Below are 56,469 nucleotides of genomic sequence, written 5' to 3'. Positions count from 1 at the left end.
ACGGGGCGTCACCGGCGACGTGACCCAGCAGGACGTCCGAGGCGCCGACCCGGAACTCCCCGCGCGGATAGCACATGGGTGCACTGCCGTCACAGCAGCCGCCCGACTGATGGAACATCACCGGGCCGTGCCGGGCGACCAGTTGCCGCACCAGGTCCCGGGCGGCCTCGGTGAGTTCGACACGCCTGGTGCGGGAGCCCATCAGAAGAACCCGAGCTTCTTCGGCGAGTAGCTCACCAGCAGGTTCTTCGTCTGCTGGTAGTGGTCGAGCATCATCTTGTGCGTCTCACGGCCGATGCCGGACTTCTTGTAGCCGCCGAAGGCCGAATGCGCCGGATAGGCGTGGTAGCAGTTGGTCCACACCCGGCCGGCCTTGATCTCCCGCCCGAGGCGGTAGGCGGTGTTCCCGTCCCGCGTCCACACGCCAGCCCCCAGGCCGTACAGCGTGTCGTTGGCGATCTTCAGGGCCTCGTCGACCGAGTCGTACGTGGTGACGGAGACGACCGGACCGAAGATCTCCTCCTGGAAGATCCGCATGTCGTTGGTGCCGCGGAAGATCGTCGGCTCGATGTAGTAGCCGCCGTCCAGACCGGCGACGGCGCGGGGACGGCCACCGGTGAGCACCTCGGCGCCCTCCTTCTTGCCGATGTCGATGTAGGAGAGGATCTTCTCGTACTGGTCGTTGCTGGCCTGCGCGCCGATCATGGTCGCCGGGTCCAGCGGGTCGCCGGCGACGATGGCCTGGGTGCGCTCGACGCAGCGGGCCATGAAGTCGTCGTAGATCGACGAGTGGATCAGGGCGCGGGACGGGCAGGTGCACACCTCGCCCTGGTTGAGCGCGAACATCACGAAGCCCTCGACGGCCTTGTCCAGGAAGTCGTCGTCCGCGGCAGTGACATCGGGCAGGAAGATGTTCGGGCTCTTGCCGCCCAGCTCGAGCGTGACGGGGATGATGTTCTCGCTGGCGTACTGCATGATCAGCCGGCCCGTCGTCGTCTCGCCCGTGAACGCCACCTTGGCGACACGCGGGCTGGACGCGAGCGGCTTGCCCGCCTCCACGCCGAAGCCGTTGACGACGTTGACCACGCCGGGCGGCAGCAGGTCCGCGATCAGCTCGATGACAAGCAGCAGGCTGGCCGGGGTCTGCTCGGCCGGCTTGATGACCACGCAGTTGCCGGCCGCGAGCGCGGGCGCCAGCTTCCAGGCGGCCATCAGGATCGGGAAGTTCCACGGGATGATCTGGCCGACCACACCCAGAGGCTCGTGGAAGTGGTACGCGACGGTGTCGGCGTCGATCTCGGCGATGCTGCCTTCCTGGGCGCGGACCACCCCGGCGAAGTAGCGGAAGTGGTCCACGGCCAGCGGCAGGTCGGCGGCCAGCGTCTCGCGTACGGGCTTGCCGTTCTCCCAGGTCTCGGCCACGGCGAGCTTCTCGAGGTTCTCCTCGATCCGGTCCGCGATCTTGTTCAGGATGTTCGCCCGCTCCGTCGTCGACGTGCGGCCCCACTGCCCGGCCGCCGCGTGGGCGGCGTCCAAGGCCAGTCCGACGTCCGCCGCCGACGAGCGGGCGACCTCGCAGAAGGCCTTCCCGGTGACCGGCGACGGGTTCTCGAAGTACCGGCCCTCGACGGGCGCGACCCAGTCGCCGCCGATGAAGTTGTCGTAGCGGCGGGCGAAGCTGACGACACTGCCTTCCGTTCCTGGCTGCGCGTACACCATGGCGGCTCTCCTCGGTGGATGCGAGTGCGGTGGCACGGCGGCTCCAACGCCGCCGTGATGCGGTTCACTCTGGTCCGGCGAGGTTGGCGTCAGGTTGGCGTGTCGATGGTTCGTGTGTCCCTGGTGGCCGTCAGTCGCGCAGGGCGGTGCGCCGCACCCCGGCAGCCTTCAGTCGCGCAGGGCGGTGCTCAGCCGTCCGGCAGCGATCGCCCGGCGTGCGTCACCCGGGCCCAGCAGGTGCAGCGCGTGCTCGTGGACCTCCGCGTCGTACGGTGCCCGCTCGCCGTAGTGCAGGGCGTGTTCGGGGCGGGCGCTGGCCAGCACGGCCTCGCGCGCGGTGACCTCCAACCGGGCGCGCCATTCGACGATTCCGGGCGCCTCGGACCGGGGGAGCAGCGGTCCGCGGTAGTGGCGCAGGGCGGTTGCCGTGTCGCCCCTTTCCAGCGCGCACAGCACGTCGACGGCATCACAAGTGACGGGTGCGGTCAGCACGTAGCGGCGTGGGGCGATGCCGCCGCCGAGCGCCCGGCGCAGATGGGAGATCTCGGCCTTGAACGTGGAGGCGGTGACGGGCCGTTCGCCGTACAGCGCCTCGCGCAGCCGGTCCGGTGCGAAGCCGTCCGGCTCCAGCGCGAGGAGCGTGAGGATCTCCAACTGCCGCGGACGCAGGGGCAGAAGCCGGCCGCCCCGGACGGCTTCCTCCGTGCCCATACAGGTCAGCCGAACCGGAGCGCCGTCCCGACGGCCCTGTCCGGGCAGCTCGGTGCGGAGCCTGGTCTCGATCGTGGACACCAGCGTCCGCACAGTGGACATGGCCAGCGGGTGCGAGCGGTCCCAGGTGGTGGACAGGTCGAGCACGCCCAGGATCCGCCCGTCCGGGGCGTGGACCGGCGCGCAGTAGCAGACCCAGCCGTGCAGCGCCGTCACCAGGTGTTCGGCGGAGAAGACGCTGCTGGGACGGCCGGTTCGCAGCGCGAGCGAGAGGGCGTTGGTGCCCATGGCCTCCTCGTCCCAGCGCCCGCCCGGCGCGAAGTTGACCTGCTCCGCGCGCCGCCGCATGGTGCGGCCGCCGCACGTCCACAGGATGGTTCCGGACTCGTCGGTGACGGCGGTGACGAATCCCGCGTCCTCGGCGATGCTGTGCAGCTCGTCGGACAGGTCGTCGACCGGCTGGCGCAGCGGTGAGACCGCCCAGCGCTGACGCAGCGTTCCGCCGTCGGAGACGGGCGCGCTGTCCCGGTCCGGATCGACGCTGACGAGGGAGCGGACCCACGACTCGGTGACCTCGGACCGCAGAGCTCCGGACCCCGTCGGGGACCACCGGGCCGTCTTCATCCGCGGCACCCACCGGGACCACTCGTCCTCCAGCTCGGCCCTGAGACGCCTGAGGTCACTGCGCTGTGACATGTCCCTCCCCTGTCGTCCAACGGGGACCACCGGCCAGTCTCCACCGGAATCCCGCGCGGCGCACCAGTCCGATCCGAGCTTTGCGCACCTGCCCGGCCAGGTGCGTACCCGGGCCGGACCGCTTGGCGTGAGTGGCCCCAGAGATTGCTGAGGCTCGCGGAGGTGGGTGTCCTGCAGCGAATCTGCACACAGGTGACGCAGACGGCACACTCTCTTCGAGACTCGCCGTCCTGTCGGGCCAGCCGGCAATTCCCTTGGGGCGGTATGCCTTTTTCGCTACGGCAGGCTGCAAGGCGCGCGGAAAGTACACCTTCGATCGCGTGAAGAATCAGCCACCAATTCATGGATGCGCGGGCACACCTCACACTCCGGCAGCGCAACGCTTCACAAGTGGACACGTCCTCATTGGATTTGCGGGCAGCGTGCGTGCTTTGCTGTTCGCGGCGCGGAAGTCGTACGAAAAGATGCTGTTTCACCAGGGCACTTGGCGCTGCATCGACTTCCGCCACTGCGGTCTGCACTGTGTGCACGCCTGTCGGCCAGGCCGGCCGTATCCGCTCAACGCCTCGCGAAAGGGAACCTCCCATCATGAGCTCCATCCCCCAGATTGCGACCCAGGAAATCTCCGAGACCGACCTGGACAACGTGTCCGGCGGAACCGGCGCCTGGCTCTCCGCCGGCGCCGACCACGAGGGCGCCTGGCTCTCCGGCGGTGTCGGCGGTCTCGTCCCGGCCGAGCTCAGCCTGTCCGGCCAGGGTTCCATCGACACCTCGGCCATCACGGGTCTCGTCCCGACCCTCTGAATCCTCTCAACCCCGCTCAACAGACTGAATCGACCGTGCGCCGCAACGCGGCATAAGCACGAGCGGTGACCCCGGTCTGCCGACTTCCCCCCTTGCGTCGGCAGACCGGCTCGCTTTTCCCCTTGGCCCGGGCCTTACAGGTTTCGGGCCCGGCGGTACTCCTTCGGCTGCTTCCCTCAGCGCTCCTCGCCCTGCCCTTGATGCCAACGGTCGGTCGGCAGGCGGCAAGCGGCGGGTGGCTAGCGGCGGGCGCAGGCAGCCCGCCACGTACGAACGACAAGGCCGATCAGCCCGGGCTCAGCCCCAACCGCAGCCGTGCACCGTGGTGTCGGCGGCGGCTTGGTGACTGCTTGACCTGGGCTTTGCCTGGCATAGCCACCGTTCTTCTGTTCTTCATTCACGACGTGCGGCCGGGTCCACCGGACGGCTCCTAGTGTTACGGCGCTCCCACCCCCCCGTAACCCCCGTCACTTCTGTCCGGAGGACAGGTATGACCGCCGTCAAGGCTCCCAAGAGCAACAGACGCCCCCTCGCCGCGTTGGCCGGGGCTGCCGCCCTCACCGCCGCGTCGATCGGCCTGTGGGCCACCGCAGGCTCCGCTCAGGCCGCCGCCCTTCCGACCCCCGACCACGTGGTGGTCGTGGTGATGGAGAACCACGCCTACTCGCAGGTGATCGGCAGCTCCAGCGCCCCGTACATCAACAACACCCTCAAGGCGGGTGGCGCCAACCTCACGCAGTCCTACGGCCTCACCCACCCCAGCGAGCCGAACTACTACATGCTGTTCTCGGGCTCCAACCAGGGCCGCACCGACGACAGTTGCGTCAGCGTCGGTTCCATCTCCGCCCCCAACCTCGCCTCCGAGCTGATCGCCGCCGGGAAGACCTGGGCGAGCTACAACGAGTCGCTTCCCAGCCAGGGTTCGACGACCTGCAGCAGCGGCAACTACGCACAGAAGCACAACCCGTGGTTCGGCTTCTCCAACGTGCCGACGAGCACCGCGAAGACTTTTGCGCAGTTCCCGACCGACTACACGACCCTGCCCAAGGTCTCCTTCGTCACCCCGAACCTGTGCAGCGACATGCACGACTGCTCGGTCTCCACGGGCGACACCTGGATCAAGAACAACCTGGGCGCCTACGCCACCTGGGCCAAGACCCACAACAGCATCCTCGCCGTCACCTTCGACGAGGACAACAAGCAGTCCGGCAACCGCATCCCCACCGTCTTCTATGGGGAGCACGTCGCCCCTGGCAGCTCCAGCTCCACCACCTACAACCACTACAACGTGCTGCGCACGGTGGAGGACCTGGCCGGTCTGACCGCTCACGCGGGCAACGCCGCCTCGGCGTCCGACGTCAGCGGCATCTGGAACTGACGCCCGTGTATCTCGCGGACTCCCGCAGCACCAAGGCCGCCGTCGTCCCGGACACCCGTCCGGGGCGGCGGCCGGCCGCTGTGCCCGGCACCGTGCTGGCCCTGGGTGCGGTCAGCCTGATCACGGACATCTCCTCGGAGATGATCACCGCCGTCCTGCCGCTTTACGTGGTCGCGGGCCTCGGCCTGTCGCCGCTCGGATTCGGTCTCCTTGACGGCATCAACAACGGCGTCGGGGCCCTGGTCCGGCTGGCCGGCGGTCACCTCGCCGACCGGGGAGGCCGGCGGCACAAGATCGTGGCAGGCATCGGCTACGGCCTGTCGGCGGTGTGCAAGCCGCTGCTGCTGCTCGCCCACACCCTCCCGGTCATCAGTGCCGTGCTCGCGGCCGACCGCACCGGCAAAGGGCTGCGCACGGCCCCCCGGGACGCGATGATCTCCCTGGCCGCCGAACCCGAGCACCGGGGACGGGCGTTCGGGGTGCACCGCGCCATGGACACCACCGGCGCGCTGCTCGGCCCGCTCGTCGCCTTCGCCGTGCTGCGGGCCACCGTCGACGGCTACGACGCGGTCTTCGCGGTCAGCGGCTGCATCGCCGCCGTCGGGGTCCTGGTGCTGGTCCTCTTCGTGCCGCGCCACATCACTTCGGCCGGTGCTGTTCGGCTGCCCGAGTCGCACAGCAGCCCGGCCGGTGCTGCACGGCCGCCCGAGTCGCACAGCGGCCCCGCCGATGCCGTACGGCCGCCCGAGCCGGCCCGGCCGCCGGCGCTGCGCGACTCGATCGGGCTGCTGCGCCGCCCTGAGCTGCGCCGGCTCACCGTGTGCGCGGCGCTGCTCGGTCTCACCACCGTCAGCGACTCCTTCCTGTATCTGCTGCTGCAGCGCGAAGGAGACCTGCCCGCCCACCTGTTCCCGCTGCTGCCGCTGGGCACGGCCGCAGTCTTCCTCCTCCTCGCCGTCCCGCTCGGGGCACTCGCCGACCGCGTCAGCCGCCGCCGGCTCTTCCTGGCCGGCCACGGCGTCCTGCTGCTCGGCTACGGCCTGGTGCTCTCGCCATGGCACGGTGTCCCGGCCGTGGTCGCCGTCCTCGTGCTGCACGGCGCCTTCTACGCAGCCACCGACGGAGTCCTCGCGGCCGCCACCGCAGGGGTCGTCCCCGCCGAGCACCAGGGTGCCGGGCAGGCGCTGGTGAGCACCGGCCAGGCGCTGGCCCGGTTCACCTGCTCGCTCGCCTTCGGGGCGGCCTGGAGCCTCTGGGGCGGGCAGACCGCGCTCGCCGTCACCGCCGCCGCACTGGCCGTCAGCGCCGTCGTGGCCTCGTTCGTCCTCCGTCCCGCCAATGAGGTGCCAGCATGACCCGAACAACCCGCTTGCTGATCCTGCTGGCCGCCGTTCTGCTGCTCGGCGGGGTCGGCACCGGGTCGATGCTGTACGCCGCACACCGGTCGGGCATGCGCGACCAGCAGCAGGCCGACGGTCCGACCGTGCGGGCCGGTACCGTCTCGCTCCGGCCGACTGCCCCCCGCCGGCTGCTCGTACGCAATCTGGCCTGGGGGCCGCACCGCGACGAGATCGCCACCGTGCCCGCCGACCATCCGCAGGGGCCGCGCACCGTGTCGGGCGTCAAGTGCCTGCGCTTCCACGCGGCAGCCGGTACCGGTATCTGCCTGCAGGCCGTGCACGGTGCGCTGGAGGACACCTACCGAGCGGTGGTACTCGACGCGCACCTGCACGAGCTCCACCGCTTCCCGGCACCAGGCATCCCCACCCGGGCCCGGGTCTCGCCCTCCGGCCACATGGTCGCCTGGACCGTCTTCGTCAGCGGAGACTCCTACGCTGGCACCAACTTCTCCACCCGCACCGCCATCGTCGACACCCGCACGTGGGCGATCGACGACAACCTCGAGACCTTCCACGTCATCAAGGACGGCCGGCCCTACCGCGCCGCGGACACCAACATCTGGGGCGTCACCTTCGCCGACGACAACCGCTTCTACGCCACGATGGCGACCGGCGGCCAGACCTACCTCGTCCGGGGCGACGTCGCCGCACGCACCCTCACCACCCTCCACCGCAACGTCGAATGTCCCTCGCTCTCGCCCGACGGCACCCGTATCGCCTACAAGAAGCGCGTCAAGGGGGCTTCACCCGACGCCCCTTGGCGGTTGTACGTCCTCGACCTGCGGACCATGAAGGAGACCCCGACCGCCGAGCAGCGCAACATCGACGACCAGGCACTGTGGGCCGACGACCACACCCTCGTCTACGCCCTCCCCGGCGACTACGGCTCGGACCTGTGGACCGTGCCGGCCGACGGCACTGGCGCGGCCCGGCGGCTGATGACCTCCGCCCTCGCCCCTGCGTATCTGGGGTGACGGGCCGGGCCGGTTCGGGCGATGCTCGCGCCGGCAGGGGGTTGCCCGTCCGGGCCGTAACCCGGTTGGCGAGGCGTGCGCCTATGTGACCACCACGGAAGCATCCGCTAACATAGAATAATTAGATAGATGATTGCCGAGTGGTGGGCGAGGAGTGGCCGTGGACTTCGGGCTGACCGACGAGCAGGACATGTTGCGTGCGACGGCACGGCAGTTCGTCGCTGACGTGTGTCCGGCCGAGAAGGCGAAGCAGTGGGACGAGGAGGGCGTCGTACCGCCCGAGCTGTTCCGCGGCATGGCCGACCTCGGCTGGTTCTCGCTCCCGTTCACCGAGGAGGAGGGCGGCGACGGCGGAGGCCCGCTCGAGCTCATCCTGATCGCCGAGGAGCTCGGGCGGGCCAGCTTCGACGTCGCCATGTGCTATATCGGGGTGCTCATTCCTGGGATCACGGTGTTCCGTTGGGGCAACGAGGCGCAGCGCGACTTCATCCGCGAGCAGGTCATGACCGGGCGCCACCGGCTTGCTGTCGGCCTCAGCGAGCCGGACAGCGGGTCCGATGCCGCGGCGCTGCGCACCACCGCCGAGGACCACGGCGGCCACTTCCTCGTACGCGGCCAGAAGGCGTGGTGCACGGGCGGCGGTCTGCCGGACACGACCATCGCGACCTACGTGCGTACGGGGCCCCGCGAGCCCAAGCACGGCGGCATCAGCCTGCTGCTCGTCGACCCCTCGACGGAGGGTGTCGAGGTGCGGCGGACGCCGACGCTGGCCCGGCACATCCTGGGCACCAACGAGGTCTTCTTCAACGACGCCCTGGTGCCGAAGGAGAACCTAGTCGGTCCGCGCGACGAGGGCTGGAAGGTCATGCTCTCCAACATCGAGCTGGAGAAGGTCATCATCACCGGGGGCTATCTCGGCGCCGCCCAGGCCACCCTGGACGAGATGCTGGACTACGCGCGCACCCGGCACGCCTTCGGCCGTCCGATCGGGAACTTCCAGGCGCTCGCCCACGCAATGGCCGACCTGCAGACCGAGATCGACTCCGCCCGGCTGCTCGCGTACCGCGCCGCCTGGCTGCTCGCCCAGGGAAAGCCGTGCACGCGCGAGGGCTCGATGGCGAAGCTGAAGGGCTCGGAGACGTACGTGGCGGCCGCCCGACTCGGGATGCAGGTCTGCGCGGGGCACGGCTTCTCGACGGAGAGCGTGATGAGCTTCCGGTACCGGGAGTCGATCGTGGCCACCATTTCCGGGGGGACCAGCCAGATCCAGCGCAATGGCATCGCCCGCAGCATGGGGCTGCGGTCCTACTGACCCCGCTACGTGACGCCTAGGGACCGTCGGTGTCGGCGTCGGCGTCCTGGCCCGCCAGCCACGCCTCGTGGCGCCCGAAGTGGCCCCGGTCGCGGGTCACCCAGATCCCGGAGGCCCGCGCCAGCACGGCGCGGGCCGGCAGCAGCACCATCTCGCCCGAGATGTACCAGCGCGAGCCCTCCCGCCGCTCGACCCAGGCCCGCACCTCGAGCGGCCGCTGAACCGGCACCGGCTTCACGAAGCTCACGGTCAGTTCCGCTGTCACGCTCAACACGCGGTGCAGCAGCGGGAGATGGCCGAGGCAGTCGTCCAGTACGGCCGCCGTCCAGCCGCCGTGCGCGACATTGGGGCCGCCCTCCTGCGATCGGGGGCAGGCGAGCTCGAACCACGCCACGCCGTCCTCGTCGAGCCGTTCGCGCTCCACACCCAGACGGCAGGAACCGGCGACGCTGCACGCACCGCACAGGGCGACCCCGCCGGGGGTGCGGGGCGGCTCCTGGAAGTCCGCGCCCGCCCAGTGCCCGGTCGGCGTCGTGGCCCCGGTGTCACCCGAGTAGGAACCGGCTCTCGTCGACATACGGCATCTCCTCGTATCCGAAGGCATCAGGCATCAGGCATCAGACGTCGGCAAGCAGCGGGCGCAGCTTCCCGGCGATGAGCTGGACCTGGCGGGCGACCATCTCCTCGGGCATCCCGGCCAGCGAGGCCCACAGGAACACCCCTTCGACCGGCAACCCTGCCACGTACGCCTTGATGGCCTCGGCGGTCTCCTGCGGTGTGCCGTAGAGGAATTGGCCCACGCCGGTCGCCCGCAGCCCCGTCTCCCGCCACTTCTCGGGGTCGATGGGGCGCGGGGCGGGCTGCTCGGTGCCCTCGACCATGTACCGGCGGTAGCTGTCCCACTGGTACGCCAGGTGCTTCCGGACCACCGGCCAGTCGCCGTCCGGGTCCTCCGTGACGAACGTCGTGAACGAGCCCTGCATCCGGGCCGCCGACACGTCGTACCCGCTCTCGGCGAGCCCGTCCCGGTACGGCGTCAGCAGAGCGGGGTTGAGCGACAGGAGCCCGGTGCCCAGCCGCCCGGCCCGCCGGGCACCCTGCGGACCCTGGTAGCCGAGCCAGATCGGCAGCGGGTTCTGGACCGGGCCGGGGGTGACCAGGGACTCGGCCCACAGGCCGCGGATCTCCCGTACACGTTGGTCGGTCGTGGAGTAGCGCTTGCCGAGGTCGGCTCCGTAGAGCCGGTACTCGGGCACGCGATAGCCGGTGCCGAGCCCGAGATCCAGGCGGCCGTCGCTGATGATGTCCACGATCGCGGCCTGTTCGGCGATCTCAGGGGCCGCGTGCAGCGGTGCGGGGATGACGGCGGTGCCCAGACGGACCCGCCGCGTGCGGGCCGCAGCCGCTGCGGCCATGGTGAGCGGCTGCGGAAGATAGCCGTCCTCGAAGCCGTGGTGTTCGGAGAACCAGACCGAGTCGAGGCCCAGTCGGTCCGCCTCTTCGCACATCTCCAGGGCGAATCCGTACACCCGGGACCAACTCTGCCGCCACTGCGGGGGATTGCGCATGTCGAAGTAGATGCCGACCTTCATGAGGGAACACCTCCACTTGTGTTGTCCGCGAGCCGGATCGTCGCGCGGGTGACGGCGACCCCTTCCCCGGGCGGCAGCAGCCGCACCGGACGCAGCTCCAACGCCTCGATCTCGGGGAGGTCATCGACCATCGCCGAGAGCCGCAGAACGGTCTCCTCCAGCGCCCCCAGATCCACACCACGGCCGCCAGCCCGGCCGTCCAGCAGCGGGGCCGCCCGCAGTGAGCGGACCATTTCCCGTGCGTCGCGGTCGGTGAGCGGGGTGACCCGGTAGGCGACGTCTGCCATGAGGTCCGCGTAGTCCCCGGTGAGACCGAAGGCGACCACCGGGCCGAAGACCGGGTCGGCGCTGACGGAGAGGAACGCGTCCGGGCCGGGGCCGGGTTCAGCGTCATGTACGGCGATTCCGTACGAGTCGAGCAGCTCGGCGGCGATCGGTGCGGGGACGGGTCCGGGAGCGCATTCGGAGACCAGGGACCGGGCGCGCTCGATGTCGACTCCCGGGAGATCCGGTACGACGCCCGCGGGGGTGCTGCGCCACGCCTGATAGGCCGCCGCGTGACCGAGCGAGGCCGCCGCCGCCTCGGGGAACGTGTATGTCGGTACGACCAGGTCGCCCCGGTGCAGAAGGTCGGCGACGCCCGCACCGCCCAGGAAACTGGTCACCACCGGTTTCGAGGGCGCGGCCGCGGCGGCGTCGAGGATCGCCGACGCCACCTCGTCGGGCTTGTCCGCCAGCGGGGGCATGAACAGCACGACGGCGGCGTCGATGTCGTCGTCGGCCAGGACCGCGTCCAGCGCCTGCCGGTAGTGGGCGGCGGTGGCCACGGGGGTGAGGTCGACCGGGTTGGCGACGTCCGCCCGGGGCGCGAGAGCCGAACGCAGCGCCTGCCGGGTGCGCTCACCGAGCTCGGGCACGCGCAGGCCGTTCGCCGCGCATGCTCCCACGGTCAGCGCCGCGGGCCCGCCCGCATTGGTGACCACGGCGACCCGGTCGCCGGGCGGGGGAGGCTGGTGGGCGAGCAGCAACGCCACGTCGAACAGTTCCTGGAGGCTGCGCGTACGGATCACACCGGACTGGGCGAACAGTGAACTCACTGCCGAATCCGCATGACTTCCCGGGTGGACCGCGATGATCGGCTTGCGGGGCGCTACCCGGCGGGCGATGCGGGCGAACCGGCGCGGATTGCCGAAGTGCTCGACGTGCAGCAGGACCACCGAGGTCTCGGGGTCCTCCTCCCACCACTGGAGGAGATCGTTGGTGGACACGTCCACGGCGTGGCCCACCGACACGAAGCCGGAGAAGCCGAGGCGGAGGCGCCGGGCGAAATCGAGCACCGCGAGCCCCAGCGGCCCGGACTGGCTGGACATCGCCACCCGGCCGGGCGTCGGCAGGGCGGGCGAGAAGGTCGCGGCGAGCCGCGCCGCGGGCGTCGTATTGACCACGCCCATGCAGTTGGGGCCCACCAGCCGCATCCCGGAGGCACGGGCGAAGCGGGCCAGTTCCAGCTCGGTCGCCCGCCCGGCCGCACCGGTCTCCCCGAAGCCGGTGGAGACGACGACCACCGCCTTGACGCCGGCCTCCGCACACTCCCGGACGACGTCGGGCACCGCCTCGGCCCGCACGGCCACCAGCGCCAGATCGGGCGGCTCGGGAAGATCCCGGATGCTTGCGTACGCCCGCGCTCCGGCGATCTGCTCGGCCTTCGGGTTGACGGGGAACACGCTGCCGGGGAATCCGCCCCGCAGCAGGTTGGCCACTATCTCGTGGCCGATCGTCAGCGGGTCCCGGTTGGCGCCGATCACCGCGACCGACCGCGGTTCGAGCAGCGGTCGCAGGGAGCGCCGTACGGCCGTGTGCTCGCGCCGCTCGGCCCGGGCCACCGCGCGGGCCTGCGGGTCGATGGCGATCTCGAAGTGGATGATCTGGCCGGGCGGCCCGGTCTCCACCCGGTAGCCGGAACTGAGGAACACGTTGATCATGCGGGTGTTGTCCGCGAGGACGTCGGCCTCGAGGACCCGGATGCCCCGGTCGCGGGCGGCAGCGGCGATGTGCTCCAGGAGCAGCCTGCCGAACCCCTCGCTCTGGTGGTCGTCCCGGATGGTGAACGTGACCTCGGCGTGGTCCGGTTCGTCGGGGTCACGGACGTAGCGCACCAGGCCCGCGATCTCGTCGCCGGCCAGGGCGACGAGCGCCAGCTCGTTGAGGTAGTCCACGTGTGCGCCGCGCCGGATCACGTCGTCGCGCGCGCGGACCACGGGGCCGAGGGAGCGGTAGGCCAAAGTCGCCCGCGACAGGCCGCCGACGAAGGCCACCAGGCGGTCGGCGTCCTCCGGCCGGATGGGACGGACGAACGTCGACCGCCCGGTCCTGACCAGTCCGGGCTGCTCGAGGTCCTCGGGATACGGGGGAGTGGTCACGGGTTCGTACGGCGCCCCGGCGTCGTCGACGCCGTTCAGACGGCCGCCTCCTGGGGAGTCTGCTCCGGCAGGCGGAAGAGCTCATTGAACGTGCCGCGCGTGACGCGTTCGCGGATGTCGTCGGACACACCGTCGAACAGCTCGTGCAGCGTGGACTGGGTGTGGCCGTAGGTGCCCTCCAGGTGGGGGTAGTCGTCGCCCCACATGACGTTGCGGTATCCGGTCGCCTCGACGATCTCCACCGAGCTCTTGTCGTGTTGGAAGGAGGCGTACACCTGCTGCCTGATGATCTCGCTGGGCAGCCGGCTCAGCTTCGGCCGGACGAACATGCCGTGCTGGCGGTAGGCCTCGTCCATCCGGTCGCCGATGGCCGGCACCCATCCCGCGCCGCCCTCCGCGATGAGGATCCGCAGGTCGGGGTGGCGGTCCAGGGCACCGCCCGCGACCATGTGGGACACGACGCGCATACCCGGGTAGGTCGTCTCCATGTAGTTGACGACCGCGCCGCCGGGCCCGCGGAAGACGACGTTCTCGCCGCCCGTGCCGATGTGGAAGCCCAGTACCAGACCGGCCCGTTCGGCCGCGGTCCACAGCGGCTCCCAGCGGTCGAGGGCGTACTCCTCGCCCGGCCGTGTGGCGCACGGCAGGAAGACCGACTGGAAGCCCAGCTCCGCCACGCGCTCCACCTCGGCGACCGCGTCCTCGATGTTCGTAGTCGAGACGCATGCGGGGGTGATGACGCGCTGGTTCTTGCCGAGGATCTCGGCGTGCGCCCAGTCGTTCCAGGCCCGTACGGTCTCCCGGGCGAGCTCCCGGTCGGTGATCGACACCAGCCAGAACCCCATGGAGGGAAAGGCCAGTTGCCCCCATACGCCCTCCTGGTCCAGGTCCTTCAGCCGGACCTCGAGGTCCCGGGCGCCCGGCGGTCGCATGGCGTCCATGAAGTCGTTGAGCTGGCGGTCGATGCGCTCGCCGTCGATGTAGAGCACCTCGTACTTGTCGCCGCGCTCACTGCGCGGCGCCCGGGCGGCGAGGCGCTGCGGCAGCGCCTCGGTCCACAGGTCGTCCGGCTCCAGTACGTGGGAGTCCCCCGAGTTGACCCAGATCTTCGTCATGGCGCTCCTTGGCGGACAGATAAATGGATGTAATCAGTTAAAGAGTTTAGGTGTTTCGGTGGCCGGGTGGAAGGCCGGGAAGGCGGAGATCATCCCTCGCGAGACGGAGATCAGCTCCGGCGCCGCTCGATCTCCTCGACCAGTTGCGGGAGTACCTGGAAGAGATCCCCCACGACGCCGTAGTCGGCGAGGTCGAAGATGGGGGCGTCCTCGTCCTTGTTGACGGCGACGATGGTCTTGGAGGTCTGCATGCCCGCGCGATGCTGGATCGCGCCGGAGATGCCGGCGGCGAGGTAGAGCTGCGGGGAGACCTGCGTGCCCGTCTGCCCGACCTGGTGGCTGTGCGGGTACCAGCCCGCGTCCACGGCGGCGCGGGAAGCCCCGACGGCCGCGCCCAGGGCGTCGGCGACGCTCTCGATGACGGCGAAGTTCTCGGCGCCGTTCACGCCGCGGCCGCCGGAGACCACGATGTCGGCCTCGGTCAGCTCGGGACGGTCGCCGCGCTCCCGAGGCGTCCGGGACAGCACCTTGACGGCGCCGGAGGCCGGGCCGAAGGCGACGTCCCACTTCTCGACGGCGGGTGTCACGGGGGCCGGTTCGGGGGCGGCGGCGTTCGGCTTGACGGTGATGACCGGCACGCCCTGCGTGACGTGAGCTGTGACCTGGTACGTCGCCGCGAACACGGACTGCTCGGTGACCGGACCGTCCTCGCCGGCGGTGACGTCTACGGCGTCGGTGATGAGCCCGGACTCCAGGCGGAGCGCGACCCGTGCGGCGGTCTCCTTGCCGTCTGGGCTCGAAGGAATCAGGATCGCCGCCGGGCCGGTGCTCCCGGCGATCTGGGTGAGCGCGTCGACGGCCGGAGTGACGAGGAATTCCCCGACTTCGGGCGCGTCCACGACGTAGACCTTGTGCGCGCCGTACCGGCCGAGGGCCTCGGTCGCGGTGTCCGCTCCCGGCCCGAGGAAGACGGCCGACGGTGCGCCCAGGCGGCGTGCCAGGGTGAGCAGTTCGAGGGTCGGCTTGCGTACGGCGCCGTCGGTGTGGTCGACGAGGACGAGGATCTCGGCCACGGTGATGCACTCCTCTTGCTGGGGACGGGTCAGATGAACTTCTTGGCGGTGAGGAACGAGGCCAGTCCTGCGCCGCCCGCACCCTCGTCGGCGACGATCTCGCCCTTGGTGCGCGGCGGGCGCTTGGCGGCGGTGTCCACGGCCGACCGTGCGCCGGTCCGGCCGACCTGCTCGGGGTCGATACCGAGGTCCGCGAGGTCGAGGGTCTCCACCGGCTTCTTCTTCGCGGCCATGATCCCCTTGAAGGAGGGATAGCGGGCGTCCCCGGAACGGTCGGTCACCGACACGACGGCCGGAAGGGCGCCCTGGATCCCTACGGTCGCGCCGTCGCCCTCGCGGCGGCCGGTCACCGTGCCGTCCGCGACCGCCAGCTCCTCGAGATGGGTGACGGCCGGGACACCGAGCCGCTCGGCCAGCATCGCCGGTACGACGCCCATGGTGCCGTCCGTCGAGGCCATCCCGCACAGCACGAGATCGAAGCCGTGCCGCTCGATCGCCCTGGCCAGGACGAGTGAGGTGCCGAACGCGTCGCTGCACTCGATGTCGTCGTCGCTCACGTGGATCGCCGAGTCGCCGCCCATGGCCAGCGCCTTGCGGAGCGCGTCCTTGGCGTCGTCGGGTCCGACGGTGAGGTAGCTGATCTCGGCGTCGACGCCCGACTCGGCGATCCGAAGGGCCTGCTCGACCGCGTACTCGTCGAGCTCGGACAGCAGCGAGTCGACCGACTCGCGGTCGGTGGTGCCGTCCTCGGTGAAGGCGCGGGCCGCCGTGGCGTCGGGCACCTGCTTCACGCAGACAACGATCTTCACAGCGCTCTCCCGAAGGTCTAATGAGTGCTAATAGTTAACTATATTGGTCGAGGGAGCGCGAGGGTCCACCGAGAATCCGTCGAATTGGTTGACTGATTGCGCTGATAGCTGGAAGATCTGGGCAGCTGAGCCGCGAGGAGGCGCCATGGTCGGTGACAGGCACACCGGTGACAGGTACTTCGAGCCACAGGTGGAGACCATGCCCCGCGAAGAGCTGCGGGCGCAGCAGGAAGAACGCGTCCTGGACCTCGTCGAGTACGCCTACGGCAACTCCGCCTTCTACCGCGAGCTGTGGGACGGGCACGGGGTGCACCCGCGCGAGATCCGCTCCCTGGAGGACTTCCGGGCGCGCGTGCCGTTCATCACCAAGGACATGGTGCGCTCCTACCGGGCCCGCACGGGTGACCCCTTCGGCGGTCTGCTCTGTGTCCCGGTCGAGGAGCTGACCTCGGTCTCGTCCAGCTCGGGCACCACCGGCGACCCGGAGTTCTTCGCCGAGATCTGGGAGGACGCGCCGCCCCTGGTGACCGCGCAGGTGCGTGACCTGTGGGAACTCGGCCTGAGGCCGGGGGACCGGGTGCTGAGCCCGCCCGGCACCTTCCGCAACCTCATGGACCCCGGCTACCAGGCCCTCGGCGCGGTGGTGATCGAGGTGGACACCTGGCTGGGGAAGATGCACGAGGTCGTCGAGGCCCTCCGCACCTACCGGCCGGCCTATCTGCAGATGATGTATCCGCAGATGGTGGAGCTGGAGCACCTGGCCGAGAAGGTGGATCTGAAGGAGGCGTTCTCATCCCTCAAGGGCGCCTCGTGTGCCGGGCAGCCCCTGAGCCGGAAGATGCGCGAGCGGATCCGCGACGACTGGGGCATCGACGTCTACGAGTACACCAGCGCGGCCGACACCGGCACCGCCTGGGAATGCCGCGAGCACGACGGCTTCCACCTCTGGGAGGACACCGTCTTCGCGGAGTGCGTCGAGATCGACGAACACGGATGGCGCGACGTCCCCGAGAGTGACCTCGGTGAACTGGTCGCCACCGACCTGGACAACAGGGCCGCACCGCTGATCCGTTACCGCAGCGAGGACCTCGTCCGCCTGTCACGGGACCGCTGCGGCTGCGGGCGCACCCATGCCCGTATGTGGGTGGCCGGGCGGCGCGGCGACGAGACGCTGGTCCAGGGACGTTCCGTGGTGCTGCGGGACATCTGGCAGGCGGTGGAGGACCAGCCGGAGACGGTGGCGGGCGTGTTCCAGATCGTCCGGGAGCGGCGCGAGGTCGACGAACTGCGGCTGCGCGTCGGCTACGACCCCCAGCTCACCGGCGATGTCGACGCCCTGGCCGGGCGGTTGAGTGAGGCCGTGGTCGAGCGGACCGGGGTCAAGCCGGTGCTCGACATGCGCACCGAGGAGGAGCTGTTGAAGACCATGACCAGCGTCGCCAAGTTCCCCCGGGTGGTGAAGAGCTGATGGCACGCGCCGACACCCTGGCCCGGGCCAGGGAACTCGACCATCCCGAACTCGCCTACCTCGTGCGCTTCCCTGCCGCCGATGGCAGCCAGGACATGGAGCTGACCTGGGCGGAACTGGCGCGCGACACAAACTGGGTCACCGAACGGCTGCGGGAGCACGGACTGGCGGCAGGACAGAAGGCGCTGCTGACCACCTCCGGGTTCGAGGGCTTCTGGGGCCATGCGGTGATCGGCGCCCTGCGTGCGCTGAGGGTGACGTACGGCATCGCCGAGGCGATGGGCTGGGACCACCGCCGTACCGCGGTCTTCCACCGCGAACTGGACCCGAACGTGGTGATCGGCCTGTCGGCGGAGACCTTGGAGGGACTCGCCGGCGCGGCCGACATCGGCGAGATGTTCCGGTCGACATCGGTCGTGCTGGCCCGGCCCGCCGCCGTACCGGTGCTCCGTGGAGTAGGCGTGTCCGCCTGCATGATCACAGCCCTCGGACCGGCCCTCGCACTGGAGTGCCCCGAGCGGTCCGGCGCGCACGTCAACGCTGCCGAATGGCGGGTCGCCGAGCAGGACGGGGAGCTGCTCATCGCGTCGGGGGAGCAGCGCGCATCGCGGCTCCCTGCGATACCGCTCGGCATTCCGGGCCGCGTCATCACCGGCAGGTGCGCCTGCGGCAGCGAGGACCCTCGGGTACTGCTCGCCGAGGCCGGCCCAACGTCGTCATCAAGGAGTTGAGGATGTCTCAAGGAGTGGTCGACGGCCGTGTCGTGGTCGTCACCGGCGCCGGCAACGGCATCGGCCGTGCGCACGCCCTGGCGTTCGCCGCGCAAGGAGCGAAGGTCGTGGTCAACGACCTGGGCGGCTCGCGCGACGGAGCGGGTGCCTCGGCCGGGCCCGCCCAGACCGTGGTGGACGAGATCGTCGCGGCCGGCGGCGAGGCGGTGGCCAACACGGACGACATCTCCACCTGGGAGGGCGCCGGCCACCTCGTCCGGCAGGCCGTGGACACCTACGGCGGCCTTGACGTGCTGGTCAACAACGCCGGCATCCTGCGCGACCGGATGATCGTGTCGATGACCGAGCAGGACTGGGACAGCGTGCTCGCCGTCCACCTCAAGGGCAGCTTCGCCACCCTGCACCACGCCGCCGCGTACTGGCGTGAGCGCGCCAAGTCCGGTCAGGGCAACGACGCACGGGTGATCAACACGACCTCTCCGTCCGGCATCTTCGGCAACCCCGGCCAGTCGAACTACGGCTCGGCCAAGGCCGGAATCGCGAGCCTCACCATCATCGCCGCGGCCGAACTCGCCCGCTACGGCGTGACGGTGAACGCCATCGCGCCGACCGCGCTCACCCGGCTGACCGAGGACATCGAGATGATGAAGCGGGCCGCCGAGAGCCAGGATCTGACCCCGGAGGCCATCTCGCCGCTCGTGGTGTGGCTGGGCTCGGCCGCCTCGCGCGAGGTCACCGGCCGGGTGTTCGGCGTCGTCGGCAACCGGATCACGGTACTGGAGGGCTGGGTCAACGGCCCCGGCGCGAGCGCCGAGGCCCGGTGGACGCCCGAGGAGCTGTCCTCCGTCGTCCCGAACCTGGTGGCCAAGGCGGCTCCGAACGCCGACGCCCTGGGCAACCGCAGCACAGCCGCCTGAGGAGGGACTGGACATGACGACGCAGAAGCCGGTCGCCGAGGGCTTGTTCACCTGGCCGCCCTCCGCCGCCGCAGGGCCACGGCTCATCGGATCCGCGTGCACGGCGTGCGGTGAGGTCAGCTTCCCCGCGGCCGCGCACTGCCTACGGTGCGGCGGCGAGGAGTCGACGGAACGGCTGCTGTCGGACCGCGGGACGCTGTGGACGTACACGACCCAGAACTTCCGCCCGCCGTCCCCGCCGTACGACGGCCCCGAGGCCTTCGAACCGTACGCGGTCGGGTACGTGGAGCTCCCCGGCGAGCTGCTGGTCGAGGCCCGCCTCACCGAACCCGACCCGGAGAAGCTGAGGATCGGGCAGGACATGCGGCTGACGCTCGTGCCCTACACCCTGCACAACGACGGCACCGAGGTCGTGACGTTTGCGTTCGCCCCGGCCGAGGAGGAGGAACAGTGACCGAGGCCGTCATCATCGGGGTGGGGCTCCACCCCTTCGGCCGGTTCCCCGGGAAGCCGGCGCTGGACATGGGCGCGGACGCGGTACGGCTGGCGCTCACCGACGCGGGCGTGACCTGGCCGCAGATCCAGGGCGGCTACATCGGCAGCTACGAGGTCGCCAACCCGGACGCGATCGTCGGGCGCCTCGGCCTGACCGGAGTGCCGCTGCGCGGGGTGTTCAACGGCTGTGCGACGGCCGGTACGGCGGTGGCGCTGGCCGCCCGGGCCATCGAGACCGGCGAGCACGACCTGACCGTAGCGATCGGCCTCGACAAGCATCCGCGCGGCGCGTTCGCCGCCGATCCGTCCGTGGCCGGCATCCCCTCCTGGTACGGGCAGACCGGGATGTTCCTCACCACCCACTTCTTCGGCATGAAGATCAACCGCTATATGCACGACCACGGCATCTCCCACGAGACGCTCGCGCGCGTGGCCTCGAAGAACTTCCGCAACGCCGCCGGCAACGACAAGGCCTGGCGCCGCACCCCGCTGTCGGTCGAGGAGGTCCTCGCCTCGCCGGTCCTCAACTACCCGCTGCGCCAGTACATGTACTGCGGCCCGAACGAGGGCGCCGCGGCCATCGTGCTGTGCCGCGCCGACCAGGCCCACAAGTACACCTCCACACCCGTACGCATCCGGGCCACCGCCCTGCGCAGCCGCAGGCTCGGCGCCTTCGAGGTGCAGAGCCCGTCGTTCCCGGTCGGGGAGCCGGTGGAGAGCCCGACCGTGGACGCCTCCCGGGCGGCGTACGAACTGGCGGGCATCGGTCCCGAGGACGTCGACGTCGCCCAGCTCCAGGACACCGACGCCGGCTCGGAGATCATCCACATGGCCGAGACCGGCCTCTGCAAGGACGGCGAGCAGGAACGCCTCATCGCCGAGGGCGCCACCGAGATCGGCGGCCGCATCCCGGTCAACACGGACGGCGGTCTGCTCGGCAACGGCGAGCCCATCGGCGCGTCCGGTCTGCGCCAGATCCACGAGATCGTGCTCCAGCTGCGCGGCACGGCGGGGACCCGGCAGATCCCCGGGGCGCCCCGCGTCGGTTACACCCACCTGTACGGCGCGCCGGGCGCGTCGGCGGTGACGATCCTCTCGACCTGACCGTTCGGAGCGCACGCGATGGAAGACAACATGCAGGACTTCGCCGCCGAGGCGCGCCGCTTCCTCGACGCGCACGCGGCGAAGGCCCCCGACCGCACGGCCTTCACCTGGGGCGAGGGCGACGACACGATGGCGTACTTCAGCAGCCTGCCGCCCGACGAGGAGCGGGAGCATGTGCGGCGGGCGCGGGAGTGGCAGCGAATCCGTCACGAGAACGGCTTCGGCTGGATCACCGGCCCGCCCGAGTACGGCGGCCGCGGCCTCACCCCCGTCCACGACCTGCTCTACGACGCCATCGAGTCCGAGTACGACGTCGCCGACACCGGCGTGCTCGGTGTGGTCGGCCTGGGCATGATCGGCCCGACGATCCTCGCCCACGCCCAACCCCACATCAAGGACCACTGGCTGCCCGCCATGTACCGCGGGGACGCCATCGCCTGCCAGCTGTTCAGCGAGCCCGGCGCGGGATCCGACCTGGCGAGCGTGGCGACCCGCGCCGTACGCGAGGGCGAGGACTGGGTGCTGAACGGGCAGAAGGTGTGGACCTCGGTCGCCCAGCACAGCCAGATCGGCCTCGCTCTGACCCGCACCAACCCGGACGCGCCCAAGCACCGCGGCATCACGGCCTTCCTGGTTCCCATGGACGCACCCGGCGTGGAGGTCAGGCCGCTGCGGCAGATGACCGGCGGCGCGGACTTCAACGAGGTCTTCCTCACCGACGTACGCATCCCCGACGACCACCGGCTCGGCGAGGTCGACGGCGGCTGGACGGTCGCCCTGACCACCTTGATGAACGAGCGCGCGACGGTCGGCAGTGAGGGTGCGGGCCCGGTGGCCGCCGCCCTGTCCCCGGACCGGCTCTCGGCGCTGATGCGCGCCACCTGGACCTGGGACGACCGCGCCCTGCGCGCCCGCCTCGCCGAACTCCTCGTGGACGCCATGGCCACCGAACACCTCAACACACGCGCCCTGCGCAAGCTGCGCGGCGGGGTCGCACCCGGTCCCGAGATGTCCGTCTCGAAGTTGATGTACGGACAGAACCTCACCCGCGCTGCGCACTTCGTCTCGGACGTCCTCGGACCCCGTGCGATCGCCGACACCGGGCAGTGGGGCACGTACGCATGGTCCGAACTGCTCCTGGCCACTCCGGCACTGCGAATCCTCGGCGGCACCGAGGAGATCATGAAGAACATCCTTGCGGAACGCGTCCTCGGCCTGCCCAAGGAACCCGCGACCACCGCTGCCAAGGAGGTGCGTCCGTGACGGCCGACGAGAGCGAGCTGCAGGAACTGCGTTCCTCTGTGCGGGAGTTCCTGGAGGCCAAGTCGCCCGAGGAAGCCGTACGCAAGCTCATGGAGAGCGAACCGCGCTTCGATCCGGCGGTGTGGGCGCAGGCAGCCGACCAACTGCGGCTGCCGGGCCTGGCCATCCCCGAGGAGTACGGCGGCGACGGCTTCGGCTCCGTCGAACTCGGCGTCGTACTGGAGGAGATGGGCCGCGCCCTGCTGTGCGCTCCGTTCTTCGCCACCGTCGTCCTTGCTGCCCAGGCGCTGCTGGCCTCGGGCGACAAGGAGGCCTGCGCGCGCCACCTCCCGGGCATCGCGGCCGGTCGGACCACGGCCACACTCGCCGTCGCCGAGGACACCGGCTCGTGGGACCCGGCCATGATCTCCGCCCGTGCCGTGCCGGACAGGGACGGCGGCTGGAAGCTGAACGGCCGCAAGTGCTTCGTCATCGACGGTACGACGGCCGATCTGCTCCTCGTCGTCGCCCGCACCGTCGCGGGTCCGTCGCTGTTCGCGGTCGACCGGCAGGCGACGGGCCTGGCGGCCGATCCGATGGAGACCCTGGACGCCACCCGGGCGATGGCCCGGCTGACGTTCGACGCAGTGCCCGCGACCCTCGTCGGCGCGGACGGGGCGGGCGGCCGCATCATGGCCAAGGTCCTGGACATCGCCTCGGTCGGGCTGGCAGCCGAGCAGGCGGGCGGGGCGCGCAGGTGCCTGGAGATGAGCGCGGAGTACGCCCGCACCCGTCACCAGTTCGGCCGGCCCATCGGCACCTTCCAGGCGGTCAAGCACAAGTGCGCCGACATGCTCGTCCAGGTGGAACTGGCCGAGGCATCCTCCCGGGAGGCGGCGCAGCTGGCCGCCGAGGGCTCCGGGGACTTCCCCGTCGCCGCGGCGGTGGCCCACGCGTGCTGCTCACGGGCGTACATGGTCGCGGCCATGGAGAACATCCAGGTCCACGGCGGCATCGGATTCACCTGGGAGCACCCGGCCCATCTGTACTTTCGTCGGGCCAAATCCTCGCAGCTGCTGTTCGGCGGCCCGGCGGTGTACCACGAGCGGCTGCTGGACCGGCTCGGCATCTGACGACCGTACGAAGAGGAAGGCCCCGGAGTGTCGGGGCCTTCCTCGTGTGTGCCGCTCAGCCCCGGGCCACCTCGCCCAGCAGCGCCTTCGCGATGATGACCTGCTGGATCTGGCTGGTGCCCTCGTAGATACGGAAGAGCCGGGCGTCGCGGTAGAAGCGCTCGACGGCCACCCCGCGCATATAGCCCGCGCCGCCGTGGACCTGCACCGCGCGGTCGGCGACGCGCCACACCATCTCGCTGGCGAAGTACTTCGTGCAGGAGGGGCCGATCTTGGTGTCCTCGCCCGAGTCGAAGCGCCGGGCCGCTTCCAGGACGGTGGCGCGGCCGGCGTAGTAGTCGGTCATGGAGTCGGCGATCAGGCCCTGGACGAGCTGGAAGGAGCCGATGGGTTTGCCGGACTGGCGGCGGGTGCGGGCGTACTCGACCGATTCGTCGACCAGGCGCTCGGCCATGCCCACGCAGAGGGCCGAGATGTGCACGCGGCCGTGGGCGATGCAGCCCATGGCGGTGTTGAAGCCGCGGTTGAGGCCGTTCTCGTCGCCGACGAGGGCGTCGGCTGGTACGCGTACGTCGTCGAAGTACACGTCCGCGGTCCAGGCGCCGAACTGCCCCATCTTGTGGTCCTTGGGTGCCACGGTGAGGCCTGGGGTGCCGGCTGGGACGAGGAAGGTGGAGATGCCGCGGGTGCGCGGGGCGTCGGGGTCGGTGCGGGCGAAGACCATGAAGACGTCGGCGAGCGGGGCGTTGGTGATGTAGCGCTTGGCGCCGTTGATCACCCACTCGTCGCCGTCTCGCGTGGCGCGCGTGGTCAGCGTGGACGGGTCGGATCCGGCCTCGGGTTCGGTGAGCGCGAAGGACGCCAGTACGTCGCCCGAGGCGATCCTCGGGAGCCAATTAGCCTTCTGCTCTTCGGTGCCGCCGACCATGAGGACGTGTCCGGCGATACCGTTGTTGGTGCCGAACATCGAGCGCAGCGAAGGGGTCGTGTAGCCGAGCTCGAACATCAGCTGGGCCTCTTCGTACATCGACAGCCCCAGCCCGCCGTACTCCTCGGGCAGCGCGAAGCCGAACAGCCCCATTTTCTTGGCCGCCTCGCGGATGTCCGCGGGCATCTCGTCCTTCTCGTCGATCTCCGCTTCGAGCGGTACGACCCGCTCGCGGACGAAGCGCCGGACCTCGGACAGCACCGCGCTGAAGTCAGCCGCGTCCATGTCGACTCCCTTGTTGCCCGTATCTGGTATCAGTGATCTGTCTCTTCCGGCTTCTGCTCAGGCCGGTAACAAGCGGCCAGCAGCGCTGCCGCGCTCGCCGTGCCGATTCCCGCGGCCAGCAATGCGGCCCCCGCGCCGCCACGTTGGCGTCGTAGCAGCCCGTCGACCGAGTACCTGCCGTTGCCCAACGCGGCCAGTGCGACGGCCGCGCCGCCCACGACACCGACGTACTCCCAGCCGCCCTTGAAGACGAAGAAGCCCTTGTCCCGGTGGTCGGTGCAGGCTGCCACGGTCATCAGGCCGACGGTCGCCGCCGCCGGGAGGGGGTTTGCCGCGCCCAGGGCGATGCCCACCCCCGCTGCCATCTCGGTCCCGGCCGCCATGCGGGCGTGCACGGCGGCCGGTTTCAGGCCGAGCGCCTCGAACCAGCCCGTGGTGCCCTTGAGCCCGCCCGGCCCGGCTACCTTGTTCCAGCCGTGTGCGAAGAGCATCGGGCCGAGCGTCGCGCGCAGCACCAGAGCGGCGACGTCATGGCCCCGCGCCTTCACTGGCCGACTCCCGTGGCCCGGCCGGCGGGTGCGACACCGTACAACTGCGGTACGGCCTCGATGAGTTCCTCGTACGTCAGGGCTTTGCCGGACTGGCTCGGGTGGACGCCGGTGACGGTCCAGCCCTGCAGCCGGTTCAGCCGGTTGCCCTCGATACGCAGCACCTGGCCGGTCAGCCACGCCGCGGCGTCGGAGGCCAGGTAGACGACCACACCGGAGGCGTTTGCGGGATCGCGCGGGTCGAAGTCGTCGGCGGCCTGCAGGGACGCGCCGACGGACAGCCCCTCCGTCATCCGCGTGGCCGCGATCGGCGAGATGGCGTTCGCGGTGACGCCGTATCGGCGCATCTCAAGGGCGGTGAGGACGGTCAGCCCCGCGATCCCGGCCTTCGCGGCGCCGTAGTTCGACTGGCCCTGGTTGCCGAACAGACCCGTCCCGGACGTCGTGTTGATCACGCGGCCCGCGACGCGCTCACCCCGCTTCGACGCCTCGCGCCAATACGCGCAGGCATGCCGGGTGAGCGCGAAGGTTCCCTTCAGATGCACGGCGATCACGGCGTCGAACTCGGCCTCGCTCATCGAGAACAGCATGCGGTCGCGCACGATCCCCGCGTTGTTCACGACGATGTCCAGGCGGCCGAACTCCGCCACCGTGTCCTCCACCACCGCCTCGGTGGCCGCCCAGTCGGTGACCGAGCCGTGGTTGGCGACCGCCCGGCCGCCGAGCTTGGTGATCTCGGCGACGACGTCGTCGGCGGGGGAGTCGCCCGTCCGCTCGCCGTGCACGCCCGCGCCCGGATCGTTCACCACCACGGTCGCACCGGCCTCGGCGAGCGCCAGGCAGTGCGCCCGGCCCAGCCCTCTCCCGCCGCCGGTCACGATGGCGACCTTGCCGTCGAGGATGCCCACGCCCTACCTCCTGATGGATGGGTTGTGTGTCGGGTCAGCTGAGTTCGCGGAGTATGTCGTCGGTGTGCTGGCCGAGCGTCGGCGCGCCGGTGCGGGGCTTGTCATCGACGCCCCAGAAACTGACAGGCGTGGCCACCGTCCGCAGCGGCGGCGCGTCGCCCATGCCCGGCTGTTCGACGAACGCCCCCACCGCCTCCGCCTGCGGGTCGGCCGACACCTCCGCCAGGGTCTGCACGGGCGCCCACCACACGCCCTCGGCGTCGAATCGTTCCGCCCACTCGTCCAGCGGCCGCTTGGCGAACTCCTCGTCGAAGACGGCAATCAGTTCGCGTACGTGGCCGCGCCGGGCCTTACCGGTCGCGAACCGCTCGTCCGTCTCCAGGTCCTCGCGACCGAGTGCCTTGACGACACCGGGCCAGTGCCGGTTGCCCTCCAGACCGACCAGCCAGAACCAACGCCCGTCCGTGGCCCGGTAGCAGTTGTAGAGCGGGGACTCGTGCTCCGTGCGCGGCCGGGTACGGCCGCGCTTGCCGAAGAAGTTCTGCAGGGCGAGGTCGTTGCCGTTGGCGTACGTTCCGGAACGCAGGAGTGACACGTCCACCACGCCGCCCTCGCCGGTGCGTGCCCGTCGCAGCAGCGCGGCCAGGACGCCCGCCACCAGGTTGGAGGCCGCGGTACGGTCGCCGAGGCCGGGGCGGATGCCGGGTGGTGGCTGATCGGCCGGGTTGAGCATGGCGGCGATGCCGGGCCGGGCCCAGAAGGCGGAGACGTCGTACCCGGCCCGGTCGCGCTCGGCGCCGGTCCAGCCGTACCCCGTCAATGTGCCGATGACCAGGCGGGGGTGGCGCTCGCGCAGCTCGCCCGGCGCCAGGCCCAGCCGCTCCAGGGCGCCGGGTCGGAGGTTGGTGACGAACACGTCGGCGCGCTCCAGCAGCCGCTCGAGTACGTCCTTGCCCTCCTCGGACCGCAGATCGAGGACGATCCCGCGCTTGCCTCGGTTGTCGGTCTCGAACGGCGGTTCGCTGTCGATGTCCTGGCCGACGTGCCGGAGCGTGTAACGGTTGGGGTCGCCGGTAGGCGCCTCGACCTTCACCACGTCCGCTCCCCAGTCCGCCAGCATGGTCGCCGCGGCCGGTGCCGCCACCCACATGCCCAGCTCGACGACGGAATAGCCCTCCAGTGGCCGCACGGCCCACCTCCACATCTCTCGGGACGCTTGCTACACGCCGCGGAACTCTCCCGGGCGGCGCTCCCGGAATGCCTTGAGCCCCTCGGCCCGGTCCTCGGTGGAGAACAGCACAGAGACGGTTTCGCGCTCGTACGCGATCGCCGCATCCAGGTCCATTCCGAGTCCGTGGTCGATCAGCCGCTTGCCCGCCGCGAGCGCCAGCGGGGCTCCGGCTGCCAGCCGGGATGCGAGCGCCTCGGCGGCCGCCAGTGCCCCACCGGGCTCGGCCATCTCGTTCACCAGCCCGAGCTGCCAGGCGCGCTCCGCGTCGATCGGTTCGCCGGTGAGGATCATCTGCTTGGCGATCGCCGGAGGCACGAGACGCGGCAGCCGCTGCGTGCCGCCCGCGCCCGGCAGGACGCCGAGCTTCATCTCGGGCAGGCCGAGCCGGGCGCCGCGCTCCACCACCCGCAGGTCGCAGGCGAGCGCGAGCTCCAGGCCACCGCCGAACGCGAACCCGTGGACGGCCGCGACCGAGGGCTTGGGGAAGCCCTCAAGGAGTGCGTACGCCTCGGTGAGCCGCCCCACGAAGGCGCGGAACTGCCCGGGTGCCGTGAACGACTCGATCTCCCCGAGGTCGGCACCGGCCGAGAAGGCACGGCCCGCTCCGGCCAGCACTACGGCTCGTACGTCATCGTCGCCACCCACATCCTCCAGCGCCTGCTTCAGTTGCTCGACGGTGTCCGTTCCGATGGCGTTGAGCCGCTCCGGCCGGTCGAGGGTGAACACGGCGATCCTGTCGCGGAGTTCGACGCGCAGCACGCTGCTCACTCGGATCACCTCAGACCATCGTGAGGCCGCCGCTGACCGACAGGGTCTGCCCGGTCATGTAGGCGGCGTCGTCGGACGCGAGGAAGGCCACCACACCGGCGATCTCGGCGGGCTGGGCGACGCGGCGCAGCGGGATGGCCCGCACGGTCGCGTCGTACATCTTCTGGCTGTAGTCGGCGACCTGGCCGAGCAGCGCGGTGTCGGTCGGGCCCGGGCACACGCTGTTGACCGTGATGCCGTGCCGGGCGACCTCGCGGGCCAGTGCCTTACCGAAGGCGATGACACCGCCCTTCGTCGCGGAGTACACCACCTCGCCGGAGGAGCCGACCCGGCCGGCGTCCGAGGCGATGTGGATGATGCGGCCGCCGCCGCGCTCGATCATCGAGTCGAGCACGGCGCGGGTCATCGTGATGGTGCCGCGCAGGTTGACGGCGATGATCCGGTCCCAGGTCTCCTCGGTGCTGTCGACGAAGCGGCCGATGACGTCGACGGCCGCGTTGTTGACCAGGACGTCCACCGGGCCCAGTTCGGCGGTCACCCGTTCCACGGCGGCGCGCACGGCCGGGCCGTCAGAGATGTCCGAGCCGACTCCCGTGGCGCGCACCGCATACCGCTCCGCCAGCTGGGCCGCGACCTTTCCTGCGGCCTCCACGTCCACGTCGCAGACGGCGACCGAGGCTCCGGCGGCGGCCAGCGCCTCGGCGATCGCCTCGCCGATGCCGCGGCCCGCCCCGGTGACGAGCGCCACCTTGTCCCGTACGCTCACACGCCCTCCCTCGCCCAGGTCCTGAAACAGCGCTATCGTATAACTACTTCAGCTAAATAAGCGAGATCTACGAGTGGAGTCGAGCATGCGCCGTACGATCTTCACCGCGGAACACGAGCTGTTCCGGGACAGCGCCCGCGCGTTCTACCTGCGCGAATGCGCCCCGTACGCCGAGCAGTGGGAGCGGGACGGCCAGGTGAGCCGGGCCGCGTGGGCGGCCGCCGGCAAGGCCGGGCTCATCGGCTGGCAGTTCCCGGAGGAGTACGGCGGCCAGGGGATCTGGGACTTCCGGTACAACGCCATCATGGCGGAGGAGATGCACGCCACCGGCTCGGTCGGCATCGGGCTCGGGCTGCAGAACGACGTCATCCCGCCCTACCTGATGCACCTCACCACCCCGGAGCAGAAGGCCCGTTGGCTCCCCGAAGTGATCAGCGGCGAGACGATCTGCGCGCTCGCGCTGTCGGAGCCGGCCGCCGGATCCGACCTCAAGGGCATGCGCACCACCGCCCGCAGGGACGGCGACGAGTGGGTGATCGACGGATCCAAGACCTTCATCACCAACGGCATCCTGGCCGACCTGGTCATCGTCGCCTGCAAGACCGACCCGGACGCCGGGCACAAGGGCATCAGCCTGATCGTCGTCGAGCGCGGCGCCGAGGGCTTCGAGCGGGGACGCAAGCTCGACAAGGTCGGGATGAAGGCCCAGGACACCGCCGAGCTCTTCTTCCACGAGGTCCGCGTATCCGCCGAGAACCTCATCGGGCAGGAGGGGCGCGGTTTCTACCACATGATGGGCAACCTCCCGACCGAGCGGCTCGCCATCGCCGTCGCCTCACTCGCGTCGGCCGAGCGGGCCTTCGAGCTGGCGCTGGAGTACGCAAAGACGCGTACCGCCTTCGGTCAGCCGATCGGCGAGTTCCAGGCCAACAGGTTCGCCCTCGCCGACATCAAGGCCAAGCTGAGCGCCGCCCGGGTCTATCTCGACGGCTGCATCATGGCGCTGTTCCAGGGCGAGCTGACGGCCGAGGAGGCCGCCGCGGCGAAGTACTGGACCTCGGAGACCGGCTGGGAGGTCATCGACCGCTGCATGCAGCTCTTCGGCGGCTACGGCTACGTCAACGAGTACGAGATCGCGCGCATCTGGCGGGACAGCCGGGTGCAGCGGGTGTTCGGCGGGACGTCGGAGATCATGCAGGAGATCGTCGGGCGTTCGCTGGGGCTGTGACGCGGTGCCCAGGGCGGTGTTTCTGCGGTCGTCCGGCGGCATTCCGCCCATTGACTGTCTTGGATAAATAGGTTAGCTATTTAATGACCCTGGGTGGTGCGGAAGGCGCCGGGCGGGTTCGAGGAGGCATCCGTGGTCACGGTCGATGTGAAACTGCACCAGGACAGGGCCGGGCAGGACCTGCCGCAACCACGGCTCGTCATCGGCGGCAAGGGCGTCACCGACGCCAGCGGCGGAACCCACGAGCACCGGAATCCGGCGACCGGCCTGGTCCAGGCCCACATCCCGCTCGCGGGCGCCGCCGAGGTGGACCGGGCCGTGGCCGCCGCCCGCCAGGCCTTCGAGGTGTGGGGCACCATGCGCCCCGCCGAGCGCCGGGGGCTGCTCACCCGCTTCGCCCAGCTGATCCGCGACCACATCCCCGAATTCGCGGCGATCTGCCCTCTCGAGAACGGCGTCTGCATCGGCGGCTGGGCGGAGAACGTCGGCCCGCACGTCGCCGAGTGGACCGAGTACTACGCCGGCTGGGCCGACAAGATCGAGGGCATGGTCGGCGCGGCCTACAGCCCCCACGAGAACGTCGAGTACACCATCGCCGAGCCGTACGGCGTCATCGGCCACATCATCACCTGGAACTCCCCCGCGCTGTCCCTGGCGATGAAGGTCCCGCCGTCACTCGCCGCCGGAAACACCGTGGTCATCAAACCGGCCGAGTCCACGCCGTTCTCCGCGCTGCTCTTCGCCGACCTGGCCCGCGAGGCGGGCATCCCCGAGGGCGTGATCAACGTCGTCACCGGCCTCGGCGACGCGGGTGCGGCCCTGGTGACGCACCCCGGCGTGGACAAGATCTCCTTCACGGGCGGGCCCGCCACCGCGCGCCGCATCATGGCGGACGCGGCGATCAACCTCAAACCCGTCGTGTTCGAGCTTGGCGGGAAGTCCGCCAACCTGCTCTTCGCCGACACCGACCTGGACACCGTCGTGCCGTACTGCGCGGCCTTCGCCATGAGCAACACCGGCCAGGGCTGCGCGCTCCCCACCCGGCTGCTGGTCGAGCGTCCGATCTACGACGAGGTCGTCGCGCGGGTCGCCGGGGTGGTGGCCCACCTCCCCGTCGGAGACCCGCTCGACCCGACGACGTACATCGGACCGCTCATCGACGCCGCCGCCCGCGACCGCGTCCAGGGCGTGATCGACAAGGCGGTCGAGGGCGGCGCGGGCCGACTGGTGTATGGCGGTGAACGCATCGACGCCGACGGCTACTTCGTGGCCCCGACGGTCTTCGCGGACGTCGACAACCGCAGCGACCTCGCGCAGCGGGAGATCTTCGGCCCGGTCCTGGCCATCACCCCGTTCGACACGGAGGACGAGGCCGTCGCTCTGGCCAACGACACCGAGTACGGCCTGTCCGCCTACATCCAGTCCCGCGACATCGCGCGCGTCAACCGCCTGGTGCCGCGCCTGAAGGCCGGGACGGTCTACGTCAACCCCGGCCCGAACCCCATCACGTCGGCCGCCACGCCGTTCGGCGGCGTCGGCATCAGCGGGTTCGGCCGGGAGGGCGGCAAAGCAGGTCTGGACGAGTTCATCAACGTCAAGGGCGTAGGCGTCGGCCGTGTCTGACGGTGCCTCACCTCTCGAAGTCTTCGAAGCCTTGGGAGCCAACAGCATGCTGAGTTCTCCCGGGGGGTACCCCCCGGAACCCCGCGCCCGCCGCGTGACGTTCGGCGACATCATCCGTGAGCACCGCAGGTCCTACCCCGACGGCGTCGCCCTCGTCGACGGCGACGTCCGGCTGACCTGGCCCCAGCTGGACGAGCGCACCAACCGGCTCGCCCATGCCCTCGCGGACGCGGGCGTCGGGCCCGGCGACCGGATCCTGTGGCTGGGGCAGAACTCCTTCCGGATCTGGGAGCTGCTCGGCGCCGCAGCGAAGATCGGGGCCATGGTCTGTCCCGGCTACTGGCGCTGGGCCGCCCCCGAAATGGCCTTCGCCGTCGAGGACTTCGACCCTCGCGTCGTCGTCTGGCAGGACGAGGAGATCGGCGACACGGTCAGCAAGGCGCGCGCCGAGCTGGGCAGCGACCACCGGGCGTTGTGGCTGCGGCACGACACCGAAGGCCCCGGCACCTACGAGTCCTTCCTGGCCTCCGGCTCGCCCGAGGACCCGGCCGTCGACGTCGATCCCGACTCCGCGCTCCTGGTCATCTACACCGCGGCGATCTCCGGGCGGCAGTCCGGCTCGATGCTCTCGCACCGCAACCTCCTCGCGATGGGCGCGAGCGCCGCCTGGATGGGGGACATCGGCCGGGAGGCCGCCTTCCTCGGCGCCGGACCGATGTTCCACATCGGCAACTACCAGTTCTGGGGCGTCCCGGCCTTCGTCCACGGAGGCAAGAACGTCATCGTCCGCCGCGTGATCGCCGAGGAACTGCTCCCACTGCTGGCGGCCGAGCAGTGCACCCACGCGTATCTGATGCCGCCGACCATCGCCCAACTGGTCGCCCTCAACCGAGAAGCGGGCCACGACCTGTCCCACCTGCGTGCGAGCGTCGCCGCCCCCCTGTGGCAGGGCACCGTGCCCACCGACACCAGCCGCTTCACCCGCAACGGCGGCGGCGAGGGCCGCGGCTACGGGCAGACCGAGGTGACCGGCTTCGCCGTGACCGGCGCCTACGGCGACGCGGGCGCCGGCAACGCCGGACGGCCGGGACCCTTCACGGCCGTACGCATCCTGGACGGCACCGGCAAGGAGTGCGCGGTCGGCGAGGCCGGCGAGATCTGCATCCGCGGGGACCTCGTGCACCTCGGCTACTGGAACCGGCCGGAGATCAACGAGCAGCGCTTCCGCTTCGGCTGGTGGCACACTACCGACCTCGGACGGCGCGAGCCGGACGGCACGATCAGCTTCCTCGGGACGACGACCCGCATGCTGAAGTCGGCGGCCGAGAACATCTTCCCGGCCGAGGTGGAGAACTGCATCGAGTCGCACCCGGCCGTCAAGGAGGCCGCCGTGATCGGCGTGCCCAACGAGCGCTGGGCGCAGGACGTCAAGGCCCTCGTGGTGCTCCACACAGATGCCGGGCCGGTCACGGCCGAGGACGTCATCGAGCACTGCCGCGCGCGCATCGCCTCGTACAAGAAGCCGAAGACGGTGGAGTTCGTCGAGGCGCTGCCGCGCACCAAGGACTTCGCCAAGGACTACGAGGCGCTCGACGAGCGCTTCGGCGGTGGCGGCTATCCCGGCGGCGGCACACTGGGCGCGGGACGGTGACGCCGTGAACGGTCGCCAGCCTGTGGTCGTCGGTGTGTACGCCACCGAGCAGGCGCTGTCGCTCCCGCACCGCGACGCCATGGACCTGGCCCTCGAAGCGGTGCGGGGCGCGATCGAGGACGCCGGGCTGAGTCCGTCGGACGTCGACGGCGCCCAGGTCGACTGGCCAGGGCCGGGCGGAGTGCCCGGTGAGGGCAGCTCGTGGGCGCGCATCCTCGGCCGGGACCTGCGCTGGACCAGCGACTCGATGCTCGACAACGCCGGCTCGCGAGGCCTGCTGAAGGCGGCGGCAGCGGTACGCGCCGGATTCGCCGACACCGTGGTGGTCGGCGGCTGCAAGCTGGTCTCGCGCGGAGCCGGTCCGGTCGGGGCCGGGGTGCCGCTGGAGTTCGCCGATGTGTGGGGCAGCTATGTCGTCGCCCAGTTCGCGCTGGTGGCCGCCCGGCACATGCACGAGTACGGCACGACCCCCCGCCAGCTCGCGGAGGTCGCCGCCACGATCCGCAACAACGGCACCACCAATCCGGAGGCGATGATGTACGGCCGCGGCCCGTACACCGCCGACGACGTACTCGCCTCGCGCATGGTGGCCACGCCTTTCCACCTGCTGGACTGCTGCATCGTCGGCGAGGGCGGCGCGGCACTCGTGGTCACCACCGCCGAAAGGGCCCGGGACCTGCCGCACCCGCCCGTCGCCGTACTCGGTGGCGGGATGGAGTACCACCAGGCCGCGTACGCCAACCCGGCGCTGTACCGGGAGGTCGGGCAACTCGGCCGGGACGCCGCCACCCGCGCCTACGCCATGGCCGGCGTAAGCCCGCACGACGTGGACGTCTTCTCCCTCTACGACCCCAACTCCTTCGAGATAATCCGGCAGTTGGAGGCTCTCGGGCTGTGCGGCGAGGGCGAGGGAGGGCCGCTGGCGGCCAGTGGCGCCATCGCGGTGGGCGGCAAGCATCCCGTCAATCCGGACGGCGGCTGCCTGTCGTACGCATGGAACGGGACGCAGCAGATGACGCTCAAGGTCGTCGAGGCCGTACGGCAGTTGCGTGGCACGGCCGTGCACCAGGTCGAGAGCGCGGAGCTGGCGGTCGTCGGAAACGCCGGGTCGGGGGCGCAGCACTACGAGATGAGCGTGCTGGGGAGGATGCGATGAGCCGGCCCGTACCTGTCCCGACCTCGCTGTCCGAGCCGTTCTGGGAGGCAGCCCGGCGCGGTGAGCTGGTCGTCCCGTACTGCCCGTCCTGCGACCTGCGCTTCTTCGTCCCCGAGCCCGCCTGCCCCGGGTGTATGTCGCGGGACTGGCGGTACGCCCCCAGCGCCGGGCGGGGCACCGTCTACTCGGTGACGGTGGTGCACCGCGCACCGGGTCCCGGTTTCGACACGCCCTTCGCGCTCGCCGTGATCGACCTGGACGACGGCGCGAACCTGCTCTCCCACGTCGACGCCGGCGATCCGGACGACGTCGTCATCGGCATGCGCGTACGCGTGGACTTCCGGCCCTTCACGGACGGGATCACGCTGCCGTACTTCGTCCCGGACACGAGCGACTGACAACCGAACGAGGGCGGAGGTGGGCGCGGTGGCGAACACGCCGGTACGGGTCCCCAAGATGGCCGAGCTGGTGGCGGCACAACTGCGCCGCAAGATCGTGCGCGGGGAGCTGGCCGAGGGGCAGGCCCTTCCGGCCGAGACGGCCCTGATGGCGGAGTTCGCCGTTTCCCGGCCGACGCTGCGCGAGGCGTTCCGAGTGCTGGAGTCGGAGTCGCTGATCAACGTGCGCAGGGGCGCCCGGGGCGGGGCGCGGGTGCAGGTCCCGGAAGGCACGGTGGCGGCCCGCTACGCGGGGGTGGTCCTGGAGTACCGGGGCACGACCCTCAAGGACGTCTATGACGCACGCACGGTGATCGAGGCGCCGTGCGCCGGCCTGCTGGCCGAGCGGCGCACGGACGATGACCTGGAGCGACTGCGCGCCGCCGTCGACGGAGCCGAACTGCTCATGGACGACCCCTCGGCGTTCATCCGCGCCCACATGGAGTTCCACGCCCTCGTCGTCCAACTGGCGGGAAACCAGACGCTGAGCGTCCTCAACGGCATGGTCCGCCACATCATCGAACAGGCCAACTGGTCCCACGTCGACCTCGACGCCGGCAGTCCGGAGAACATCCGGGCCAACCGGCGGGGCTTCCGCGCTCATGTCGCGCTGGTCGACCTGGTGGCCGCCCGCCGGGCCGAGGCCGCCGAGGAGCTGTGGCGGGTCCATCTGCAGGAGGCCGAGGATTACCTGCTGCAGAACAGGTCCATGACGACTGTCCTGGACCTGCTCGGCTGACCATCAGTTCCGCACGTGGGCCGCGGTGAACCGCTCGACGGCGTCCCATAGTTCGCCTTCGCGCGTCGGGTCGTACGACTCCTCGGACGACCGTGCGACCCGGCCGCGGTCGACGTAGGAGCCGGTGGGCGCCTCGGTCGTGCCGAGGACGACGTCGGCGAGGTAGCGGCCCGCGGCGTTGCGGCTGGTGGCCAACGGGGTGAAGGTCATCACCGGCATGATGCGGCGCACCGCGAACCGGGAGACGGGGTCCGCGTTGCGGGCGAGGCCGGTGCCGGGGACGAAGCCCGGGTTGTAGGCGACGGCGTCGATCCCGGCCGGCAGGCGGCGCGCGTACTCGTGCACGAGGTAGACGGTGGCCAGCTTGCTCGTCGAGTACGCGGTGCGCCCGGCGACCGTGCTGTCCGGCTTGGGGAAGGCGCCTGTGCGGGCGAGAACGTCCGGGGACTTCCAGGCCGGGCCGGGCACCATGCCCATGTTGTGCCTGAAGTCGCCGAAGTGGGTGTCGCTGGCGGTGATCACGATCCGGGCGGGCGCGGCGAAGCGGTCCTGGAGCAGGCGGACGAACAGATGGTTGGCGAGCACGTTGACCGTGAAGGTGGACTCGAACCCGTCCGGACCCTCGGTCAGCGCGTTCGTGTACTGCACGCCCGCGTTGCCCACGAAGCCGCGCAGCGGCGGCAGCTCACCGCGGACGAGCCGGTCGCGGATCTCGGCGGCGGCCGAGCGGACGCTCCGCAGCGAGCCGAGGTCCGCCGAGACGTGCGAGACCGTGTGCCCGCCCGTGGCGAGTTCCGCAGCGAGCTGTGCGCCTGAGGATCCGCGGGCGACGACGAGGAGGTGCACGTCCGGCGACCGGCGCAGGATGTGCTCCGCGGCGACACGGCCGATTCCGCGGCTCGCACCGGTCATCACGATGGTGTGCTGCATGGGGGAACCCTTTCCCTGGTCAGCCGATGGGCGCCCGGCTGGGCGCACCACCAAGGTCGCCCCTGTGGGCCCCGCCAACCAGTGCCGTCCCCGACACTAGGACTGGCAGTACCCAGGCTCGTCCGGCGCCGGGCGGCGAGAATGAACCCATGCCTGACCCCCGCTCCGGTTTCGGCGCCCTCCTGCACGCCTGGCGCGACCGCCTCTCCCCGGCCGACGCCGGCTTCCCGGCGACGCCCGGCCGTCGTGCCCCGGGACTGCGCCGCGAGGAGCTCGCGCAGCTGGCCGGGCTCTCGGTCGACTACGTCCTGCGCCTGGAGCAGGGGCGCGCGAAGAACCCCTCGGCCCAGGTCGTCGGCGCCCTCGCCCGGACCCTTCAGCTCTCCCGGCCCGAGCGCGACCAGTTGTACCGCAGCGCCGGGCTTCTGCCGCCGCAGGACGGGACGGTCAGCACGCACGTACCGGCAGGCGTCCAACGGCTGGCCGCGCGCCTCGGAGACGTCCCGATCGGGGTGTTCACCGCCGACTGGACCCTTGTGTGGTGGAACACCATGTGGTGCGCCCTCCACGGCGACCCCTCCGCGCTCCCGCCCGCCGAGCGCAACCTCGCCCGCGCTCTGTTCGGCAACGGCGCCGCTCATGCCGCGCTGCGCCCCTTGCGGTCCGAGCGCGGAGCGGACGCCTTCGCGGCGTCGATCGTCGCCGATCTCAAGGACGCCGTGTCCCGCTATCCCGCGGACGCCCAACTGGATCGTCTCGTGCGGGACCTCCGGGGAGTGTCCGACGCCTTCGCTCAGCACTGGGCCACGGCGACGGCGGCCCAGCACGCCTCCGAACCGAAGACGATCCGGCATCCCGAGGTCGGCGACATCCTGCTGGACTGCGATGTCCTCATCGTCCCGGGCGCGGACCTGCGCATGGTCACCTACACAGCGGCGGCCGGAAGCAGCGACGCGGGAAAGCTGGACCTTCTGCGCGTCACGGGTGGCAGTGCCACCACGGCGCACCCCTGACCCGCCTCGCCATCCCCACTCAGTTGTCGCGCAGCTCCCGCACGATCGGCTCCCACACCTCGGCGTCGATCTCGTACGCGGTGTAGAACGACACCCGGTCGACCAGCGCCCCGTACCGGCTGCGGATCTCGGCCGCCACCCGCTCAGGCTCCGCCACCACCGCGAAGGTGTGCAGTACGTCGTCGTCCACGAGTCGGCCCATCGCCTCCCACTTGTCCTCGCGCGCGGACTTCGACAACGCGTTCAGCTCGTCTCCGAGTTCGCCCCAGCCGTGCAGCTCCAGGACGCCTCGATAGGCGGGAGTGCTGCCGTAGAAGGCGATCTGACGTCGGGTGCCGTCCACCGCGCGGGCCATCTCCTCCTCGGTCCTGCCGGTCGCGGTCAGCAGCAGGTGGGAGACGGAGAAGTCGCCGCGCGTGCGGCCCGACGCCGCCAGTCCGGCCTCGACCGTCGGGAGGGTGACCTCCCGCAGATACCGCTCGGTGGTGAACCCGTGCGCGAGCAGGCCGTCCGCCACCTCGCCCGCCACCCGGGTCATCGCCTCCCCGACGGCGGCCACGAAGACCTTCGGCGCGCCGCCGGGGGCGGGCGGGGGAGAGAAGAACGGCGACATCAGCGTGTGCGTGTAGAAGTCGCCGCGGAAGTCGAGCTTCTCGCCGTCGTTCCAGGCGGCCCAGATGGCGCGGAGCGCGCTCACGTACTCCCGCATACGGGCCGCCGGCCGGCTCCACGGCATGGCGAAGCGCCGCTCGATGTGCGGCTTGATCTGGCTGCCGAGGCCGAGCGAGAACCGCCCGCCGGAGTAGGTCTGCAGGTCGTGCGCGGTGTACGCGAGCTGCATGGGGGAGCGGGCGAAGGCCACCGCGATCGCCGTACCGACCTCGAGGCGGTCGGTGTGCTCGGCCGCGAGCAGCAGCGGCAGGAAGGGGTCGTGCTTGGACTCCGAGGCCCACAGGCCGTCGTAGCCGGCCTTCTCGTGGTGCCTCGCCTCCTCGACCACCTCGGCGGTGCCCCACACATTGAGCTTGCCGTCGACCTTCATGCCGCTCCCTTGACCGTGTCCGTGCCGTCCATGCCGATGCGCTGTGCGAGCAGCTCCCGGTGGTACGCCGGGTCGCCGAACAGCAGTTGTGACGTCTTGGCCCGCTTCAGATACAGGTGGGCCGGATGCTCCCAGGTGAAGCCGATGCCCCCGTGCACCTGGATGTTCTCGGCCGTCGCCTGCAGACAGGCGTCGGAGCAGAACGCCTTGGCCAGGCTCGCCACGGCGGGCAGCTCCGGGTCGTCGCCCTCGGCCGCGAGCAGTGCGTAGTGCGCGGCGGCGCGCGCCGACTCCACCTCCAGCAGGACGTCGGCCAGGAGGTGCTTGACCGCCTGGAAGGACCCGATGGGCCGCCCGAACTGGTGCCGTACCTTGGCGTACTCCACCGCCGTGTCAAGCGCGCGAGAGGCCACCCCGACCTGCTCGGCGGCCAGGGCCACCGCCGCCCGGTCGAGCACCTCCGAGACCAGATCCCAGCCGCCGCCGTGCGTACGCAGCCGGGTCGCCGGTACGTCGTGGTAGTCGAGGCGTGCCTGCCGCCGGGTCGGGTCCATCGTGGGCAGGGGCTCACGGGTCAGCCCGGCAGCGTCGCCGTCCACCCAGAACACCCCGATGCCGTCGTCGCCGGTACGGGCCACCGTCAGGACGACGTCGGCCGTGGCGCCGTCGAGTACGAACGTCTTGTGTCCGTTCAACAGCCAGCTCCCGGCCGATTCACGCGCGGTGAGCTCCACCCCCTCGGCGTCCCAGCGGGCGGAGTCCTCGGTCAGAGCCAGCGTCGCGACCAGCTCGCCGGAGACCAGCCCGGGGAGCAGCCGCTTGCGGGCCTCCTCGTCATCGGAGCGCAGCAGCGTGGTCGTGGCCAGCACCGCCGAGGACAGGAACGGCGCGCACAGCAGCGCGCGGCCCATCTCCTCCATGACCGCGCCCACCTCGACCGGTCCGCATCCGGCGCCGCCGTACTCCTCGGGGACGGCCAGCCCCTGCAGACCGAGCTCAGCGCCCATCCGGCGCCACAGCGCCCGGTCGAAGCCCTCCGGGGTCTCCATCAGGCGCCGTACCTCGGTCTCGGGCGAGGTGTCGGCCAGGAACGCCCTTACCATCCGCCGCAGTTCCTCTTGCTCGTCGCTGAACGCGAAGTCCATCCGACTGCTCCTCTCCGGGCTCAGCGACGGCCGCGCGACGCGATGATCCGCTCGACGGCGGCGATGTGGTCCGGTCCGTGCATGGTGTCCCGCTCGGCGAGCAGGGCCGGTTCCATCACGGTGTCGAGGGCCTGCTCCAGGTGCCGGTTCACCGCCCGCTTGGTCTCGCGCAACGCCTGCGCGGGCTGGGCGGCCAGCCGTCCGGCCAGGTCCATGGCCTCGTCCAAGAGCTTGTCCTTGGGCACGGCGCGATTGGCGATGCCCAGCCGGACCGCGTCCTGGGCGCTCACCCGCTCGCCGAGGAACAGCAGTTCCTTCGCGCGGGGCAGGCCGACGAGCAGCGGCAGGACGTAGGCGCCGCCGTCGCCCGCGACGAGCCCGACCTGAACGTGCGGGTCGGCGACGTAGGCGTCGTCGGCGATCAGCACCAGGTCGCTCAGCAGGGCCAGGCTGCAGCCGAGGCCCACCGCTGGACCGTTGACCGCCGCGATCACGGGCAGAGGGCAGCGGACCATGCCGTTGATGATCCGGCGGGCCTCGTCGACCTGTTGCTCCCGGAAGGCGCTGTCGCGCTGGACCCGGGTCATGGTGTCGAGGTTGCCGCCGGCGCTGAACGCCCGGCCGCGCCCGGTGAGCACGACCACGCGCGCCTCCGGGTCGGCGGCGAGGTCGGCCCACACCGACGCGAGGCCGGCGTGCAGCTCATCGCTCATCGCGTTCATCTGTGCCGGCCGGTTCAGCTCGACCAGCCGGACCGGCCCGACGGCCGTCACCACCAGATCCGTCATCTCCACCGCCGTATGCATTGAAATGAGTCGGCATGAATGAGTCAGTAGAGTTGAATGCTATAACTAATTAAGCTGACTGAGAACCGGTTCGCGGAGTGACGGAGGACGCGCCATGCCGGAGCAGGAGTACGAGACCGTGCGGGCGAAGGTGGCGGACAGGATCCTCACCGTCACGCTCAACCGGCCCGAGAAGCTGAACGCCTTCGGCCCGCAGATGATGCGCGACCTGCTGGACGTCCTGGACGCGGCCGACGCCGACGACGGGATACGCGTGATCGTGGTGACCGGCGCCGGTCGCGGATTCTGCGCGGGTGCCGATGTCAGCGGCGGCCGTGGAACCTTCGACCACCGTACGGCGGGTGCCTGGCACCGGGACACCGGCGGCCGGGTCGCGCTGCGGATCTTCTCCTGCACCAAGCCGGTGATCGCGGCGATCAACGGCCCGGCGGCGGGCGTCGGGGCCAGCATGACCCTGCCCATGGACATCCGGCTGGCGTCGACCTCGGCGAAGTTCGGCTTCGTCTTCGCCCGCCGCGGCATCGTGCCGGAGTCCGCCGCGAGCTGGTTCCTGCCGCGGGCCGTGGGTATGCAGCGGGCCATGGAATGGGTGGCGACAGGCCGCGTCTTCGGCCCCGACGAGGCTCTGGCGGCCGGGCTTATCCGTTCCGTCCACCCGCCGGAGGAACTGCTGCCGGCCGCGTACGAACTCGCCCGCGAGATCGCCGACAACACCTCGGCGGTCTCCGTCGCCCTGGCGCGACAGATGATGTGGCGGATGCTCGGCGAATCCCACCCGATGACGGCGCACCGGCTCGACTCGCGGATCATGAGCCAGATCGGAGGCGGCCCGGACCCCACGGAGGGCGTCGAGTCGTTCCTCGCCAAGCGCCCGCCCGAGTTCCCGGGCCGGGTCAGCAAGGACATGCCGCCCGTCTATCCCTGGTGGCAAGAGGAGGAATTCCGTCCCTTCGGGGAGTAGGAGGCGGCCCTGCAGGTTCTGTGCAGCTTCGGTACGCCTTCCGATTTTCAGCCCGTCTGGGGGCACACCCAGCGGTAGCCGGGGGAGTTTGAGGACGAGCCCGTCAGGGCGATCCGGGGTCTGGGGCGGAGCCCCGGTTTCGGGAAGGTGCGGGGTGGGGGACCTGTACGGACCGAGGAGATCTGTCCGAAACATTGTCGTAGTGTCCTCGCAGTGTTAGCGTCCGGTCGGCGGGCATTCAGTTGAATGCGCTAAACCATTCATCGCCTGGACGGTGACCCGTGAGCGATGGTTTCCTGCACGAATCCCTCCGCGGTGTCGACTGGGGAGTCGCCACCGCGGACGCCATCGCGGCTCCGCCGCCGCCCCTGTCGGAGAGGGGCGGGCACTTCCGGCAGTGGACCGACGACATCCGGCAGCTGGTCGGCGCCACCGCGGACTCGCACCGGATGGTCGCCGGATGGCCGCAGCTCCAGCCCGACGGCCCTGACAGCTGGGACCATGAGGCCCTGGACCGCTGCGACCGGGCGCTCGACTCCCTGCTCGCGCGTGGTGTGAGGCCCAGTCTCACGCTGCTGCACCGGTCGCTGCCGCCGTGGCTGGACGCCTCAGGCGGCTGGCTCGCCCGCGACACCGCCGAGCACTTCGCGGCGTACGCCGCCGAGATGGGACACCGCTTCGGCGACCGGGTGGAGCGCTGGATCACCTCCACCGACCTGGCAGGGCCCACGCTCGCGGATCACGTGGCCGGAATGTATCCACCCGGCCGGGGCACCGGCCGGGCCGGGCTGCCCGCGGTCCACCACATCCTGCTCGCCAACGGTCTCGCGGTCCGAGCGCTCAGGGCCGCCGGCGTGAGCGGCCGGATCGGGACCACGGTCACGCTCGTCGGCGGCTACGCGGCCACCGACGACCCGTTCGACCGCCTCGCCGTGGAGCGCCTGGAGAGCTGGACCAACCGCCTCTTCCTGGACCCCATGCTGCTGGGCGAGCACATGGTGACCGAGGATGACGTCTCACCGGTCGAGGCCACCGGCTGCGTACACCCCGGAGACCTGGAGATCATCGCCACCGCACAGGACCTGCTCGGCCTGTCCTGGCACACCCCCTTCCGCGTCACCGCACCGGAGAACCTGCCCCGCGTGCTCCCGACCACGAAGTGCCTGAGCGCCCTCAACGAGGTGAACCGCCTGCTCGTGGGCCTCGGTTTCGCGATCGTCCCCTTCGACGACGTGGAGACGACGGCGTACGGCTGGCCCATCGTCCCCGAGGCGCTCGCCGATGCCGTCGCCGGCCTCCACGAGCTGTACGGAGACCTTCTGCCGCCACTGTCCATCATCGACAACGGCATGGGTGATCTCGACCTGGTCGACGAGACGGGGCACAGCGACGACGCCCGGCGCCGGGCCCTGCTGCGCGCCCGGCTGTCCTGGCTGGCCGGAGTCATCGCGCGCGGCGTGGACGTGTGCGGCTACGAGTACTGGTCGGTGCTCGACAACCTGGAGGCGAAGTTCCGCTACACCCGCCTCTACGCCATGGCGGTCCCGGACCATGAGCCCCCGCCGCGCCCCCCGATGCCTTCCGACTGGATGCACCGAGGAGCGTTCGCCGATGCCGTCGTACCCGGTGGAGAGCCCACGGCAGGACTGACCCTGGTGCCGGCCGCTCCCCGGGCTCAGAGCGTCGGAGCCCCGTAGTCCTTGCCCCGGATCAGTCGCACCGGGGTGTAGACGAGCACATCCTCGTCCCGCTGGTTGCGTACGGTGATCCGGCTGGTCACCACTCCGCGGCCCGGCTTGCTGGACGGGCGGGAGCCCGTGGTCTCCACGACGGCGTAAAGCGTGTCGCCGACGTACACCGGCCCCTGTACGGTCAGTTCCATGTGCAGGAAGGCGAGGCCCGTGCCGTGTAGCACGTTCGTCTGGAGTACGAGTCCCTCGGCGATGCAGTACGTCAGCGCCCCTGGGACCAGTCGGCCGGTGTAGCCGCCGTCGGCGGCGTGCGAGGCGTCCCAGAAGAGCGGCTCGTTGAAGCCGCCCCAGGTGATGAAGTTGACCAGGTCGGTCTCGGTGATGGTGCGGCGGGCGGTCCGGAAGATCTGCCCGACCGGCATGTCCTCGTAGGTCAACCCTTGCACCAGCGGGGCGACGTCGGTGGGGGTCGTCTGCTCCGATGTCATCGTGCGGTCCTCTCCGTGGGAAAACAAACGGGTCAGAGATCGAGCGGGTGCTTGCCGCCCACGCCCTCGAAGTCCGGGGTGCGCTTCTCGCGGTGGGCGGCCAGCCCCTCGACGACCTCGTGCCCCGCGAACCCGAAGAACTCCAGCCCCAGAGAGGCCTCGAAGATCGGCTGGGCCGTGCGGTACCAGTGGTTGAGGGACCGCTTGGTCCAGCTGATGGCGCTGGCGGGCCCGGCGGCCAGGGCGGTCGCCACGCGCAGAGCCTCGGCATGTACGGCCTCGTCGTCCACGCACTTCGACACAAGGCCGATGCGCTCGGCCTCCTCGCCGGTGAGCACCTCGCAGGTCAGGAGGTAGTACTTGGCCTTGGCCATGCCGCAGAGCAGAGGCCAGCAGATGGCGGCGTGGTCACCGGCCGCGACCCCGAGACGCGTGTGACCGTCGACGATCTTCGCGGTGCGGGCGGCGATGGAGATGTCCGCCAGCATGCCGATGACCAGCCCCGCACCGACCGCCGGGCCGTGGATCGCCGAGACCACCGGCTTGGAGCAGTTGATCACCCCGTAGACCATGTCCCGCGCCTCGCGCATCACCCGGGCACGCACCGCGTAGTCCTCGGTCATGGCCTCGATGGAGTCGAAGGTCCCACCGGCCGAGAACGCCTTGCCCGCTCCCTGCACCAGCACCGCACGGGTCTGCTCGTCCCGGTCGACGACCGGCCAGATGTCGGCCAGTTCGCTGTGCATCCGCGGATCCACGGCGTTGAGGTGCGGGGCGTCGAGCACGACGCGGAGCACGCCGGGCGCGGGCCGCTCGAAGGTCAGGCTCGTGAACTGGTCGTAGAGATCGGTCACGTCGCGCTCCTGGTTTATTCAGTGCGGATACTATAATTATCTAACTGTATCGGGGGGCGGGTCGACAAGCAGACCGACCAGCGGATCGACAAGCGGGCCACACCGAGGACGGGAAGCTCGGCATGGATCTCACCTTCAGCGAGGAACAGGACGAACTGCGCAAGGTCGTACGGTCGTTCCTCACCAAGTACTCCGGCGAGGCGGACGTGCGCCGTCTGGCCGCCGACCCGCGGGGGTACGACCCCGGCGCCTGGCGGCGGATGGCCACCGAACTCGGCCTGCAGGGACTCGCCGTACCGGAGGAGTACGGCGGCTCGGGCTTCGGCTATGCCGACCTCGGAGTCGTCTTCGAGGAGGCGGGCCGTGCGCTGCTGTGTGCGCCGTACTTCGCCACCGTCGCCCTGGCCGCCGAGGCATTGCTGCGCTGCGACGACGAGCAGGCCCGGCGTGATCTGCTGCCGGGCATCGCGTCCGGCGAGAGCGTGGCCACGCTGGCGCTCACCGAGGACAGCGGCCGCTGGGACGAGCCGGGCATCCGGCTCACCGCACGAGAGACGGCCGGCGGGTGGCGGCTGACCGGCGTGAAGACCTACGTCCCCGACGGACACCTGGCCGATCTGCTCCTGGTCGCCGCCCGCACCCCGTCCGGCATCAGTCTTTTCGCGGTCGAGGCCGACGTACCGGGCCTCACCCGCACACCCCTCCCCACCCTGGACCAGACCCGCAAGCAGGCCCGGGTGGAGTTCACGGACGCCCCTGCCCGCTTGCTGGGCGGGGAGGGCGCGGCGTGGCCGGTCATCGAACGCACCCTCGCCACGGCCTCCGTCCTGCTGGCCGCCGAACAAGTGGGGGGCGCCGCGGCCGCCCTGGACACGGCGGTGGAGTACGCCAGGATCCGCGTGCAGTACGGACGGCCCATCGGCTCGTTCCAGGGGATCAAGCACAAGTGCGCCGACATGCTCGTGGAGATCGAGTCCGCCCGCTCGGCCGCGTACGGCGGGCTGTGGGCGCTGGACGCCGGGGACGAGATAGAGATCGCCGTCGCGGCGGCGCTGTCCCAGGCCTTCTGCTCGGAGGCGTTCACCAAGGTCGCCGGCGACAACATCCAGGTCCACGGCGGGATCGGCTTCACCTGGGAGCACCCCGCACACCTGTACTTCAAGCGGGCCAAGAGCTCCGAGGTGCTGCTCGGCACGCCGTCGTACCACCGGGAGCTCCTCGCCGCCCGGCTCGGCATCTGATCACCGGCATTCGATCATCGCAAAGGAGCTGGCATGGAGCTGGACTTCGGGCCCGCTGTACGCGACTTCCGCGACGAGGTGCGGGACTGGCTGGCGGAACACCTCGTGGGGGAGTTCGCCGAGCACCGGGGCGTCGGCGGCCCCACCGACGGCGCGGCCTGGGACGTCCGCCTCGCCTGGGACCGTGAACTGTCTGCCGGGAACTGGCTGGGCGTCGGCTGGCCGAAGGAGTACGGCGGACGCGGGCTCGGACTCCTTGAGGACATCGTCTTCGAGTACGAGTACGCCCGCGCGAACGCCCCCTACCGGGCCACCGTCAACGCCCTCGACCTGCTCGGCCCGATGCTGCTCAAGGTCGGCAGCGAGGAGCAGAAGAAGCGTTTCCTGCCCCCGATCCTCGCCGTCGAGGAACTGTGGGGCCAGGGCTTCAGCGAACCCGGCGCCGGCTCCGACCTGGCGTCCGTCCGCACCCGGGCCGAGCGTGATGGCGACAGTTGGGTGGTCAACGGGCAGAAGTTGTGGACCTCCTTCGGCATGCACGCCGACTGGCTGTACGTCCTCACCCGCACCGACCCGGACTCCCACCGGCACAAGGGGCTGACGATGCTGCTCGTCCCGGCCGATCAGCCGGGTGTCGAGATCCGGCCCATCCGCAATCTCGCCGGTCAGGACGAGTTCGCCGAGGTCTTCCTCTCCGACGCGCGCACCGCCGCGGACACGGTCGTGGGCGAGGTCGGCGAGGGCTGGCGCACGGCGATGGCCACGCTCGGCATCGAGCGCGGTACCACGCTGCTGCCCCAGCAGCTGACTTTCGAGCGGGAGGCCGAGGCGCTGATCGACCTGGCCCGGGAACGCGGTGCGCTCGACGACCCCATGCTGCGCCGCCGGATCGTGGACGCTTGGGTCTCCGTACGCATCATGCGCACCACCAACCTGCGGACGATCGCCGAACTGACCGCGGGCCGGGCGCCGGGCGCACAGGCCACCACGGCGAAGCTGTACGCCTCGACGCGGCACCAGCAGCTCGGTCACCTGGCCATGGAACTGGCCGGACCCGCCGGGCAGATCGTCGGCGAGGACTACGGCCTGGACACCCGGCAGCGCTCCTTCCTGCTCTCCCTCGCGGAGACGATCTACGGCGGCTCCAGTGAGATCCAGCGCAACATCATCGGGGAGCAGGTCCTCGGTCTGCCCAAGGAGCCGCGGCCGTGAGCGCCGCTGCGGGCCGATCTCTGGAGGACCGCATCGACCGCATTGAGTCGCACCTGGCCATCCAGCAGCTACCTGTCCGCTACGCCCTGGCGGTGGACGCCCGGGACCTGGACGCCTGGGTCGGCTGCTTCCGGCCCGACGTGGACATGGGGCGTTACGGCCGGGGACGGCAAGTCCTGCGGGAGCACATCGAGCCGCTGGTGCGCGGCTTCCACCGGTCGGTCCACCAGATCTGCGGCCACCGCATCGAGTTCACCGGCCGTGACACCGCGACCGGATCCGTCTACTGCCGGGCCGAGCACGAGGTGGGGGAGCGGTGGATCGTCATGGCGATCCGCTACCTGGACGACTACGCGCGCGTGGACGGCGAGTGGTACTTCTCCCGGCGCCGTGAGCAGCACTGGTACGCGGCCGATGTGACCGAGCGCCCCCAGGCTGTGGGATTCAACGGCTGGGACGGGTCCGGCGAACCGGCGCTGCCCGACGCCTTTCCCTCCTGGGCGGCCTTCTGGAAGGAGACGACGTGATGAAGCGAGGCACACGGCTGGACGGGAAGACGGCTCTGGTCACCGGCGGCGGGCAGGGGGTGGGCCGCGGCATCGCGCTCGCGCTGGCGGCCGAAGGCGCGGCCGTGGTGATCACCGGCCGTACCGAGAGCAAGCTGCAGGACACCGTCGGGGAGATCGCCGAGCGCGGCGGGAGAGCGCACACTGTGGTCGGCGACGTGGGCGAGCGGGACGACGTCGACCGCATGGTGGCGGAGACGGTACGGGAGTTCGGCGGGCTGGACGTACTCGTCAACAACGCGCAGACCTCCGTCCAGCGCCGACTGGAGCAGACGTCGTACGACGACGTGGAACTCACCTATCGCAGCGGCCCGTTGGCCGCCTTCCACGCGATGCAGGCGGCCCTGCCGCATCTGAAGGCGAGCCGTGGCAGCGTCGTGAACCTCGGTTCGTCGGCCGCGGTGCAGGGCGAGGCGACCTTCGCGGCGTACGCGATGGCCAAGGAGGCCATCCGGGGACTGACGCGGGTCGCCGCGCGGGAGTGGGGCGCGTACGGGATCCGCGTGAACGTCGTCTGCCCGGCCGCGCTGAGCCCGGCGGCGGAGGCGTTCTTCGCCGCCCATCCGGACAAGGCCGATGCGGTGCTTGCGGGAATTCCGTTGGGGCGGATGGGGGACCCGGAGGGGGACATCGGCCGGGCGGTGGCCGCGCTCGTGAGCGACGACATGGCCTATTTGACCGGGGCGACGCTGATGCTGGAGGGCGGCCGGACGCTGATCGGGTGAGGCAGGGGGTTTTCGCCCCCGCCGCCCCTACCCGTCCCGTCCCTGGGGGCTGCGCCCCCAGACCCCCGCTGTCGGCCTGACGGCCTCGTCCTCAAACGCCGGACGGGCTGAAAATCCAGCCCAGGCCGGGAAGTAAAGGCCTGCCACGCGGATCCCCACCCACCTCACACGACGCCCCGCGCCCGCAGCTCCGCGAGCTGATGTTCGGTCACCCCGGCCAGTCGGCCCAGGACGTCGGCGGTGTGCTCACCCAGCGCGGGCGGTGGGGCGTAGCCCTCGACCGGTGTCGCCGCGAACCGGATCGGATTGGCGAGCAGTGGCAGCCGCCCCGACACAGGGTCCTGGGTCTCGGCCAGCATCCCCCGGTGCTGGATCTGCGGATCGGCGAAGACCTCGGGCATCTCGTTGAATGGACCCGCCGGGACGTCGTGTTCGTCCAGCACGGCCAGCCACTCGTCCCGGGTCCGGGTATGCATGATCGCCTCGAGCACCGGCAGGATCTCCTCGCGGTGGGCGATCCGGGCGGAGGTCGTGGCGAACCGCGGATCCTGGAGCAGGTCCGAGCGGTCGGCCGCCGTGCAGAACGCGGCGAACTGCTTGTCGTTGCCCGCGACGAGGAAGAGCGGCTTGTCCTTGCACAGGAACGCCTGCGACGGGATCCCGCCGTATCCGCCGTTGCCGCGCCGCCGGGGAACCTCGCCGGAGATGAGGTAGTTCATCGCGAAGTGCGACAGCGAGGCCAGCCCGCAGTCCAGCAGGGACAGATCGATGAACTGGCCCTCGCCGGTGGCGTCCCGGTGCCGCAGTGCCGCCAGCACCGCCGTGGCGGCGTACAGTCCCGTGAGGACGTCGACCATGCTGACCCCGACCTTCATCGGCTCGTCGGGGTGTCCGGAGACGCTCATCATCCCGGACATGGCCTGGAAGATGCCGTCGTACCCGGGGCGCTGGGCGTAGGGCCCGGACTGGCCGAAGCCCGTCACGGAGAGATAGACCAGCCGCGGGTTGAGCTCCCGCAGGCTCTCGTGGTCGAGTCCGTACTTCGCCAGCGTCCCCGCGCGGAAGTTCTCGACCAGGACGTCCGACCGGGCGGCGAGAGCGCGGATCAGCGCCTGTCCCTCGGTGGTGGCGTGGTTGACGGTGACCGACTGCTTGTTGCGGTTGCAGGAGAGGTAGAACGCGGCGGTGTCCGTGCGTTCGCCCTCGGGCCCGTCGGCGAAGGGCGGGCCGTACGTCCGTGAGTCGTCGCCCGTTCCGGGCCGCTCGACCTTGATCACCTCGGCGCCCAGGTCGGCGAGCATCTGGGTGGCCAGGGGTGCTGCCAGGATGCGGGACAGGTCGAGGACGCGGATCCCTGCCAGGGCGGTCGACGGCATCGAAGGACCCCTCTCTCCGTGACGATCGGCAGAATCAGTTATATAAATAATACATCTGTCACTCGAGCTCGTCCCGTAGGATTGCTTCAACTATCCAATTCATGTAACTATATCGATCGGCTGGCAGGCCGAGACCGGAGGGCGTGCGGATGACCGTCGCGGCGAGGACCCTCACCGACGAGGAACAGCGCGAACGCCGCGAATGGTTCCGGGCCCGCTGGGAGCGCGGGGTCAAGTTCAACCGCAGCTGCGGTATGCGCGTGCTCCGCTGGGACCGGGACGGCGTCGAGATGGTGCTTCCCTACGCCGAGGTCCTCTCCGCCCACGAAGGGGTCTTCCATGGCGGAGTGATCTCGGCGCTCATCGACACCGCCGGCGCCGGAGCGGTGATCGCCGGACACGACTTCGAGAAGGGGAGCCTGCTCAGCACCGTGTCGATGTCGGTGCAGTACCTCGCGCCCGCCCGTGGCCGGGAGGCCGTCGCCTACGCCCGCTGCGTCAGGCGGGGCCGCAGGCTGCACTTCGCCGACGTCGACGTGATGACCGACGGACGCATCTGCGCCCGCGGGCAGGTGGTGGTGACCATCTCCGGGGAGCGGCCGGGCGTCGGCGACCCCATCGAACCGATCGACCCCATCGAACCGATCGACCGCATCGAGCCGCTGACCGAGGAGTGACGTGATGCCCGAGGAGTCCGAGTCCCCCCAGGACCTGGTGCTGTACGAGGTCGACGAGGACGGCGTCGCCACCGTCACCCTCAACCGGCCCGAGCGCAAGAACGCATGGAGCATCCCCATGGAGCGCCGCTTCTTCGCGCTCCTTGACGAGGCCGCGAAAGACCCCGCCGTCCGTGTCGTGGTCATCACGGGGGCAGGCAAGGCGTTCTGCCCGGGGATGGATGTCCAGCGGCTGGAGCAGAACGCGCAGCCGGGTCAGTCCCTCAACCTCCAGGCCCGCGTCCCCATGTACAGCAAGAAGAACATGCCGAAGCCCCTGATCGCCGCCATCAACGGCGCCTGCGCAGGCATCGGCCTGGTGCAGGCCCTGATCTGCGACGTCCGCTTCGCCGCCCGCGGGGCGCGCTTCACCACGGCCTTCACCCGCCGCGGCCTGGCCGGCGAGTACAACCTGCCGTACGTGCTGCCGCGCGTCATCGGCCTTGAGAACGCTCTCGACCTGCTGCTGTCAGGCCGGGCCTTCGACGCCGACGAGGCGAAGGAACTCGGCCTCGTCAGCCGCGTCGTGGAACCGGAGGACCTGCTCGACGCCGCACGCGCCTACGCCCGGGACATCGCCCGCAACTGCTCTCCGCGCGCCATGGCCATCGTACGCCACCAGGTGTACGGGGACCTCGACCGGACCTTCACCGAGGCTCTCGCCCGTTCCTACTCCGCCATGGAGTTCTTCGCGGGCTCGCCGGACTTCCGCGAAGGCGTGTCGAGCTTCACCGAGAAACGGGAGCCCAAGTTCGAGGGACTGCCGCCGGACTTCGACCCGGAGGACGCCACCCGCGACGCGTTCCTGCCGTACTGAACTGCTGTACGACCTGCCGTACCGACGTGCCGTATCGATCGAGGAGAGACTGGACGATGACAGGGCAGCCGTTCCCCGTCGAGGCCGGGCACATCATGATGTTCGCCCGCGCCATCGGCGACGAGAACCCGGCCTATCAGGGCGAGGGAGCGCTCGCACCGCCCACCTTCACCATGGCGAGCGCCCACTACGACCCGGACTACCACCTGAGGCCCAAACCGGACGAGGAGTGGTTCGGGTCCGGCCGCGGCCCCGGGGTGATGGCCGAGGGCGGCGGAGGGCTGCACGCCGAGCAGCACTTCGAGTACCACCGCCCGGTGCGCGCCGGCGAGACGCTCTACGCGCACACCGTCCCCGGACGCAGCTGGGAGAAGCAGGGCCGCACCGGCCGTCTGCTGTTCAGCGAGCGCATCACCGAGTACCGGGACGCCGACGGCGCACCGGTCGTCAGCGCCCGCACCGTGGCCGTCGTGCCCGAGGGCCCCGCAACCCGGAAGGACGCCCGATGAGCCTGAGCGTCGACGACGTCAAGGTCGGCGAGACCCGCGAGAGCGTCCTCGTCGAGGACCTGAAGCGCACCCGCATCGTGCAGTACGCCGGAGCATCCGGCGACTTCAACCCGCTGCACACCGACGAGAAGTTCGCCATCGAGGCTGCCGGATATCCCGGCGTTTTCGCCCACGGGATGCTGACGATGGGCATGACCGGGCGGGTCCTCACCGACTGGGTCGGCATCGAGTCGCTGCTGCGCTTCGGTGTGCGCTTCAAGGCCCAGGTCTGGCCCGGCGACACCCTGACTGCCACGGCCACCGCCGAGTCCATCGAGGACACACCGACCGGAGCGGTCGCCCACTTCTCCCTGCGCACCGTGAACCAGGACGGCGCCGAGGTGGTCACCGGCACCGCGGCGGTCCGCCTGGAGCCCTGAGCCGGTGGCCGGCGCGCAGGAGGCCGAGCGGGCAGACACCTGGACCGCCAGGGTCAGCCGCGCCTACGACCATTACCGTCCCGCCGTCCGGTTCGGCGACGCGTCCTGGACCGGACACGAGCTCCTCGACAGGGCGGGCGGCGCCGCCGACTGGCTGGACTCCCTCGGCCTCGAACCCGGCGCACCGGTGCCCGCACTGGTCGCCACCTCCGCCGACGCCCTCGCGCTGGTGATCGGCGGCGCCGGATCCGGCCACCCGCTGGCTCCGCTGGGCGTCCGCATGACCCCGTACGAGATCGCCACGGTGGTCAAGGCGACTCAGTCCCAAGTCATCGTGGCCCAAGGCGAGTTCGCCGACCTCGGCAGGGAGGTCGCCGAGCTGTCCGGCCGGCGGCTCACCGTCGTCCCCGAACTGCACGCGAGCGATCGGGCGCTGACCGCCGAGCCCGACGCGCTCGCCGCCGTCCTGCACACCTCCGGCACGACGGGCCTGCCCAAGCCCGTCCCCATGACGCAGCGGCGGCTCGCCGCCCGCGCCCGCGTCAACGGGCGGCTGTGCGCGCTCGACCCTGACAGCTTCTACGGCGGCAGCGCGCCCTTCCACCACATCGCGGGCCTCGGCAACATCGCCGTCGCCCTCGCCGCAGGCGCCCTGATCACCGGACTGCCCCGCTTCACCGTAGAGGGCTGGGCCCTGCTGCGGGAGCTCGGCACCACGCACACCAGCATGGTCCCGGCGATGCTGGAGACGCTGCTGGCGGCCGGCCAGGCCCGCAACGAAGCGCTGCGGGTCCTGCAGTACGGCGGCGCGCCCATCCGCCCGGAAACTCTGAAGCGGACGTACGACGCGATGCCCGGCGTCCGCATGCTCAACATGTTCGGACAGACCGAGGGATCCCCCATCAGCGTGCTCACCCCCGAGGACCACCGTGAGGCGGTCGCCGGGCGCACCGAGCTGCTGCGGTCCGTCGGACGGGCCGCTCCCGGCGTCGAGTTGTGCGTCCACGGCGCCGGTCCGGACGGGGCCGGTGAGATCCACGCCCGCGCCGACCACCTCTTCCGGGTCGACGCCGACGGCTGGCTGCACAGCGGCGACGTGGGCCGGGTGGCGGCCGACGGCTACCTCTATCTGTTGGGCCGGCGGAGCGACATGATCATCCGTGGTGGCGAGAACGTCCACCCCCTGGAGGTCGAGACGGTCCTGGCCGCGCATCCCGGCGTCGCGGACGTGGCGGTCACGGGCGCACCGGACGAGCGGCTCGGACAGACCGTCGTCGCTTTCGCCGTGCCGGCCGACCCCGACGCCCCGCCGGAACCGGCGGAGCTCAGGTCGTACGCCCGCGCCCGGCTGTCCGGGTTCAAGGTCCCCGTCCGCTGGTGGTTCGTGGACGACCTGCCGCGCAACGGCAACGGCAAGGTCGTACGGCGCAGCCTTCGGGAGCCGGCCACACGCGAAGGAGATACAAGTGACGCTTGACCACTCGGTCGTCGGCCCGGAGACCGTCGGCGTCGATCCGTACCGGCTGGACGTACTCCTGCGCCGGATCCGCCTGGAGGTGGACCACGGGCCGCTGCCGTCCGCCCAGGTCGCCGTCGCCCGGGGCGGCCGGCTGGTGGCCTTCGAGACCTGGGGCGACGCCGCCCCGGACACCCGGTACATCCTGCAGTCCGTCGGACGGTCGATCGTCGCGGGCGTCGTGTGGAAGCTGATCGGCGAAGGCCTGCTCGACATCGGTGAGCGAGTCGCCGCGATCATCCCGGAGTTCGCGCCGAACGGGAAGGAGACGGTGACGGTCGAGCAGGTGCTCACGCACACCGCCGGCTTCCCCTTCGCGCCGCTCGGCTACCCGAAGATGCTGGACCGGGACCAGCGGCTCACCGCGTTCGGCCGCTGGCGGCTCGACTACCCGCCGGGCAGCCGCTTTCAGTTCCATCTCACCTCGGCCGCCTGGCTGATCGCCGAGATCGTCGAGCGGCGTGCGGGCCTGGCCTTCGCCGAGTACCTGCACGAGCGGATCGTCCGGCCGCTGGGCCTGTCCTCGATAGAGCTCGGCGTCCCGGTCGACCGACAGCCCGCCACCGTCGCCCCGATGATCGCCACCGACCGCACGAGCGACGACCAGGAGGCCGACCCCTGGGGACCCTGGTATCTGTACGACCCGCGCGTACTGGCGGCGGGGGAGCCCAGCCACGCGCTGGTCGCCACCGCAGCCGATGTCGCGCTGTACTTCCAGGCGCTGGAGCACTCGGGCCTGTGGAAGCCGGAAGCGGTGGCCGAGGGCACCCGGATCCGGCTGACGGACCACCCGCATGGTGAGCAGATCTACGGGGGCGGCAGTGGCAGGCGTACCAGCATGGGGCTGTTCGTCACCGTGGCAGGCCCGGACGCGGGAAGCCAGCTGCCGTCCACCGGATCGCCCTCGCTGTTCGGCAGTGCCGGAGCCGCGTACCAGCTGGGCTTCATGGACCCGGAGACCGGCGTGTCCTTCGCCTGCCTGAGCAACGGTTACCCGCTCGCGGGCTACGACCACTCCCGGCGCGGCACGGCGCTGCTGACGAACCTGGCGAACCTCGCGGCCGACCTCGTCGACTGAGTCCTTGCTGACGTGGAGCGGGCCCGGTACCGACATAGGTACCGGGCCCGTTTCAGCTGCGTCGCTCAGCGGCTGATCAGCTGCTGAGCGTTGTTGTACATGATGTCGTCCTGGACCGACTCGTCGAGTTCCGAGAGGAGCTTGCGGTAGTCGGCCGGGTTGGCGATGCCCTCCGCGTGCGGGAAGTCGGAGCCCATCACGATGGACTCGTGGTATCCAAGGCGCTTCACCAGGCCCGGGATGTCGTCCTCCGGGTAGGGCACCACGCGGATGTGCTTACGGAAGATCTGGCTGGGGCGCTCGTCCAACTGGCCGCCGATCCAGGGTCCGTTGCGGCCCATGCCCCGGCTCTTGTCCATGTGGCGGACGAAGTGCGGCACCCATTCGGCGCCGAACTCGGACACCAGGACGTTGATGTCGGGGAAGCGCCCGAAGAGGTTGTCGAAGATCAGCGCCGACAGCGTCTCCTCGATCGGGCGCTGGCCGTAGGTGTTCATCCACTGCCATGCGGACATCCGGAAGTGGATCGGGCTCGCGTCGTGGCCCCAGGCCGGGGCGACGTTCGAGTTGTAGTAGAACTCGCTGATGTGGAAGCAGACGCTGGCCTTGGCCTCGTTGACCAGCTTCCAGAACGGGTCGAAGTACGGGTCGCCCGGTGAGCGGCCGTACTGGGGCCCGGTCGGCAGCATGATGAACCGGGCACCCTGCTCCAGGACGTACTCCAGCTCCTTGACCGCATGGTCCAGGTCGCGCAGGGACAGCAGGGCGGGGGAGTAGATACGGTCCTGGTGGTTGAAGCCCCACACCTCGTTCATGTAGCGGTTGAACGAGTGGTAGTTGGCGTAGAGCGGCTCGACGCCCCGCACATACTCCTCGGCGACCAGCGCCCAGCCGCCCGGGTACATGATCGTCTGGTCGAGGCCCTGCTCGTCCATGATGCGCAGCCGGGCATCGCGGTTCTGGTACGCCTCGTGCATCGGCTCGAACTGGTACGTCTCGTCGGGGTTGCCCGACGCCATCGCCTTGAGCATCTCCTTGAGCGAACCGGGCCGGTAGACCTGCCCGAACTCCGGCTCGAGGCAGACGACGATCCGGTCCCCGGCGAGGATGACCTCGCGGCCGTCCGGCAGTGTCACCGGGGCGACTGCCTGCCCGAGGAACTCCTTCGGGAGATAGCGGGTGAACGAATCCCGCTCCTCGTACATGTGCTGGTCGCAGTCGAAGATGCGCTTGCGCTGTTCGGCCATGGCCGTCGCCTCCGGACCCCAGAGCTATTCAGTACGCCTCCTATAATTATCTAACTGTTTCGAGGCTGCAAGAGGTGATGGCGATATGGCTCGGAGGTGTTTGGCCTGCCGGTCAGTCGATGAGTTCGAGCACCGTCTTGGGTCCGGCCGCGTTCACGACGTCGTCGGCGCCCGAGATGTGGCGCTGCCACAGCTTCTCGGCCTCGTCCGCCTTGCCGGCCTCGATCAGGCCGACCAGCCGCACATGGGCCCGGTGCCCCTTGAGGGCCTGCGTCTTCTGGGCCTCGGCGTCGGTGGCCGCCGCGGTGTACGAGGCGTTGGCGCGGTCGATGATGTTGCGCAGCATGCCGCAGAGGAGGATCAGGGTCTGGTTCCCTGTGAGTTCGACCAGCAGGGCGTGGAAGGTGTCCTGTGCCTCCACGAGGGCGAGGGGGTCGTCCAGGACGGTCTTCTCGGCGGCCACCGCGTCACGCAGCCGCTTGATGTCGTCTGCATTGTGCTTGGTGGCGAGTTGGCGCGCGCAGGGCGGCTCGATGAGGGACGCCGCGCGATAGACGTCGCCCAGCGTGGCCCCGCGGTACTCGAGGATCAGCCCCGCGAAGCGGGCGGCGACATCGGCGTCCGGGGCGCTCACCCGGGCGCCGCCGTGAGCTCCGCGGCGCACAGTGATCAGGGACTCCGATTCCAGGACGCGGAACGCCTCGCGCAGGGTCGGCCGCGAGATGCCGAACTGCTCCATCAGCCCTGACTCAGGCG

Annotated in this window: 55 protein-coding genes (2 of these 55 running past the window's edge); 31 read left to right on the top strand and 24 right to left on the bottom strand. The window is 70.6% G+C overall.

The features are described 5' to 3' along the window. The 3 genes from ABT009_RS29690 to ABT009_RS29680 form a co-directional block, all read right to left on the bottom strand. Nucleotides 1-202, bottom strand: the beginning of a protein-coding gene (locus ABT009_RS29690) for a DUF779 domain-containing protein (RefSeq protein ID WP_351301552.1). The gene continues 203 nt to the left of window position 1, outside the view; only the first 202 of its 405 coding nucleotides appear in the window; it begins with the start codon at nt 200-202; its stop codon lies off the left edge, out of view. After that, nucleotides 202-1,719 carry an aldehyde dehydrogenase gene (adh, locus tag ABT009_RS29685; protein WP_351301549.1) on the bottom strand — a complete coding sequence of 506 codons (1,518 nt, stop codon included), beginning with the start codon at nt 1,717-1,719 and terminating at the stop codon, nt 202-204. Before adh ends, ABT009_RS29690 begins: the two co-directional genes overlap by 1 nt. Nucleotides 1,720-1,887: 168 nt before the next feature. Continuing rightward, nucleotides 1,888-3,126, bottom strand: coding sequence for a GAF domain-containing protein (locus ABT009_RS29680; protein ID WP_351301546.1), 1,239 nt, complete (start codon nt 3,124-3,126; stop codon nt 1,888-1,890). A gap of 588 nt (nt 3,127-3,714) precedes the next feature. Between ABT009_RS29680 and ABT009_RS29675 the strand changes: the two genes are divergently transcribed. The 5 genes from ABT009_RS29675 (at nt 3,715) to ABT009_RS29655 (ending at nt 8,994) form a co-directional block, all read left to right on the top strand. Beyond that, nucleotides 3,715-3,930 carry a type A2 lantipeptide gene (locus ABT009_RS29675; RefSeq protein ID WP_351301543.1) on the top strand — a complete coding sequence of 72 codons (216 nt, stop codon included), beginning with the start codon at nt 3,715-3,717 and terminating at the stop codon, nt 3,928-3,930. Between the two features lie 490 nt (nt 3,931-4,420). Then, nucleotides 4,421-5,308, top strand: a complete 888-nt coding sequence (locus tag ABT009_RS29670) for an alkaline phosphatase family protein (RefSeq protein ID WP_351301540.1) — start codon at nt 4,421-4,423, stop codon at nt 5,306-5,308. Nucleotides 5,309-5,313: 5 nt separating this feature from the next. Next, on the top strand, nt 5,314-6,663 hold the full coding sequence (locus ABT009_RS29665) for an MFS transporter (protein WP_351301537.1): 1,350 nt from the start codon (nt 5,314-5,316) through the stop codon (nt 6,661-6,663). Further along, complete coding sequence (locus ABT009_RS29660; protein ID WP_351301534.1) at nt 6,660-7,682, top strand: TolB family protein; 1,023 nt, start codon at nt 6,660-6,662, stop codon at nt 7,680-7,682. Before ABT009_RS29665 ends, ABT009_RS29660 begins: the two co-directional genes overlap by 4 nt. 160 nt (nt 7,683-7,842) lie before the next feature. Further along, nucleotides 7,843-8,994, top strand: coding sequence for an acyl-CoA dehydrogenase family protein (locus tag ABT009_RS29655; protein WP_351301531.1), 1,152 nt, complete (start codon nt 7,843-7,845; stop codon nt 8,992-8,994). A gap of 16 nt (nt 8,995-9,010) precedes the next feature. Here the strand turns inward: ABT009_RS29655 and ABT009_RS29650 are convergent, their stop codons facing one another. The 6 genes from ABT009_RS29650 to ABT009_RS29625 all read right to left on the bottom strand — a co-directional run bounded on the left by ABT009_RS29650 (nt 9,011) and on the right by ABT009_RS29625 (nt 15,985). Next, nucleotides 9,011-9,571 (bottom strand): PaaI family thioesterase, encoded by a 561-nt coding sequence (locus ABT009_RS29650; protein ID WP_351301528.1) that lies wholly within the window; start codon nt 9,569-9,571, stop codon nt 9,011-9,013. 40 nt (nt 9,572-9,611) lie between these two features. Further along, nucleotides 9,612-10,586, bottom strand: coding sequence for an LLM class flavin-dependent oxidoreductase (locus ABT009_RS29645; RefSeq protein ID WP_351301525.1), 975 nt, complete (start codon nt 10,584-10,586; stop codon nt 9,612-9,614). Beyond that, a complete protein-coding gene (locus ABT009_RS29640) occupies nt 10,583-13,006 on the bottom strand; it encodes a bifunctional acetate--CoA ligase family protein/GNAT family N-acetyltransferase (RefSeq protein ID WP_351301522.1) in 2,424 nt (807 codons plus the stop codon). The genes ABT009_RS29645 and ABT009_RS29640 overlap by 4 nt, the downstream gene beginning before the upstream one ends. Before the next feature lie 35 nt (nt 13,007-13,041). Next, a complete protein-coding gene (locus ABT009_RS29635) occupies nt 13,042-14,121 on the bottom strand; it encodes an amidohydrolase family protein (protein WP_351301520.1) in 1,080 nt (359 codons plus the stop codon). Nucleotides 14,122-14,231: 110 nt separating this feature from the next. After that, nucleotides 14,232-15,194 carry an electron transfer flavoprotein subunit alpha/FixB family protein gene (locus tag ABT009_RS29630; protein WP_351301517.1) on the bottom strand — a complete coding sequence of 321 codons (963 nt, stop codon included), beginning with the start codon at nt 15,192-15,194 and terminating at the stop codon, nt 14,232-14,234. 29 nt (nt 15,195-15,223) lie between these two features. After that, nucleotides 15,224-15,985 carry an electron transfer flavoprotein subunit beta/FixA family protein gene (locus tag ABT009_RS29625; RefSeq protein WP_351301695.1) on the bottom strand — a complete coding sequence of 254 codons (762 nt, stop codon included), beginning with the start codon at nt 15,983-15,985 and terminating at the stop codon, nt 15,224-15,226. A gap of 163 nt (nt 15,986-16,148) precedes the next feature. On the opposite strand from ABT009_RS29625, the gene ABT009_RS29620 reads away from it, so the two are divergent. From ABT009_RS29620 to ABT009_RS29590, 7 genes are read left to right on the top strand one after another with little or no spacing between them, the layout of a single operon-like run. Continuing rightward, nucleotides 16,149-17,471: a phenylacetate--CoA ligase family protein gene (locus ABT009_RS29620; RefSeq protein WP_351301514.1), complete on the top strand. Its 1,323-nt coding sequence runs from the start codon at nt 16,149-16,151 to the stop codon at nt 17,469-17,471. Next, nucleotides 17,471-18,202, top strand: a complete 732-nt coding sequence (locus ABT009_RS29615) for a hypothetical protein (RefSeq protein ID WP_351301511.1) — start codon at nt 17,471-17,473, stop codon at nt 18,200-18,202. The genes ABT009_RS29620 and ABT009_RS29615 overlap by 1 nt, the downstream gene beginning before the upstream one ends. 2 nt (nt 18,203-18,204) lie before the next feature. Next, nucleotides 18,205-19,119 carry an SDR family oxidoreductase gene (locus tag ABT009_RS29610; RefSeq protein ID WP_351301509.1) on the top strand — a complete coding sequence of 305 codons (915 nt, stop codon included), beginning with the start codon at nt 18,205-18,207 and terminating at the stop codon, nt 19,117-19,119. A 13-nt stretch (nt 19,120-19,132) separates the two neighbouring features. After that, nucleotides 19,133-19,573: a Zn-ribbon domain-containing OB-fold protein gene (locus ABT009_RS29605; protein WP_351301506.1), complete on the top strand. Its 441-nt coding sequence runs from the start codon at nt 19,133-19,135 to the stop codon at nt 19,571-19,573. Beyond that, a complete protein-coding gene (locus tag ABT009_RS29600) occupies nt 19,570-20,718 on the top strand; it encodes a thiolase family protein (protein ID WP_351301503.1) in 1,149 nt (382 codons plus the stop codon). The genes ABT009_RS29605 and ABT009_RS29600 overlap by 4 nt, the downstream gene beginning before the upstream one ends. 18 nt (nt 20,719-20,736) lie before the next feature. Then, complete coding sequence (locus ABT009_RS29595) at nt 20,737-21,981, top strand: acyl-CoA dehydrogenase family protein (protein ID WP_351301500.1); 1,245 nt, start codon at nt 20,737-20,739, stop codon at nt 21,979-21,981. Continuing rightward, on the top strand, nt 21,978-23,093 hold the full coding sequence (locus ABT009_RS29590; protein WP_351301497.1) for an acyl-CoA dehydrogenase family protein: 1,116 nt from the start codon (nt 21,978-21,980) through the stop codon (nt 23,091-23,093). Before ABT009_RS29595 ends, ABT009_RS29590 begins: the two co-directional genes overlap by 4 nt. A 55-nt stretch (nt 23,094-23,148) precedes the next feature. Here ABT009_RS29590 and ABT009_RS29585 read toward each other — a convergent pair whose 3' ends face one another. The 6 genes from ABT009_RS29585 to ABT009_RS29560 are packed head-to-tail and all read right to left on the bottom strand — an operon-like array spanning nt 23,149 to nt 28,527. Then, nucleotides 23,149-24,306: an acyl-CoA dehydrogenase family protein gene (locus ABT009_RS29585; RefSeq protein ID WP_351301494.1), complete on the bottom strand. Its 1,158-nt coding sequence runs from the start codon at nt 24,304-24,306 to the stop codon at nt 23,149-23,151. A 29-nt stretch (nt 24,307-24,335) separates the two neighbouring features. Continuing rightward, nucleotides 24,336-24,854 carry a DoxX family protein gene (locus ABT009_RS29580; protein WP_351301491.1) on the bottom strand — a complete coding sequence of 173 codons (519 nt, stop codon included), beginning with the start codon at nt 24,852-24,854 and terminating at the stop codon, nt 24,336-24,338. Continuing rightward, nucleotides 24,851-25,762, bottom strand: a complete 912-nt coding sequence (locus ABT009_RS29575; RefSeq protein WP_351301488.1) for an SDR family NAD(P)-dependent oxidoreductase — start codon at nt 25,760-25,762, stop codon at nt 24,851-24,853. Before ABT009_RS29575 ends, ABT009_RS29580 begins: the two co-directional genes overlap by 4 nt. Nucleotides 25,763-25,796: 34 nt before the next feature. Further along, nucleotides 25,797-26,951 carry a CaiB/BaiF CoA transferase family protein gene (locus ABT009_RS29570; protein WP_351301485.1) on the bottom strand — a complete coding sequence of 385 codons (1,155 nt, stop codon included), beginning with the start codon at nt 26,949-26,951 and terminating at the stop codon, nt 25,797-25,799. A 30-nt stretch (nt 26,952-26,981) separates the two neighbouring features. After that, nucleotides 26,982-27,761 carry an enoyl-CoA hydratase/isomerase family protein gene (locus tag ABT009_RS29565; RefSeq protein ID WP_351301483.1) on the bottom strand — a complete coding sequence of 260 codons (780 nt, stop codon included), beginning with the start codon at nt 27,759-27,761 and terminating at the stop codon, nt 26,982-26,984. Nucleotides 27,762-27,771: 10 nt separating this feature from the next. Next, nucleotides 27,772-28,527 (bottom strand): SDR family NAD(P)-dependent oxidoreductase, encoded by a 756-nt coding sequence (locus ABT009_RS29560; protein WP_351301480.1) that lies wholly within the window; start codon nt 28,525-28,527, stop codon nt 27,772-27,774. Between the two features lie 85 nt (nt 28,528-28,612). On the opposite strand from ABT009_RS29560, the gene ABT009_RS29555 reads away from it, so the two are divergent. From ABT009_RS29555 to ABT009_RS29530, 6 genes are all read left to right on the top strand, one after another. Continuing rightward, the gene (locus ABT009_RS29555; protein WP_351301477.1) at nt 28,613-29,755 is read left to right on the top strand and encodes an acyl-CoA dehydrogenase family protein; all 1,143 of its coding nucleotides are present in this window, start codon (nt 28,613-28,615) and stop codon (nt 29,753-29,755) included. 132 nt (nt 29,756-29,887) lie between these two features. Beyond that, complete coding sequence (locus ABT009_RS29550; protein ID WP_351301474.1) at nt 29,888-31,378, top strand: aldehyde dehydrogenase family protein; 1,491 nt, start codon at nt 29,888-29,890, stop codon at nt 31,376-31,378. A gap of 46 nt (nt 31,379-31,424) precedes the next feature. Next, complete coding sequence (locus ABT009_RS29545) at nt 31,425-33,029, top strand: AMP-binding protein (RefSeq protein WP_351301471.1); 1,605 nt, start codon at nt 31,425-31,427, stop codon at nt 33,027-33,029. Nucleotides 33,030-33,033: 4 nt separating this feature from the next. Beyond that, on the top strand, nt 33,034-34,185 hold the full coding sequence (locus ABT009_RS29540; protein ID WP_351301468.1) for a thiolase family protein: 1,152 nt from the start codon (nt 33,034-33,036) through the stop codon (nt 34,183-34,185). Further along, on the top strand, nt 34,182-34,583 hold the full coding sequence (locus ABT009_RS29535) for a Zn-ribbon domain-containing OB-fold protein (protein WP_351301465.1): 402 nt from the start codon (nt 34,182-34,184) through the stop codon (nt 34,581-34,583). The genes ABT009_RS29540 and ABT009_RS29535 overlap by 4 nt, the downstream gene beginning before the upstream one ends. 28 nt (nt 34,584-34,611) lie before the next feature. Continuing rightward, a complete protein-coding gene (locus ABT009_RS29530; RefSeq protein ID WP_351301463.1) occupies nt 34,612-35,361 on the top strand; it encodes a FadR/GntR family transcriptional regulator in 750 nt (249 codons plus the stop codon). Between the two features lie 3 nt (nt 35,362-35,364). Here ABT009_RS29530 and ABT009_RS29525 read toward each other — a convergent pair whose 3' ends face one another. Then, nucleotides 35,365-36,291, bottom strand: coding sequence for an SDR family NAD(P)-dependent oxidoreductase (locus ABT009_RS29525; RefSeq protein ID WP_351301460.1), 927 nt, complete (start codon nt 36,289-36,291; stop codon nt 35,365-35,367). A 149-nt stretch (nt 36,292-36,440) separates the two neighbouring features. Here ABT009_RS29525 and ABT009_RS29520 point away from each other — a divergent pair, with 149 nt between their 5' ends. Then, on the top strand, nt 36,441-37,304 hold the full coding sequence (locus tag ABT009_RS29520) for a helix-turn-helix transcriptional regulator (RefSeq protein WP_351301457.1): 864 nt from the start codon (nt 36,441-36,443) through the stop codon (nt 37,302-37,304). 19 nt (nt 37,305-37,323) lie between these two features. On the opposite strand, the gene ABT009_RS29515 is transcribed toward ABT009_RS29520, so the two are convergent. Genes ABT009_RS29515 through ABT009_RS29505 form a run of 3 tightly spaced genes read right to left on the bottom strand, consistent with a single transcriptional unit; the run spans nt 37,324 to nt 40,279 of the window. After that, nucleotides 37,324-38,346: an LLM class F420-dependent oxidoreductase gene (locus tag ABT009_RS29515; protein WP_351301454.1), complete on the bottom strand. Its 1,023-nt coding sequence runs from the start codon at nt 38,344-38,346 to the stop codon at nt 37,324-37,326. After that, the gene (locus ABT009_RS29510) at nt 38,343-39,491 is read right to left on the bottom strand and encodes an acyl-CoA dehydrogenase family protein (protein WP_351301451.1); all 1,149 of its coding nucleotides are present in this window, start codon (nt 39,489-39,491) and stop codon (nt 38,343-38,345) included. Before ABT009_RS29510 ends, ABT009_RS29515 begins: the two co-directional genes overlap by 4 nt. Nucleotides 39,492-39,511: 20 nt before the next feature. After that, nucleotides 39,512-40,279: an enoyl-CoA hydratase/isomerase family protein gene (locus tag ABT009_RS29505; RefSeq protein ID WP_351301448.1), complete on the bottom strand. Its 768-nt coding sequence runs from the start codon at nt 40,277-40,279 to the stop codon at nt 39,512-39,514. Between the two features lie 112 nt (nt 40,280-40,391). Between ABT009_RS29505 and ABT009_RS29500 the strand changes: the two genes are divergently transcribed. Beyond that, nucleotides 40,392-41,258: a crotonase/enoyl-CoA hydratase family protein gene (locus ABT009_RS29500; protein ID WP_351301445.1), complete on the top strand. Its 867-nt coding sequence runs from the start codon at nt 40,392-40,394 to the stop codon at nt 41,256-41,258. A gap of 281 nt (nt 41,259-41,539) precedes the next feature. Then, nucleotides 41,540-42,955, top strand: coding sequence for a family 1 glycosylhydrolase (locus ABT009_RS29495; RefSeq protein ID WP_351301442.1), 1,416 nt, complete (start codon nt 41,540-41,542; stop codon nt 42,953-42,955). On the opposite strand, the gene ABT009_RS29490 is transcribed toward ABT009_RS29495, so the two are convergent. Beyond that, nucleotides 42,934-43,437, bottom strand: a complete 504-nt coding sequence (locus tag ABT009_RS29490; protein WP_351301439.1) for a MaoC family dehydratase — start codon at nt 43,435-43,437, stop codon at nt 42,934-42,936. The genes ABT009_RS29495 and ABT009_RS29490 overlap by 22 nt on opposite strands. Nucleotides 43,438-43,469: 32 nt before the next feature. Beyond that, nucleotides 43,470-44,291 (bottom strand): enoyl-CoA hydratase/isomerase family protein, encoded by an 822-nt coding sequence (locus ABT009_RS29485; RefSeq protein WP_351301436.1) that lies wholly within the window; start codon nt 44,289-44,291, stop codon nt 43,470-43,472. A 122-nt stretch (nt 44,292-44,413) separates the two neighbouring features. Between ABT009_RS29485 and ABT009_RS29480 the strand changes: the two genes are divergently transcribed. Genes ABT009_RS29480 through ABT009_RS29465 form a run of 4 tightly spaced genes read left to right on the top strand, consistent with a single transcriptional unit; the run spans nt 44,414 to nt 48,035 of the window. Beyond that, on the top strand, nt 44,414-45,532 hold the full coding sequence (locus tag ABT009_RS29480) for an acyl-CoA dehydrogenase family protein (RefSeq protein WP_351301433.1): 1,119 nt from the start codon (nt 44,414-44,416) through the stop codon (nt 45,530-45,532). 33 nt (nt 45,533-45,565) lie between these two features. After that, entirely contained in the window at nt 45,566-46,744 is a 1,179-nt protein-coding gene (locus ABT009_RS29475; protein WP_351301430.1) for an acyl-CoA dehydrogenase family protein, read from the top strand. Beyond that, nucleotides 46,741-47,271 (top strand): nuclear transport factor 2 family protein, encoded by a 531-nt coding sequence (locus tag ABT009_RS29470; protein WP_351301427.1) that lies wholly within the window; start codon nt 46,741-46,743, stop codon nt 47,269-47,271. The genes ABT009_RS29475 and ABT009_RS29470 overlap by 4 nt, the downstream gene beginning before the upstream one ends. Further along, complete coding sequence (locus tag ABT009_RS29465) at nt 47,271-48,035, top strand: SDR family NAD(P)-dependent oxidoreductase (RefSeq protein ID WP_351301424.1); 765 nt, start codon at nt 47,271-47,273, stop codon at nt 48,033-48,035. Before ABT009_RS29470 ends, ABT009_RS29465 begins: the two co-directional genes overlap by 1 nt. A gap of 164 nt (nt 48,036-48,199) precedes the next feature. Here ABT009_RS29465 and ABT009_RS29460 read toward each other — a convergent pair whose 3' ends face one another. Next, nucleotides 48,200-49,411: a CaiB/BaiF CoA transferase family protein gene (locus tag ABT009_RS29460; RefSeq protein WP_351301421.1), complete on the bottom strand. Its 1,212-nt coding sequence runs from the start codon at nt 49,409-49,411 to the stop codon at nt 48,200-48,202. Between the two features lie 149 nt (nt 49,412-49,560). On the opposite strand from ABT009_RS29460, the gene ABT009_RS29455 reads away from it, so the two are divergent. Genes ABT009_RS29455 through ABT009_RS29430 form a run of 6 tightly spaced genes read left to right on the top strand, consistent with a single transcriptional unit; the run spans nt 49,561 to nt 54,466 of the window. Next, nucleotides 49,561-50,088, top strand: a complete 528-nt coding sequence (locus tag ABT009_RS29455) for a PaaI family thioesterase (RefSeq protein WP_351301418.1) — start codon at nt 49,561-49,563, stop codon at nt 50,086-50,088. A 4-nt stretch (nt 50,089-50,092) separates the two neighbouring features. Next, nucleotides 50,093-50,944, top strand: coding sequence for an enoyl-CoA hydratase-related protein (locus ABT009_RS29450; protein WP_351301415.1), 852 nt, complete (start codon nt 50,093-50,095; stop codon nt 50,942-50,944). 56 nt (nt 50,945-51,000) lie between these two features. Continuing rightward, entirely contained in the window at nt 51,001-51,453 is a 453-nt protein-coding gene (locus ABT009_RS29445) for an FAS1-like dehydratase domain-containing protein (protein WP_351301412.1), read from the top strand. Continuing rightward, a complete protein-coding gene (locus ABT009_RS29440; RefSeq protein ID WP_351301409.1) occupies nt 51,450-51,872 on the top strand; it encodes a MaoC family dehydratase in 423 nt (140 codons plus the stop codon). Before ABT009_RS29445 ends, ABT009_RS29440 begins: the two co-directional genes overlap by 4 nt. Before the next feature lie 4 nt (nt 51,873-51,876). After that, the gene (locus ABT009_RS29435) at nt 51,877-53,349 is read left to right on the top strand and encodes a class I adenylate-forming enzyme family protein (protein WP_351301406.1); all 1,473 of its coding nucleotides are present in this window, start codon (nt 51,877-51,879) and stop codon (nt 53,347-53,349) included. Continuing rightward, the gene (locus tag ABT009_RS29430) at nt 53,339-54,466 is read left to right on the top strand and encodes a serine hydrolase domain-containing protein (RefSeq protein ID WP_351301403.1); all 1,128 of its coding nucleotides are present in this window, start codon (nt 53,339-53,341) and stop codon (nt 54,464-54,466) included. The genes ABT009_RS29435 and ABT009_RS29430 overlap by 11 nt, the downstream gene beginning before the upstream one ends. 65 nt (nt 54,467-54,531) lie before the next feature. Here the strand turns inward: ABT009_RS29430 and ABT009_RS29425 are convergent, their stop codons facing one another. Together ABT009_RS29425 and ABT009_RS29420 are read right to left on the bottom strand one after the other, a co-directional pair. Next, nucleotides 54,532-55,713, bottom strand: coding sequence for an amidohydrolase family protein (locus ABT009_RS29425; protein WP_351301400.1), 1,182 nt, complete (start codon nt 55,711-55,713; stop codon nt 54,532-54,534). Between the two features lie 112 nt (nt 55,714-55,825). Further along, nucleotides 55,826-56,469: the 3' portion of a FadR/GntR family transcriptional regulator gene (locus tag ABT009_RS29420; RefSeq protein WP_351301397.1), read on the bottom strand. It continues 160 nt past the right edge of the window; the window shows 644 of its 804 coding nt (coding positions 161-804); its start codon lies off the right edge, out of view; the stop codon is at nt 55,826-55,828.

The sequence above is a fragment of the Streptomyces sp. NPDC002896 genome, assembly GCF_040295225.1.
Classification (GTDB): domain Bacteria; phylum Actinomycetota; class Actinomycetes; order Streptomycetales; family Streptomycetaceae; genus Streptomyces.
This window is presented reverse-complemented; position numbering and strand designations above follow the sequence as displayed.

Bases quoted from the DNA above. Each gene is read 5' to 3' on its own strand.
- adh (WP_351301549.1), bottom strand. From the start codon at position 1,719: ATGGTGTACGCGCAGCCAGGAACGGAAGGCAGTGTCGTCAGCTTCGCC.
- ABT009_RS29680 (WP_351301546.1), bottom strand. From the start codon at position 3,126: ATGTCACAGCGCAGTGACCTCAGGCGTCTCAGGGCCGAGCTGGAGGAC.
- ABT009_RS29675 (WP_351301543.1), top strand. From the start codon at position 3,715: ATGAGCTCCATCCCCCAGATTGCGACCCAGGAAATCTCCGAGACCGAC.
- ABT009_RS29670 (WP_351301540.1), top strand. From the start codon at position 4,421: ATGACCGCCGTCAAGGCTCCCAAGAGCAACAGACGCCCCCTCGCCGCG.
- ABT009_RS29660 (WP_351301534.1), top strand. From the start codon at position 6,660: ATGACCCGAACAACCCGCTTGCTGATCCTGCTGGCCGCCGTTCTGCTG.
- ABT009_RS29650 (WP_351301528.1), bottom strand. From the start codon at position 9,571: ATGTCGACGAGAGCCGGTTCCTACTCGGGTGACACCGGGGCCACGACG.
- ABT009_RS29645 (WP_351301525.1), bottom strand. From the start codon at position 10,586: ATGAAGGTCGGCATCTACTTCGACATGCGCAATCCCCCGCAGTGGCGG.
- ABT009_RS29635 (WP_351301520.1), bottom strand. From the start codon at position 14,121: ATGACGAAGATCTGGGTCAACTCGGGGGACTCCCACGTACTGGAGCCG.
- ABT009_RS29620 (WP_351301514.1), top strand. From the start codon at position 16,149: ATGGTCGGTGACAGGCACACCGGTGACAGGTACTTCGAGCCACAGGTG.
- ABT009_RS29615 (WP_351301511.1), top strand. From the start codon at position 17,471: ATGGCACGCGCCGACACCCTGGCCCGGGCCAGGGAACTCGACCATCCC.
- ABT009_RS29610 (WP_351301509.1), top strand. From the start codon at position 18,205: ATGTCTCAAGGAGTGGTCGACGGCCGTGTCGTGGTCGTCACCGGCGCC.
- ABT009_RS29605 (WP_351301506.1), top strand. From the start codon at position 19,133: ATGACGACGCAGAAGCCGGTCGCCGAGGGCTTGTTCACCTGGCCGCCC.
- ABT009_RS29595 (WP_351301500.1), top strand. From the start codon at position 20,737: ATGGAAGACAACATGCAGGACTTCGCCGCCGAGGCGCGCCGCTTCCTC.
- ABT009_RS29585 (WP_351301494.1), bottom strand. From the start codon at position 24,306: ATGGACGCGGCTGACTTCAGCGCGGTGCTGTCCGAGGTCCGGCGCTTC.
- ABT009_RS29555 (WP_351301477.1), top strand. From the start codon at position 28,613: ATGCGCCGTACGATCTTCACCGCGGAACACGAGCTGTTCCGGGACAGC.
- ABT009_RS29545 (WP_351301471.1), top strand. From the start codon at position 31,425: ATGCTGAGTTCTCCCGGGGGGTACCCCCCGGAACCCCGCGCCCGCCGC.
- ABT009_RS29535 (WP_351301465.1), top strand. From the start codon at position 34,182: ATGAGCCGGCCCGTACCTGTCCCGACCTCGCTGTCCGAGCCGTTCTGG.
- ABT009_RS29525 (WP_351301460.1), bottom strand. From the start codon at position 36,291: ATGCAGCACACCATCGTGATGACCGGTGCGAGCCGCGGAATCGGCCGT.
- ABT009_RS29520 (WP_351301457.1), top strand. From the start codon at position 36,441: ATGCCTGACCCCCGCTCCGGTTTCGGCGCCCTCCTGCACGCCTGGCGC.
- ABT009_RS29515 (WP_351301454.1), bottom strand. From the start codon at position 38,346: ATGAAGGTCGACGGCAAGCTCAATGTGTGGGGCACCGCCGAGGTGGTC.
- ABT009_RS29510 (WP_351301451.1), bottom strand. From the start codon at position 39,491: ATGGACTTCGCGTTCAGCGACGAGCAAGAGGAACTGCGGCGGATGGTA.
- ABT009_RS29505 (WP_351301448.1), bottom strand. From the start codon at position 40,279: ATGACGGATCTGGTGGTGACGGCCGTCGGGCCGGTCCGGCTGGTCGAG.
- ABT009_RS29500 (WP_351301445.1), top strand. From the start codon at position 40,392: ATGCCGGAGCAGGAGTACGAGACCGTGCGGGCGAAGGTGGCGGACAGG.
- ABT009_RS29490 (WP_351301439.1), bottom strand. From the start codon at position 43,437: ATGACATCGGAGCAGACGACCCCCACCGACGTCGCCCCGCTGGTGCAA.
- ABT009_RS29480 (WP_351301433.1), top strand. From the start codon at position 44,414: ATGGATCTCACCTTCAGCGAGGAACAGGACGAACTGCGCAAGGTCGTA.
- ABT009_RS29475 (WP_351301430.1), top strand. From the start codon at position 45,566: ATGGAGCTGGACTTCGGGCCCGCTGTACGCGACTTCCGCGACGAGGTG.
- ABT009_RS29465 (WP_351301424.1), top strand. From the start codon at position 47,271: ATGAAGCGAGGCACACGGCTGGACGGGAAGACGGCTCTGGTCACCGGC.
- ABT009_RS29460 (WP_351301421.1), bottom strand. From the start codon at position 49,411: ATGCCGTCGACCGCCCTGGCAGGGATCCGCGTCCTCGACCTGTCCCGC.
- ABT009_RS29455 (WP_351301418.1), top strand. From the start codon at position 49,561: ATGACCGTCGCGGCGAGGACCCTCACCGACGAGGAACAGCGCGAACGC.
- ABT009_RS29450 (WP_351301415.1), top strand. From the start codon at position 50,093: ATGCCCGAGGAGTCCGAGTCCCCCCAGGACCTGGTGCTGTACGAGGTC.
- ABT009_RS29445 (WP_351301412.1), top strand. From the start codon at position 51,001: ATGACAGGGCAGCCGTTCCCCGTCGAGGCCGGGCACATCATGATGTTC.
- ABT009_RS29440 (WP_351301409.1), top strand. From the start codon at position 51,450: ATGAGCCTGAGCGTCGACGACGTCAAGGTCGGCGAGACCCGCGAGAGC.
- ABT009_RS29425 (WP_351301400.1), bottom strand. From the start codon at position 55,713: ATGGCCGAACAGCGCAAGCGCATCTTCGACTGCGACCAGCACATGTAC.